The following is a 57,671-nucleotide window of genomic DNA, read 5'->3' as shown; positions in this document are numbered from 1 at the left end:
GCTAGCACCCCAGACTACGAGCCATCCAAGGAATAGAGGGATTAAGAAATGAAGATGGCGTCGTCGGATTACCCCAAAGTAATGGCGGATGTCGAGCCCTTCTGAGCTCTGTTCCTCGTAAGTCGCTTCCATGATTACCTTCCTAGTGGCCGTGCCAACCGATAGGAGATGGTTATGGTCTCTTGATTGTTATCTGGAGTATCGGATATTACCCCGACGCCGCTATAGTTTTGATGTATTCGTGCATATCCAACTTCCGCGCTGAAGTGGTCGCTCAATGAGTGCTGCACCGAGGCGGCACCCGAAACAGTGTGGCCACCTGGACTTGATGAATCGAGGAGCGGAGTAAGATTCTTGTTGCTAAAAAAGCTTGCTGAAACACCCAAGTTCCAAGTGCGCGTTATTCGCCACCGCGCAGATGTATTCACGCCGTACGAATTGTAGACACCAGATAACCCTATGTCCCCGCCAATGCCTCGTGAGTAGCTGGCCACAAAATTGGTGTTATTTCTTTGCCAGCCAATGCTTGCAGTTGCAGAAGGAGTCCATGAGCGAGCCGGCGCAAGGGAAGACTGAGTGGCGTCGTAATATTGTGGGCCACACGACAAAGAGAAGGAGAACTTTGGGTTCAAATAAACGGTATAAGATGCCAAAAAAGTGTGAGTCTGAATCTTCGTTTGAGTATTTTCCGGACTCTGTGCACTCACTGGATCTTCTCGGTTTCTCGAATACTGATATGTCGCGCCAATGTATTGTGAGCTCGAGAAGCGATAATTGTAGAAAACGGAACCTCCGCCCAAATTCGAGTTATACAGGCCAACGGCTTGTGCCGGGTTAGGGTAACTACTCTGCGTAAAGTTTCCGCCGGCCCCGATCATGGCATTCTTAGCGAATTGATAGCTTAAACCTACATTCACTGTGTTGCTAAGCCGATTTGCATAAGGAGCGACAACTTCTGCTGATGGAATCTGCGTTGAACCAGATATACCATTTCCAGAAGAAGAAGAGAGCTGGTCGAAGGCACTCGAGCTCTTTTGAAACGAGTCACTTACGGTGATGTCCGCATGTTGGCTCAGGCGGTAACCGGCAATTAGAGCTACAGACTGAGTCGCTGCGTCAAGCCCGCTGGTGCGCTGATAAAGCGTGAACCCCGGACTATATGTCAACGACAACAGTTGTTGCGGAGTGTTTTTGTCGAGCGCAATCGTGGGTAAAATCGAATAAATAAAGTCACTAATTGGACCGGCACTCCCGTCAACGACGACGTTGTCAGCGTAGGCGGTATTGAGAACCAAACCTACAGCCAGATAATTTGAATGCATCTCGGATCCAACCATAGTCGGATAAGCTGTACCACTCATCGGGGGAGGGATCTGCATCCGCGTCTCGTCGGCCGGTGTGGTAGGTGTTTCGTAAGGGATCGCTGTTAACTGAGACCAAACAGGAGTTGCTGTGATCAATACTAGGCCGAGACAAACAGGTGTGAACATAACGACCTTCAGGGTACGACGATGGTGTCGTGCGGCTCGAGCCTGATATTTTGACCTAGGTTTTCGCCTTTGATAAATTCTTTGTAGTTAAAGTGGATGCGAGACTCGCCGCTGCCGGGATTCTGCCGAAGGATGTAGATGGATTTCTGTTTGGCGAAATCCCGGAGTCCACCGGCGAGGGCAATTGCGTCCATAACTGTCGGCGCAAGTGCGAGGGAATATGACCCGGGCTTCGCCACCTGTCCAAGAATGTTGAACTTCTTGCTATTAATCTGCTCGACCATGACCGTTACTTCCGGTTTGGTGATGTAGTTACGGAGTTTGGCTGAGAGGTCCTGTTCAAGTTGCAAAGGTGTCAATCCCGTTGCTTGGATCTCGCCCAAGAGTGGCAATGAAATCTTTCCGTCCGATCGCACCTGAATTTTTTGTGAGAAGTCGGGTTCTTTCCAGACGTTGATCGCAAGGACGTCGTCATTACCAATGACGAAGCTATCCTCGTTCGCCTTGCCACTCGATGGAGCCGAAGGTCGCGTGGGCGAAATCGAAGCGGCACCTACCGAAGCTTCGCGATTAGCTTGACTTGGGGCCGGCCTTTGTCCCAATAAAAAACCGGAGACGGCAACAATAAGAAATCCTGATCCTAGCCGAAGATATGAGCTACTTTTCACTAGAACTCCTGTCGAGGATCAAGGAGGGGTTGCGCTCCGTGGCCTGATGCAAAAATCCGATCGCTCGGTACGGACCCCGGCGCTCCTCTCAAATACTAAATATTTGCCGGTCACCATGAAGTAGTGGCTCACCAGATCTTCCAATTCCACCATATTGTTGAAGCGGAGATGCGTCCGAGTCGCTTCGCGCCGGCGCGGGCTCCACATCAGTGGAGTCAATTTCCACTGCCACAGACTTCGCCATCATCTCCACAGAAATAACCAGACGACACAAATTCTTCTTGCGAATCAGAACCCCTTCGACGCCGAGCAAGGAACCGCGTTTGACGCGAACCCGCTCGCCACACTTTAGGAACGGATGCGGCTCGAGGCGAAAGGGCCCTTCAACTGCCTTTCGAATCGCGTCAATCTCAACCCCAGGGATCATTGCTACCTGTTCGCCGTGGAACAGAATCATGTGGACTCCAGGAGTCGTCACGACCTGCAATCGGCGGTCAATTCCCCCCCGCACGAATACATAGCCGGGAAATAGCGGCAAGGTAAGCTTCTTGTTTCTATCTTTCCAGCGCCGTATTGATTCATAGAGCGGCAGAAACACCTCAAAGCCCTTGGCAGACAGCATCTCGGCGACCGTCTTCTCATGCTGGTGACGGGTGTAAAGGGCCCACCAGTCTATTTCCCGTGTTCCGGCGTCAATGATTTGCGGGGTCAGCAAGGTCACTTCTCCTCTAATGAGCCGTAATCCTGGAGCGACTTAGACATAGCTCCGCCCTGTGAGCTACAGTGCTCGTTCTATTGCGTAGCTCAGAGTTTGAATACCTTCTGGAGCATTATGAGTAGAAGCACGACGATGGCCAAAATAAAGTCGATCGGAAAATTTTCCTTGCAGCACGTTAATGTGGGTATAAAAGGCAATCGCGGGACTTGGTAACGACTCGATTTGTCCGTCCCTTGACTCGGGCTGCAGGATCTTGCATACCCATATAAACAATAATTTGCACTCTACTTCACATTCGGATCCACTTGTAGATAAGGCGGCCTAGTCTCATCTCGCTGATCGGTCGCAAAGTATGCGCAAGGGTCGTATCAAATAGTAGAGGGCATGGAGCGACTTCGGCAGGGGGAACGCCGCCAGATCCCTCTCACTCAATTCCAGGAGATCCGTGGACAACAGCAACCCCACCCGATCGCGGAAGTCAAGCAACTGGATGCTGTACGGTATGGGGCCTGGGGGAGTGCTGCCTGGAGCATCAAACAAATTCTCCTGAATATGTTTCGCCAGGAGGCGCACGGTAGTGTCCGCTTCAAAGCGCCGCAGGATAGTTTGAGGGACCGTGGCGCCCGCCACTCGATGCGCAAGCAGAATGCCTAGGGCGAGCGCTCGACCCAACCCTGCCTTTTTAACTTCAGAGGTAACCTCTTTCCAATCAAGGTCAGGTGACGAAGCCAGTAGTTGCGCGACATCACAGATCCAGATTAGTCGTGACCACGCATGCTTGCTCCCGTGCGTGCAAAGCACTATTAAATTGATCTCGGGACTCATGTCCGGTACTTTGGCCCCACCCAGCACGGTAGTCCGCCTCCGTGGCCATACCCAATCCATGCCGAGATTGAATCTGAACCGAGGCTGCGTCAGTCGCCATCGAAGCTCGACCACCATTCCGTCAGTTGCTCGCTCGAAATGGTATTCGTAATAGTCGTAAACGGCTGGGGTTATATCCGTAGGAGATGCGGTTGTCGGCTCGTAGCCTCGTTCCAAGAGAATCGTTGTGGCCCGTGCGCGATCTTCGTAACGTATGAGCAAATCCAAATCACCGGCAGGACGCGTCGTAAGATCATGGTAGATAGACGCACCAAGCACAACCCCCTTGAACGGCATGGCCGGAATCAACTTGTCTTCAAATGCTTTCAGCACGGTAATCAATTCCACTGCATTCGCCAGACTGTTGAACATGTTCCTTTCGTATTCGATTCGCACATGCTCCCGCACCAACAGAGGAACTGCCGCGCCGATGTCCGCAAGCCGCAAAAATAGCATTGGCAAAATACGATGCTCGTCCGCTATTTGTACGAGCGAGTCCCAGTCGCCTACCTTGGCAGCGAGGCGATGGATTTGTTCTCCATCGGTCGACCGCGCAATGGCAAGCAATAGTTCGCACGACTCGCGATCTGCTCGCATCAATTCCTCCACATAGGGAAAACACGTCGCAATATGTTGCACTTTACATTTTGAACGGTATAAGCGGTATCGTGATCAAGTTCTGGAAGGAGAAGTACTGGACTTCCTCTTTCCGATGCAATTTCCTGCGTGTTCGTTTTCAGTTTGGTCAGAATGGCTGATTTCGAGAGATTGTGTTTTGGCTGTCGACATGCACCTCGCTTACTGCGGCTGCTCCTCAACTTAGAGGCCTAAGAAAAAACGTTGTTACTAAAGATATGTGTTGCAGAACGAACAAACTCTCGTATTCTTCTGAGAATTGAAGGGCCAGACGACTCGACCTACTTGCTGACCCAAAAGAGAGGTCAATATGCAGATTGAACGTACCAATTCAGATGCCTTGGTGGTAAATAAGCTGCCCGACGGTTCAACGGTAATTCTCGACGCCGAGAACGAGGCGGTTTTCGCGTTGAACTCGACGGCCGGAGCCGCGTGGGATGCTTGCAGCGACCCGACAACACTCGCGAGAGTGACGGAAAAAATGCAGCGATCGTTCGACCCCGGGATAAACGAAGACCTTGCAGAAGAGGCAATTCGGCAACTGCATGAAAAGAAACTGGTCAAAACGTCGGGAACGCCTTCAGCGTCATCCAGACGCCAATTCATCACAACGATGAGTTCCATCGCTCTACCTCTCGTCGTGTCACTATCTATCGGGGAACAGCGAGCATACGCCAAAAAAGCATCGTCTGGTGGCCAAAAGGGTGACCCAAAGCCAAAGCCAAAACCCTGTGCGAGCATAAAACGCGATTGCAAACCGTAGAAGGCTTGCGAGACGTTAAACATATTCTCAGCGCTTCCCGATGCGAACTAAGCTGAGTTGTGCCCCGGATCTCAGGGCTCAGGGCCCAGTGCCCGGCGGTTACGCGGGACGGATAGTTACTTGGGATTGGACAATGTGGGCGGCATAACTGATTAATTGATATGCCCATCTACGGTTTCGAAATGCGCGCCTTCGACTGCGACATTCGTGTAGCAGCGGATAGCCTTGAGACTTACACGGTCCTGGAACGCTATGTCTTCCCATCGTTTCCGAGAAGAGCTAGTGCCACTTATAAGGCTGACATCTTCATCCGCATAGACAGAGTTGCGGATCAATTTCAGTTGTCCGTTGACGGCGTTATAGTGTCATCTGCTACCGAGGCGAACATCTTGGTGCCCGATCTCATAAGGGCGCTGGATGATGTCGTCATTCGACGCCTGACGGAGCTCCACGCTGTGCATGCAGGTGCCGTCCTGTTGGGGGAACGGGCATTGCTACTGCCCGGCATCACTCATGCGGGAAAATCGTCGCTCGTGGCCGAACTGTTGCGGCGAGGTGCTACTTACTTCTCTGATGAGTACGCGCTGATCGATTCAGCGGGACGCGTACACCCCTATCCACGGCCTTTGCTCCTTCGTAATGGCTCCCCTGAGCAATCTCCGTGGCTTCCAGCGGAGTGCAATGCCTACACAGGGGACAGCCCAGTGCCAGTCGGCTGGATTCTGTCTCTTGAGTACTCGCCTGAATACACCTGGAATGTCGCGGCGGTCTGTCAAAGCGAAGCGCTTCTGATTCTCTTACGTAACACTCCTCACATTTTGTCGGAATCTCCAAATATGGTTGCAGCCTTCCAACATGCAGTCGGGGGCGCCCAATGTTACGTAGGGCGCCGCTCCGAAGCTGACGAGGCTGTCAGCCGAATTCTCCAATTGCTTGGAAGCCCACTTTGACGCATCGTGCGTCTGCCAAATGACCGGATGGGCGGCCTAGATACCAAGTAGAATGGATATCTAGGCCATGTCCATCACGGTTGGGGATCAAATCGGCGACTATGAAGTGACAGGCACCCTGGGTGTCGGGGGTATGGGGCAGGTATATCGGGTGCGTCATACGATTTCGCACCGGGTCGAGGCCCTAAAAGTTCTTGCGTCGGGAAGGCCTGTGACCGAGGAGATAGTTGGACGCTTTCTTCGCGAGATTCAGTTATTGGCCAGTCTTCATCACCCGAATATCACAGCGCTCCACACCGCCTTCCGTCACGAGGGCGAACTGATCATGATCATGGAGTTCGTCGAGGGCCTGACGCTTGGCGCAAAACTCAATGCAGGCCCCCTAATGTTGGGGACGAGCCTCAACTACATCCAACAGGTTCTTGCCGGCTTAGCCTACGCACATGAACGTAAAATCGTTCATCGTGACGTGAAGCCATCGAACATCATGATAGGTAGCAACGATCAGGTTAAGCTGTTGGATTTTGGGCTAGCCATCCCAGCGCTTGGTCCTGAGTTTACGCGGACAGGCACGATTTTAGGCTCGCTGCATTACATGTCACCCGAGCAGGTGCTGGGAGAGCAAATAGATGCACGGTCCGATGTGTATTCGGTTGGCGTAACCCTTTATCAGCTTGTCACAGGACGCCTTCCGTTCGACGGTCCTAGTGAATACTCCATAGCCAACGGGCATTTGAAGTCCGAGCCTATTAATCCGACCACAATCAACTCCGACCTTCCTGTTCGTCTTTCGGAGATTGTGTTGAAGTCGCTGGCGAAATCCCCGGCAGATCGCTTCCAGACCGCAAGAGAGTTTCTAGGAGCCCTAGGTACACTTCGTTCTGGCGAGACGACGACGTTGGTGATCTCGTCCCATTCCGATCGGGTGCGTAACGGCCACCCGGATGCTGACGGTGGCTTCGGTTCAAGCAGGCCTGAGAAGGCGGTTTTCGAGCCGAATGTGCTTGAAGTGGTGGTCCGTGATTTGGCATATCACCTCGGGCCGATCGCCAAGATTGTGGTCAGTCGCGCTGCCAAAAAGGCGTTGACCCTGGACGATCTCTATGAGATGGTTGCGGCGGAGATTGGCACGGATGAAAGGCGTAAGACCTTTCTCGCTACTCGACGAAAATCGCCCCCCTCCAAGTAACAATTCTTACCGGTCTAGCATCTGTATTGCCTTCTTGAGGCTTACGTACATTCTGTTGAACGAGGCGGTGACCTCAGCGATCTCGTCTCTCCCCTTATAGGTGAATTCAGGTTGGTCTAGATCCCCGTTGCTTATCAGATCCGCAGTTGCCGCAAGTCGTCGCACGGGTCGAATGACGATGAAGTAAAGTCCCAAATCGATGACTGCTAAGGTGGCAAGGAAGGTTGCAGATATATAGATCAGCAGCGTGTGATAAAGGCGAGCGGCAATTCCTTCGGCTACAGCCGTAGGCACTGAAACAATCTGAGCCCCGATGATTTCGTTTAGCGTCCATCCAAATCCATTTGCGCTGCCGTAGGTGAGAATTTCGGTCGGAGGCGCTGCCGCAGCGGACCCGTGGCACACCAGACAGCTCTGATTTGTGGTGATCGGTTGTGATAGTGAGATTGATGTGCCCGTGGCCGTTTGCCGTTCGCCGATCAACTGCTTCTGGTCTGGATGATTTCGGAAATAGTCGATGATGTCGACCTCCCACTGGTCTGCTCTGTCCCTCGGATTGGTAGGGTTCAGAGCTGCCTCTTTGTAAGTGTAATCGGGATAGTCTTTTCGCAGATGATTGAACGTCACGGTTGCCGCGTAGAACGGAATACTCTGGGGGAGGAAACGCTTAGCACTTTCAGGTGTTGTTTCAAGTAGAGGATCCAACTCCTGCTCTGTGTAGTCCCTGGTTGATCGTGCACTGGCGAGCATCAGCTTCGCCTGTTGCAAGGTCTGCTCGCGTGCGTTCTCTTCGAGAAACCCTCGTGAGAGACGCAATACGAAAAGCAGGCCGATACCGAATAGCAAGATCAGCAAAATGTTGAACTTCGCTAGTAGCTTCAAAGAAGGTGACCTCTCTTTCTAAATAACTTGTCACCTATGAAGAATAGGCTATTTCACTCTGCTCGATTCGATGGTCAGGGGGGCTCATGCGGTCCGGTCAACTAAGCCCACTGTGGCAAATGCTTGTGATTGATTTCTGGTCTCTGCGAAAGAGCAGCGGCTGGACGACGAGAGCTTCTCGAGGCCGCTTGAAGCGGAGCGGTGTTATTTCTTTCAAAAGGGGTCGCTGCCGCGGCATTATCATGGTGGTTTGGGGTGAGGTTTGACGACCGAAGGGCAACGCGTTTTGTTTCAGCGATGTATCATAGCCGGTGATTCGGTATTCTGAATCAATCAGGTTAGTGCAGGAGAGACTAACTCGACAGGTTGAGCGAAGCGTGGGGACGCCCCTCTCGAGGGCAAACTCTCAGCATTTCATTGAAGAAGCGTGTCCGTTCAAAATCAAGTCTACCTTCGCTAACAGGAATCGTTTGATTATGCGCAATGTCGTGCTTAGCTACTCCGATGCCAAGGGACATCACAGTTTTTCTCTCAATCGCAATTCAACGTCCATTGGCCGTTCGCCGGCCGAAGACATTGTGCTCGACGATCCTTGGGTTTCACGTCGGCATGCGTTAATAGTGCGAGACGGCGATAGCTATACCGTCGTTGATCGGAACAGCACGCACGGAACGTTTGTGAATTCGGTGCGCGTTGAGAAGTCATTGCTGCGGTTTGGGGACGTACTTCAAATGGGTTCTCTCAAAGGGCCACACTTGAGATTTCACCTTCGAGAAGATGTTAAAACCACCTCTACTTCACGGTCCTCAGCCGTTCATCTGCTTTCTTCGCTAAGCGAACTACAAGCCTTCCCCGACGAACTGCGCCCAGCTGTCCGTGAAATGGACAAGTTGAACTGGCTCTTACGGGCGGCTAGGCAGCTCAACGAGGGAGGCGCGATTGGAGACATCCTCGGCGCCTTTCTCCATTTGGCATTGCAGCTTACGGGACTTGAACGAGGGTTCGTTTTTCTTCAGGAGGTGGGAGGGCTGCACTTGGCGCAGGGGCTTGATGCCCTCGGAAACTTGGTGGAGGAAGATTCAACTGTCTCACGTAGGGCTATGGAAATAGCAATCGAGAGTGAGTCGAAGTTCTCGATCAGCGATACATTGGCCGATAAAAAAGCATCGGAATGGTCGAGCATCATGACTAATAAAATACGTAGCATTTACAGCATTCCATTGCGAACGCGAGCCTCAGAGGAAGAACCTGCCCAATTGCTTGGTTTGCTGTATCTCGACAGCCGAATCAGGCTCGGTGAACTGAGCGAGATTGACCATCACTTGCTCGATACCTTGGCCACAGAGGCGTCAGCACTCTTGCATAATGCTCTACTCGTAGAGGCGAATTCCAACGCGCGGCAGGCGAGGGAAGAGCTTGCGGTGGCCGCCAAGATCCATAGTGAGCTCATGTCTATTTCGTTGCCGACCATTCCGTATGCAACGCTGCAGGCAACGAGCGTTCCTTGTCTCGCCATAGGTGGAGACTTCTATGACGCGGTCGCTCTTAGCGACAGCGTTTGCGCGGTTGTTGCGGATGTGTCTGGCAAAGGAGTTTCTGCCGCCATCGTTGCGGCTACGATGCAAGGAATTATTCACTCTCAACTACTCGCGGGCTTCACTCTTGTTGAAATCGCGTCTCTGGTGAACCAGTTCCTATGCAGTCGCAAGACCGGAAAATATGCGACGATGATTTTGGTTAGGTTGTTTCCGGACGGGTCGGTCGAATACGTGAACTGCGGCACCATCAAGCCTATTGCAATTCTTGGTGAGGAAGTGCGGCGTCTCGAAATAAGCAGCCTTGTGGTCGGGCTCATTCCCGACGCGAGTTACCTCTCTGGTCACTTCGATTTGCGTCCAGGGGAACGTCTTCTTCTGGTTACCGACGGAATTACTGAGGCAGAGAATAGTTCTGGCGACCAATTTGGCGATTCCGGACTGATCGCTGTTGCTCACTTTGAGGATCTGAATACGATTCTCGAACATGTTGAAAACTTTCGATCACCGAACCCAGCTGAAGACGACAGCACTTTACTGGAGATACGCTATGAAGGCGGTATTGTGCCCGAGTGACTGGAAGCTCTTCAATAAGGCCAGAACCTAGGTTCGGAGGCTACTTGCGGCAGAAGAGCTTCGCGGAATCATCTATAAATCGCTTTTAAATTTTTAATACTTCAAAGAGTGGCTATGCAAAAATTTTCAGAGGTGGCCATAGCAGTCTCTTCCTGTTTCTCCTAAAGTCAGTCGTACGAAGTTAGCGATTAAATTATTTCGAATAAGTTGTGGCTAACAGGGTGTTGCGAATTTGGCTTTCCCAACTTTCGATGCGAGCCTGCCTCGTCAGATCTTCCGAGACCGAAGGGAAGATCCTGAATGGTCCGCTGTTCTTCGGAAGATTCCAGCATATCGTCAGCTCGTTAGAACAAATTCCACCCTCACAGCGTTGAACGTCGGATAAATACAACCCAGGCGTGACTCCTATCTGTTCCATCTCGGATCGGAAACTCCTCAGTGCGTGAAGCGAAGGGTGAGGTGCGAGCAACTCTGGCCGCTCACCATATTCATTCACGAATGAATCTGATGGAACCCATGCCTATATAAAACGACCGCGCCAATTGCAATTCAGTTGGCGAGAGGGTCGACCTGAAATATAGCTGTCGACCCGCGATCATGCATCGCGGTGTCGCATTGATGATTTTGCGAGGCACAGGAGACCAACCATGAAGACTCTATTAAGGGTAATAGCACTCTTTTTCGTGACTGCGGTGATCGGACAAGGGCAGGCAATCTCGGTCAACGGGGGATCAATCCAAGGCACGATCACAGACAATACGGGAGCAATCGTGCCCGATGCCGTGGTCATAATCGTTGGAAATGACACAAACTCTACAAAGACTTTGAAGACGGACGCTAGCGGTTTCTATAGCATTGGGCCTTTGACTCCCGGGCCGTATACGGTGACTGTGGATGCTGCAGGGTTTCAAAAGCTTACGGTAAAAACCGTTGTTCGTACTGGTACGGCGACCAGCGGTAATTTCAAACTCGCAGTCGGTTCCTCGAGCGAGACTGTCGAGGTAAACGCAGGCGCACTCCAGATCAATACTGATCAGGCTGGAGTCAGCGACGTTATTACAAAGGATCAGATTGATTCTTTGCCGGTCAACGGTCGCAATTTTCTTGATCTTGCCCAGATCGAACCAGGGGTAATCCTTCAGAGTGGGGAATCGTTCGATCCAACGAAGGCTGGCTACTCTGCGATTTCGACAAGCGGTGTTTCCGGCCGCACTACACGCATTCTTCTTGATGGCCAGGACATCACTGACGAGAACGTAGGGACAACCATCTTCAATGTGTCGCAAGGCGCGATCGGTGACTTCCAATTGAACCGCTCGACACAGGACGTTTCGGGCGAGGTAACTTCTACCGGTCAGGTTCTGGTGTCCACGAACTCCGGAACCAACAGATTTCACGGTCAGGCTTTCTATAACTTTCAAGATCACAGCGCGCTCTTTGCAAGAACGGCAGGTGGTATCGACACACCGTTCCAACGGAACCAGTTCGGTGGAAGTATCGGCGGACCCATCATCAAGAACAAGCTATTCTTCTTCGCAAACGCTGAACGGATCAAACAGGAGTCTCCGGTTTCTATCACGATGGCTCCTCTGTTCTCCGCAATTCAAACAGCCTTCCCAACTATTCCTTCTCCGTACAGGGAGACGTACTCGACGGTTCGTCTGGATTACGACGCACCGAAGGGTGTGCACTTCTTTGCTCGTGCTAACTACGACGTAAACAGTTCCAGCTCAAACTTCGGTGCCGGCTACGAGATCTACAACAACCGTGATAACACGCCTGGTCTTGCTGGCGGAGCTGACTTTACGACTGGCCACTTCACTCATTCCTTCCGAGGCAGCTATGAGAAGTTTCATAACCTACTGATCGATGGAACGACAGGAAACAACAGCGTATACAACGGTTTTCCTGGTTTGAATTTTCGCCTAAGCTCGGCCGGGCTTTTCTCGGGACCAAATATTGATTCTCCTCAACAGACTTTTCAGTCGGATAAGCAGTTTCGCTATGACGGAAGCTGGACGAAGAGTTCACATCTGATTCGTTATGGGTACAGTCTCAATCGTATTCTTGGCGGTGGATTTGCGAGTTTCCTTGGCTTGGCTCCTCGAGCAACACTCACGGCGTCTACCGAACTTGCTAATTGCGGAAGCGGAACTCCGGGTCCGTGCCCTTCGGATCCTTTGAATGGATACTATGCATCCACTGTGTTGTTCGGTAACGGTCAAGGCTTCTTCACGGAGAATCCCGGCTTTGATCTACCAGGCGGCGGTGTCGAAGATTGGCGCGAAGGCGCTTACGTTTCCGACAATTGGAAGATTACGCCTAGCTTCACTCTTACGGCAGGCGTCCGGTGGAGCGTCGATACCGATCGTGCCAACCAGGATCTGCCGACTCCGCTTTGCTCCGATGTGACAATCACGCCGTCTCCTTGCTCTGGCAGCGCGCCTCTCTTCGACCAATTTCAGCCGGGGCTCGGGAAGAAGATTCACCAACCCTGGGCAAACTTCGGTCCCCAACTTGGGTTCGCTTTTAGTCCTGGCGATCATAAGACCGTTGTACGCGCGGCCTTCGGCATCTTTTATGAAGGTGATGTCTTTAACAACACTCTCAACTCGCGACAGGCTCTGATCAAGACAGGTCTGTTCAACGACACAAACCACAGTATATGCGGTGGAACGAACTCGTTGACGCTGCCGGACGGATCTGTAGTCACAAGTGACGGCGGAGTTTCTATTGCCACTATCTGCACAGAGCCATTGAGTCAGGCGGGCCAGCACTTCATCAATCTTCAGAACTTATTTCAGCAGGTGACTAAATCGGTCGGACCTGCCAGCAACGGCCAGTATGTTGGAAATACCCTGACGATCGTTGGTGCGTATGCAGCTCCGTATCGGACGCCGTACTCGGAGCAGTACAACGGTGGCATACAGCGTGAAATCTTCAAAGGCGGCATACTTTCGGTTGATTACGTGCACAATTCGACACTGAAAATTGCTCAGCAGATTGATGTAAACCGCGTCGGCGCGGCACGCACGTTGAACACCGCTGCAGCGCAGAACGCGATTGCTACGACCACCAGCTCTTTCCACTGCGCCGGCGGATACAGTTCCGCAGCGATCACTTGTGCAATTGCCGCAGGAGCTCAGATCGCTGACTTTGCAACGAACGGTCTTGACTCGGGAAATACCGTTCTCAATAGCAATCCTGCGTCGTACCTTGGTCTGACGCCGGCTACTGGAGCGGCCTTCCCAGGGTTCAATGCGAATTTGGGTGAAGGACTCTTTCTGTTTCCGACAGGAAGATCCGGCTACGATGCGCTGCAGGTGGTCTTCCGGGAGCAGAAGGCGCATCCCGTTCCAGGCGTGATGAGTTCCAATCTGCAGATCTCGTATTCCTTTTCGCGTGCGATTTCTACGGCAAACCCGGCGACCAACAACGGGAATACCGGTGTAGGGGACCAGTTCTTTTCATCGCCGTCTTACGACTATGACAATCCGACTGCATTTATCGGTCGAAGTGGGCTGGATCATACCCACGAGATCTCGTTCGGCGGCTCGGCGACCCTGAAGTATGGCCTGCAGCTCGGTATCATTGGTCACTTCTTCTCCCCTGCGGCGACTAATTTGTACCTCGACAATGGTGGAACCAGCGGTAGTGCTGTTGGTGGCATCTTCCAATCCGATGTGACTGGCGATGGAACTATCGGCGACATCGTGCCAGGGACGCAGCCTGGAGCGTTCATGCATCAGTACAAAGGAAATAACCTTAACAAGTTGATCTCTCAGTACAACGCAACCCAGGCCGGTCAGTTTACTCCCGCGGGTCAGGCGCTGATTACGGCCGGGCTCTTTACTCCAGGACAACTGTCTGCTATATCGGGGACCCAGCAGCCGATTTCTCCAGTGCCGGAAACGACCGGTCCAGAAAACGTCTACTATCGCAACCTTGATCTGAGTGTCTCGTATCCGATTCGTCTAAGTCGTGTGCGGGAGGGAATGTCGTTGGTACCTGGGATCGCGTTCTATAACGTTGGCAACTTCTCGAACTTCAGAGACTACATCAATGGAACGCTGGCGAATACGACGACTGCACAGGGCGGCGCTCTGAGTGGCTTGTTGAATGGTCCGAACAGCTTCGCTGACCACGATCTGAACCGTGTTCAGCGCGGTTCCGGCACATCGGATATTGGTGGACCGCGTACGACTGAGTTCCAGTTACGATTGAACTTCTAAACCGTAGGGGATCGCTCAGCGCTTGATTATGGAACGACGACGTCAAAGACTCCGGTCTCGATCGTCGTTCCATGTTTCATCTGGACGAAGATTCGATAGGGGCCTGAGGACGGAAATCCGTACGGGAACTCGACCGTGCTTGAGAGCGGTTCGTTATGAGCCGTCATATCCATACTCATCGCTCCATTCATGGCTGCGTGGTCACTGGCATGGCTATCGGTGTTATCGTTTGCGAGCATGAGTGCAGCCATCGCCGCTGAACCCTCGGGATGAGTGTGAGCAAAGACGGTACCATCTGTTTTTACGAATGCAGCATGACCTGCCATGCCCATGTACGGCTGTACGTCCGTTGCAGGCTTTCCGTTTGCATCGAGTAGATGAAAGCGGAACGCGTATGCAGTGTTTGAGCTGACGGTTGAAGGACGATCCCAAACCATTACATATCCATCTGGCAGTTTGTACGAGTTGCCGAGTTGGCCCTGACTGAGCGGCTGCGGAGATCCACTTGCGTCGTCAGCGCCAAGCGGGCCACCCGGCATATCGACAGGAACGGTGATGGTGGAGACGAGCGTCTCGGGGAAACCGTTTGCGTGGACGATATCGCCGTAGAGTTTGTAGTTGCCTGCTGGCATTGAAGGCAGCGACATACGGAAGTCTCCCGCCGATGTGAGCACAGGATGCAGATGGAAGACCGCGTCCATCTCCGGCTCTCGAATGGCGTAGAGATGCATGAGATGTCCATGGTCGGGAAGGAAGTCTTTGTTGGAACGAGAGCTACGCTGTTTGCCACCGTCGTAAGGCTGCACGTTGAGATCGAGAGTATTGCCTGAGAGTGACGGGGTCACCGCCATAGGGTGATAGACATCGAGGGCATAGCTGGCGGCCTCTACGTTCCACCAGGTTGCGCCACCCCAGATCAAGAGAGCCATGACCACGAGGCTGCCTGCAGTTGCAAGAATGGCTCGACGTCTGCGGTTTGGAGATGGAATGGCGCCAGGTTCCAGGCGAGCGTCACGGACTGCTGCTGCGACGATACCGGCCATGCTGACAACCAGGAAGACGCCAAGGATTCCGAGTGTAATGCCGAGGCCATGTTGCATCTTCAGTGTCGAGAGCGCGACTGCGGGTACGGGAACCGAGGCGATTTGAGGTCCGGCGTCTCCAGCGATCTCGAAGCGAACCTGCCAGGAGCCGGAGGCCATCATCCAGATGCTGCCGGTGAAGAATGCCGGGTCGGCGGTGGAGCTGGTCATCGGATCGGACGTGGGAGGATGCTTCGACGCTTCGCCGGTGATGGGAAGGGGCGTAATGTGAATGTTCTTGACGGTCGCGCCGCTTGAACGTACTTCAACGGTTGCAACACCTGGAATGACGGTCGGCGTGCGAATGGTGACGAAGAGCTTGTAAGGGCCTGCATCGACCTGCTCGAAGACATCCTTGCTTCCTACATGCGCACGGGCTAGCGGAGGAGCGATGAAAGCACCTAGTAAGAGAAGCAGAAGTACGCGAATTGACCTGGCCAAAGACTTCACCGTTGTACGCTCCGCATCCAGCGCCCGAAGCTGAGTCCGATCCAGGTTCCGATAGAACCGTAGATTGCTGCACGCAATAGGCCGCTGAACAGAACCGAACCGTGATCGGGGTTGAAGAAGAGACGCAGGCGATCGTAGCCGTTGGGACGTGAGTTGTAGTCGAAGTAGATGGTGCCGAAGAAGCGGTTCTCAGATGCTTTGGAGAGCAGGAAGCTCGCGAATGGCCACTCGACGATGAATAGCACTGCGATAAATAAAAAGCCCGACGCCAGGGCTACCATCCATGGCTTCCAGCCACGGGTTCGCTGCCAGAGGAGATCGAGCGCGAGCGCGGGAGCGAAGATGAGAATGGGAAACTTCGCCGGAACCATGTGGGTGACGGGGTAGAAGACGGGGCCGAGTTTTGGCTGCGCGGGAAAGAGAGGAAGAATGAGAATCTCTGCGATGGCGAAGAACATGTAGACCATCGCGGCTGAGGTGGCGGCCCACTTGTAGCGCGAGGCCTGGGAGAGCATGGCGAAGGCGACAGGAAGGCCGATTGCCATTGCGATATAGGCAGATGCTGAGTGTAGCTGGACGTCCCAGGTGTATTCGATCAGGAAGAACATCTGGCCGGTGACGAAGAGACCGCCGATGTAGAGCAAGAGGCGCTGTAGCGTCTTGAAGGTTTGTTCGTTGGGCTGCGATCCTTCTACGGCGCAGCGGTTCATCGCGGCGAGGATGAGAAAAAGTACGCCGACTCCGACGCCGCGAATACCGAGGATCAACAGAGTGTGGGGTGGGCTGACGATCTTTACGTCGAGGCCGTAAGCGGCGTGCCACCAGTTGTCGAATGGGGCTGAGGTAATCATTGCTATGCCACCCCAGGCGGCGATGAAGGCTCCGAGCGGGGCGCGGAAGCCGAGGACGGTTACCGAGGCGGCGCGGAGGCTCGAGGAGGAGCGTCCGAAGGTGTTGACCAGCATGAGGTAGCCGCAGATGATCGCGGCGAGAACACCGCAGGCGTAGATGGCCATGTGGGCCGCCGTCCAGAAGGTGTCGCGGCCTATGGAGCGATGCCAGGAGACGTCCCAGGCTCCGCCGATGGAGGCGGAGGTGACGGCGAGAGCACCCCACCAGATGTACCAGGGGACGCTCGAAGTCTTCGAGGCTACCAGCGTGCTGGTTTGTTTATCTGCGTATGGGGTCTGAAAGGTGGAAGAAGCCATGTGACCTCGCTCTCAAGTGCTCCTATCTTATTACGTGTCTCCCGCTGATTTGTCAGGGGGTTGAGGGTTACCCCCCCCTAGTTGCCCGCGTATAAGTTTCTTATTTTCAGGTACTTGCATAGGGTAACCACTTGCAAAATCGTCATTCTAAAGCGCTTACGGCTAAATTCGTCCAATCAAAGGAGTTATCGTGGTTAACGAGATAACCCGGCTGGCGGCCGGGTCTCAGGTGTTCTTCAATTCCAGTATAGCGGTTGGTGTGTAACTAATAGGTCACGCGGATCTCCCTTGTTTATAGGAAGATGCGGGAAATTGGGGCTTGACAAGATTTCGGTTAATTCGAGAACGCCAAACGCTGAGCGGAGGTTATGCTTTTGCGATGCGGGGAACCTGTGAGGCGGTTCGCTTGCTGCCCTTTGGGACTCGTCGCGGAGACTCGCGTACTGCGGTCTTGCTTCGGACGTTGTTGGCCACAGCGTGAAGAGCCTCGTTGGACAGTGCGGGGTCGTCAACCGCGCGAGCGATGACGATGGCGCCGACGAGGCTCGCGTAAAGTGCGATGGCTCGTTCGCGGCGAAGACCGGCGGAGTTGCCCTGCACGATCCCGGACAGGTAGTTGATGAAGGGCTTGATCTCTTCGGTGACGACGTGGCGCACGGCGGAGCTCTGGCGGGCGAGTTCGGAGCCTAGAGCGGCTACGGTACAGCCTCGGCCTGCGTTGTCACGATGTTTCGTCGCGAGGTAGGTGTCGGCGAGAGCGTCGAGTGGGTCGCTGGCCTGGTCAAGTTGCCTGATCCAGCTGTCGCACATTTTTTTGGCGGCGCGGCCACAGGCCTGGGCGACGAGATCGTCTTTTGATTTGAAGTGGCCGTAGAAGCCGCCATGGGTGAGGCCTGCGTTCTTCATGAGATCGGCGACTCCGATGCCGTCGATGCCGCGCTCTCGAAAGAGTCTGGAGGCAACGTCGAGGATTCGCTCGCGATTCTCTGCGGCCTGGGCGCGGCTTACTCTCATCTGGTTCTTACCTTGGGCATTTGAGTTCGTCTTTATTTTATGACGATCGTCATGATTGTCCGTCGAATGATTTTAGCGACGTTGAAATTTGCTGACTGGCGAGGAAGTTTTGCGGTAGAGTAAACACATCTTTCAAAAAACCAGATTTTTCAGTTCCGTGCTTCAGGATATGCGGCTTCCGCGATGTCTTTGGCGGAGCTTCCATTCTTTTCCGTTCCATCGGAATGACGTTCTTTTGTAGGCGTATTTGGACTTTAATTCGTCGGAAGAGAGAGGTGGCAGGATGGGAATTTCGCGGCGTGATTTTTTGATGCGCGTTGGGCAGGTGGGTGGCTATGGGGCCGCGTTTGCAACGATGCAGTCGCTGGGGCTGATGCCGATGAAGGGCGTGCAGGCCGAGGAGATTCAAGCGGCCGCGGGTGTGGGCAAGGGCGTAAAGGTGGTGGTGCTGGGCGGGGGGATCGGTGGTCTGGTTTCAGCCTATGAGATGCGAAAGCTTGGGTATGACGTGACGGTTCTGGAGGCGCGCGAACGGCCAGGGGGACGTAACTGGACAGGAAGGGCCGGGACCGAGGTTTGTTTCTGCGATGGATCGAAGCAGGCGGTGAAGTGGGAAGAGGGGAACTATCAAAACCTTGGACCGGCGCGGCTGCCGAGCGTTCACTTGACGATGTTGGGGTATTGTAGGGAGCTCGGCGTTCCGCTGGAGGTGGAGATTAATACGTCGCGCTCCACGCTGCTGCAGAACGATCGAGCGAATGGCGGTAAGCCGGTACCGCAGAGGAAGGCTATCAACGACACGCGCGGGCATGTGTCGGAACTGCTGTCGAAGTGTGTTGCGCAGGGGGCGCTTGACTCGGAGTTGAGCAAAGAAGACCGCGAGCGGATGACGGCATTTCTGAAGTACTACGGACCGCTCGACGACAAGGGCGCTTATGTTGGATCCGACCGGGCGGGCTATAAGACGATGCCGGGCGCAGGCGCACAGGTGGGAGTGCCGGAGGTGCCTCTGGATATGCGCGTGCTTTTGGATGAAGACTTCTGGAACGACCTGTTTGTCGAGGAGGATTTTGACTGGCAGGCGACGATGATGCAGCCGGTGGGTGGGATGGACCGGATACCGTATGCGTTTGCGAAGTCGCTGGGGCCGATAGTTCAGTACAACTCGCCGGTGACGGAGATCCGGAAGACGTCGAACGGTGTTCGCGTGTCGTATACGCAGGGTGGAGCGACGAAAAAGATAGAGGCTGCGTACTGCATTACGGCGCTGCCGTTTTCAATGCTGAAGAAGATCCCGAACGACCTGTCGAAGCCTTACCGAAAGGCTGTGGATGAGAGCACGATGGGCGGCGGGTACAAGATTGCGTGGGAGAGCAGACGGTTCTGGGAGCAGGACTACAACATCTACGGCGGCCTGTCATATTTGATGGAGGGGCCGAGTCCGATCTGGTATCCGTCGTCGCGGCTGATGCACCCGACGGGAGTAGTGGTGTCGGGTTATTCGGATGAGCTGAATACGCCGTTTTACAGCATGACGCTGGAGGAGAAGTTTGCGGCGTCGCGGGCATCGATCGAGAAGATTCATCCGGGGCATGGGAAGGATTTGATGAATCCTGTGTTTTGCGGATGGAGTCGCGTGCCGTGGAATGAAGGCTCGTGGATTAGCAGTTATGGCGGCGGGAAGAGTGGGTATGACGTGATCATCCAGCCGGATGGGCCGATCTACTTTGCCGGAGATACGGCGAGCCACATTGTGGGATGGCAGGAGGGTGCGGCGTTGAGTGCGCGGCGTGCTGTGGGGATGATCTCGGATAAGGTGAAGTCGGCGAAGCTTGCCGGGGTTGCTGATGGTGCGGTGCTTAGCTAAGTTTTTTCTGCATAGGAGTGATGGATGAAGATTCGATGCGGTGTGATGGCGGCAGCGTTGTTGGCTGTTGCGTGTGGAGTGCAGGCGCAGGTTGTGGTGAAGCATCTTCAGCCGAATGAGAAGTCTCCGATTGCGAATGGGGTTTGGGCTGGAGATACGCTTTATCTGAGTGGGCAGCTTGCTTCGCCGGTGACGCCTGCGGATGAGGCGAAGGGGACGGCCGCAGTTTATGGAGATACGAAGACACAGGCGACGAGCGCGTTGAATAAGATCCAGGCTTTGCTGAAGGAGCAGGGGTTGAAAATGAAGGACGTCGTGAAGATGTCGGTATTTCTGGCGGGCGATCCAGAGAAAGGGAACAAGCTGGATTTCGCCGGGCTGCAGGCCGCTTATACGCAGTTCTTCGGGACGAAGGATCAGCCGAATAAGCCTGCGCGAAGTGCGTTTCAGGTTGCGGCACTGGCGGCTCCCTGGGCGTTGGTTGAGATAGAAGTGATTGCGGTAAAGGGGAAGTAAGGCTGCCTTTGGGAGAGGTTCCGGCGATCACTGCACGATTCGCAAAAGAGCCAGAGGCGTGTGCCCCTGGCTCTTTGATTTGTGCGAATGAGTTTTACTTTTCGCTGCGGAGTCGTTCCGACCGCTTGGGTGGTTGCCAAGGCATCTAGTCCGGCGGCGTGCCGGAGGCGGTTCGGATTACCTCAGATGTTGCCAGGCGTCCCAGGTAAATATGCCGATGATTCCTGCGGTCATGATGGCAGCGGCAACACCAAAGACGCGAACGAACGGCGCAATTTTGGTCACTTTGCGGACGATCTCGGTCTGCATTTGTTGGGAGTGGGCCGGGACGCCGTCACTGAGGAACAGTTGGTCTTCTTCGTAGCGGGTCAGTTGTCCCTTGTAGGCGAGTAGCGCGAGGAAACAGGCTGAAAACACCGCCCAGACGATTAGGAGAACAGGTAAAGCGCTCATAGCGGTTCCTCCGCCCTTATCACAGGGCCGACGTACTTAGTTAGACGGTCCAAGGCCGATTCGTGCGACTTTTTAGATCTTTCTAGCAGGGCCGTCCGCCGCAATTCTACGCTCTGAGGGTATCGATTCGACAGGGTTTTTCGAGGGGGAGACTAAGTTGTAACGGGGCTGGAATGTTAGCGATGAGAGGCCCAGCGAAGGGCCAGAACCGCTATCGTCACGACCGTGGCGAGGACCGCGGACAACATGATGAAGATGAACCAGGCAGCGCGGTTAGCGGCCTTGGGTGAGGGCTGGGTGATGCCCATGGTATTGATGAAGGCGTTCGAGATGAAGAGGAGAAGCTTCACGGTGATTTGATGGGATACAAGTGCAATGGTAGCAGGATATTGTCGGAACCTGGCTGAATCGGAAGGGGGTGTTTCTGCATCGTATTGGAATGAGGGCTTGCCGGAGCGGTGGTAGGCGCATACACTTAAAGATGTCTGAACGAGACAAGGAGATTTGCCGATGGCTACTGCAACCGTAACCCCTGAAGTCGTCGTTGGAGCACCTGCTTCGACTACGCCTGTAACGCTGACCCCGGCCGCGATTAATAAGGTTCGGGAGATTATGGCGACCCAGACTCCGGTTCCTGCTGGACTCCGGATTGGTGTGGTTGGTGGTGGATGTTCGGGTTTCCAGTACTCCATGTCGTTCGAAAATCAGAGCGGAATGATGGACAAGGTCTATAAGTTTGAGGATCTCAAGGTGTTTGTGGACGCGACTTCGGCGATGTACCTGAGCAACTGCACGGTGGATTACGTGGAGACGCTTGAGGCCGCTGGATTCAAGTTCGAGAATGCGGCAGTGAAGAGCACCTGCGGTTGCGGATCGAGCTTCAGCGTTTAGTTTTCTGGGGTGAAGAAAAGAGCTTCGGCGGTTGCCGGAGCTTTTTTTGCGCCTTTTTTTGGTTTTGAAGATTGCGGGTCATTTACGGGTGCCCGGGTCTAAGGCTGTTTGGGGGAGCCCTGTATCGGTTTGTAAGTGGCGATGAGGCGAGAGACCAAAACTCCTAAGTAAAGAATGCCCAAAAGGGATTGAACGATGGAGAGAGACCGCGCTTGATCGCTGACGGGGGAGATTCCGGCCGCTCCGAGAGATGTCATGGTCAGGAAGCTGTAGTAGGTGAGATCGGGTTGCAGGGGCAGCGTGTGGTGGTTGAGCGCTGGATCGAGGTAGAACGCGTCATGCTGAAACGCGACCAGAATGGAATAGATCCTGGAGAACCCGAAGCCTGCTAAAAGGTAGATCGATACGGCGCCGTAGATGGCATCTGAGGTGGCTTCGTCCCTCTGGAAGACTCTTTTGAAGATGACGACGATGATGAAGATATCGAAGGCGACGCTCATGCCGGAGCGCGCAAGTTGTAATTTGCTCATCGTGACTTCGTGCAGAATGAAGGGGTCAAGCAGAAGAGGCGCTGCAAAGACCAGAGCAATAATCCATGTCACGCGGCGAAAACTTACGGCGTAGACACTGGAAAACGCGATCAGTACGTTTAATAGCCGAAACCATAGGGAGATCGTGGCTCCTGAGCCTGCGTAGGGGTATACCAAGAGCTGGACGAGCAGGAAGGCGAAGAGAAAGAAAAATTTCCCACTTGCTCTGGGAGACTCTATCCGGTTCTCTTGAGCTATCTGTTCGGCCATGAATCCGTCCTCAGGAGGTAGCTATCTCTGGCCGCAACTCGCTTGGCGATGATCAGGGTGATGTCATCGAACTGTTCGGGTGCGCTGAAGTGCAGAACCTTTTGGACGATTGTATTGGCTAACTCCGCGGAGGGCAGACCGCTGTGGGTTCGCAGCTCTTCTATGAGTCGAGCTTCGCCGAACTCTTCGTCTGAACTGTCGGAGGACTCTGTGACGCCGTCGGTGTAGAGCGCGAGGAGATCGCCTTCGTCGAGCCGGCTCTCTGAGACGCAGCACTTCCAGTCTTCGAAGAGTCCGACGACGGTGCAGGTGGGTTCGAGCCGCTCAAGCGTGCCGTTGCGGCGAAGTATCAGGCCGGAGAGGTGTCCGCAGTTTGCGTAGCGCACGCGTTCGAGGCGGTGGTCGTACTCGGCGAAGAAGAGGGTTGCGTAGGAGCTTGTGGCTGTATTTTGAAACAGCAGGCGATTGACGGAACCGAGGAACTCTTCGAGATGATCCATCGCGCTGACACATTGGCTGCGCAGATTTGCCTGCAGGTTTGCCATGAGCAGGGCGGCTGCCATGCCCTTGCCGGCGATGTCGCCGATGACCAGGGCAACGCGGTCGGGGCCGAGGTCGAGAAAGTCGTAGTAGTCGCCGCCCACGGAGCGGGCCTGAACGCAGACTCCCGCATAGTCGAGTGCAGAGATGGAGGGCAGACGCTGGGGGAATAGCCGTGCCTGCACCTGCTTGGCGATCTCCAGCTCTTGTGCGGCGCGTTGTTCGATCTCCATCTGCTCGACGAGTGCCTGGCGTCGCGCGTCGATCTGGCGTGTGACGTCGTCGAAGCCTGCGAGCGCGAAGGCGTTGCCGTCTATATCCTCGAAGCGGCAGAAGGTTCCACCCCACGCGGGGCTTTGTGGCGGGATGGGGAAGTGTACTCCGCGTTCGGACCACTGGCGGTATTTTGCTTCGACGTCTTCGGTGAGAAAGGTGACGAGTCCTGAGTTGCCGATGAATCGTTCTTCGTTCCAATCGGTTCTGGGAATTACCAGCGCGAGAACTGCCGTGCCGTCGGGAGGAGCGACCTCGACCCAGCGATTGCCGGATGCAAACATGACGTCGGCGATGAGGGTGAAGCCGAGCTGATCGACAAAGAAGCGTATGCTGCGCTCCTGGTCGCGAACGTAGACGCTGGCAAAGTGAAGGCGAAGGTAGGGACCTGTGCCATCTAACCTGACACCGGAGCGATTGCTGATGGCAGCGAAGTCGGCTGCTTGCGCGGCGGACACGATCTTGTCTGACATCCAGCCGTTTTCGGGCAGTGGGTTCTTCTCGTCCGGCACGGCGTTCTCCCGTTCCCCAACATGCTACAGCGACATTGGGTCGAGGAACGAGCCTGTCTTAGCGATGGCCGCGACGTGATGTCCGCGACAGGTTCGTTCGATTGGCCGAGGCGTGTCGTGCGGTTGCGTTAGTGGGCGCCTTCGGATTTGCCGCTGGGTTTGAAGGCCTTTGTGAGCAGGACTAACGGGGCGGCGATGAGGGTGACGACGCCGATGATGTGGAAGCAGTCCATGAAGGCGAGGAGTTGGGTTTGGGCGTGGAGTTGATCGTAGACACGTCCGTAGGCTGCGGTGACGGCGTCGGCGGGAGAGAAGCCGTGAGCTTGCAGGTAGGCCGCTGTCTGGTGGATGTTTTCCTGCAGGCTGCTATTGGAGGCCGCGATGTTTGAGCCGACGCGCTCCTGGTGGAAGTTTTGGCGGCGCTCGGACATTGTTGTGATGAAGGCGATGCCGAAGCTGCCGCCCCAGTTGCGGAAGAAGTTGGTGAGGGATGAGGCTTTGTTATTCTGTGCCGGGCTGAGCTGCGAGTAGGCGATGACCGAGAGCGGCACGAAGAAGAAGCCGTAACCGAGACCTTGCAGGGCGCGGGCGAGGGCGTAGTGCTTGTAGTCGGTGTCGAGGTTGAAGTGGCTGTAGTGAAGGAACGACATGCCGACGATCATCACCGCGCCGAAGAGCAGGATGCGGGGCTTGACGATGCCTCGTTGGACTAACTGCGCACCTACTGGGGCGAGGAAGGTGATGACCAGAGCGCCAGGCCCAAGGACCAGGCCCGCGTCGATGGCGCGATAGCCGTAGAGGGACTGGAGGAGCTGCGGGATCATCGTGGTGGAGGCGAAGAGGCCGAAGCCGAAGATGAAGTAGAAGAAGTTGGCGAATGCGAAGTTGCGGATCTTGAGCAGGCGGAAGTCGATGATGGGGTCGGGTACGTGAAGCTCCCAGAAGACGGCGGCGGTGAGGCAGCCGACGCCGATGACGAACATCCAGATGATGAAGGGAGAGCCGAACCAGTCGTCGATCTGACCGCGGTCGAGGAGGACTTCGAGAGCTGCGGAGCCAAGGCCTACGAGGGCAATGCCGATGCCGTCGATGCGAAGCTTGCCGTCGACGCGAACGGTTTTGCGTTCTTCGGCGAAGGAGTCGGGGTCGTGGACGAAGCGGTTGGTGAGGAAGAGGGAGAGGATGCCGACGGGGATGTTGATGAAGAACACCCAGCGCCAGTTGTAGTTGTCTGTGATCCAGCCGCCGAGGACAGGGCCGATGGCGGGGGCGGTGACGATGGCTACCGTGTAGAGGGCGAAGGCAGAAGCGCGTTTGGCGGGCGGGAAGGCGTCTACGAGGATGGCTTGCTCGACGGGGGCGAGGCCGCCGCCGCCGATGCCCTGCAGGACGCGTGAGAGAAGCATGATGCCCAGGGTGGGGGCGATTCCGCAGAAGAAGGATGTGATGGTGAAGAGCGTTACGCAGGCCATGTAATAGGTCTTGCGGCCGAAGACGCGGGAGAGCCACGCGGACATGGGCAGAACGACGGCGTTGGCGACGAGGTAGGTGGTAAGGATCCAGGTGACTTCATCGTAGGAGCGGCCGAGACCGCCGGCGATGTAGGGGAGGGAGACGTTGGCGATGGAGGTGTCGAGCAGCTCCATGAAGGTGGCCAGGGTGACCGTAAGGGCGACGACCCACGGGTTGATAACGGGGCGGCTTCGGGGGGCGGAACTGGTTACCTTGGGCTTTGGCGGGGCGGCTAGCTCTGGTTCGCTGAGGGTGGCGGTGGCCATGATGTCTCGTTCTCCTCGTGAATCGCCGGCACGGTCTCGAAAAAGAGACTGAACGGTTTCTTTAAGCATCTGATTCAGTAGAAGAGCCGCAGGATGCGTTTTCTTGCTGCTGTAGGATTTCGGAGCAGGGATTGCGGCGAGGTAAAAGTATGGGAAAAGGTGACTTAACGCGGCAGAGAATCATTGAGGAGGCGGCGCCGATCTTCAATCAGCAGGGGTTTGCCGGCTGCTCGATGCAGGATGTGCTGGATGCGACGGGGCTGGAGAAGGGTGGCGTGTATCGGCACTTTGCCAGTAAGGAGGAGCTTGCTGCCGAAGCGTTTCAGTACGCGTGGACGCGGGTGGCGAAGGCTCGGCGCGAGGGGCAGGACGCGATTCCCGGTGCGGTGGAGAAGCTGAAGTACTCGGTGAGACGGTTTGCGGAGACACCGGGGGTCTTTCCTGGGGGGTGCCCGCTTATGAATACGGCGATCGATGCGGATGATGGGAATCCGGTGCTGCGAAGTCTGGTGTGTGCCGCGATGAAGGAGTGGAAGGCGCGGCTCGCGAGCATCGTCGAGGACGGGATCGCCAATGGGGAGATTCGGGGGGAGGTTCAGCCGCGACGCGTTGCAAACATGATCATTGCCACGCTGGAGGGAGCGTTGATGATCAGCCGTCTGGAAGGGAACCGGATCGCGGTACAAGATGCTAGTGAGGGCCTGGAGATCATGCTGGACAGGATTATGGCTTTCCCTTTGGCCTGACACGCGAGATCTGTGGATCGTAAAGCAAAGAAAATCCCCGGTTGTTCTCGGGGATTTTTTTTGTTGGGTGATCTACCTAAGTGGCGACAAATTTTGCGCCGAGGATCATTGCACGGTCACTTGGAAGTTGATGGCGTGCGAGAGGCTTCCGGAGGAGTCTGCCGCGGTTAGGGTTATGGTTTGGGCTCCGGCCGGAGTGCCTGGATTCGTCGGAGCGTTGTTTGAGGGGGAAGAAGAGCTGCACCCCGAGAACGAGAGCAAGCCTGCAGCTAGCAGCAGCGTGAGGATGGTTGCGCGCGCGAGGCGGCGGTTGAGTCCGCGGAGTTTGCGGGGGGACAGGGTTAGCAGAATGAGGCTGGCCCATGCGATTCCTTGGAGTGGGAGCGATCGATCGCGCAGGCGGGCCGTCGAGGGGGCGGTGGTTGTGATGGTCAGAACGCTGGTGGCAGCGCCGCTGGTTGGGGTTACCGAGGCTGGGGCGAAGGTGCAGGTTGCTCCGCTGGGGAGTGTGCCGCAGGAGAACTTCACTGTGCCGCTGTAGCCGCCGACTGGGGTGACCGTGAGCGTGGTGGTGGCTGACTGTCCGGGCGAGATGGTCGCCGAGGTTGGGGATGCGGTGATGGAGTAGTCAGGTGTTGCGATTGCAACCGTGACGGCGGTAGAGGTGCTGCTCGAGTTGTCTAGGTCGCCTGCGTAGCTCGCCGTAACTGCGTAGCTGCCTGCGGTGGTGAAGGTGAAGGGCAGGGTCGCCACTCCATTGACTAGAGACGCGGTGCCGAGAGTTGCGGTCGGTGAGGCAAATGTGACTTTGCCGGTTGGGTTGAGGCCGGTGACTGTCGCCGTGAAGGTGAGTTGCTGATTGGTTCCGGCGCTGCCCGCTGAGACGGAGAGAGCGGTGGTTGAGGTTACGGGAGCGACGATGATAGAGACTGGGCTGGAGGAGCTTGGCGTGTTGTTGGCGTCTCCGGGATAGTTGGCGACGACGGGATAGGTACTTGCCGTCGCGAAGGAGGTTGCGAGAGTGGCGGTGCCGTTGGTGACGGGTGCTGTTCCAAGTGTTGTGCTGCCCGACACGAACGAAACGGTACCGGTGGGAGTGGCGCCTGTGATTGTGGCGGTGAGGGTGAGCTGTTGGCCGGGCGCTGCGCTGCTGGCGGAGGCCGCGAGCGTAGTCTTCGAAGGGAGAGGCGCGGGAGACGTGGGCGCGGGGTTGAGTTGATTGATGAACGAGGTTACTCCTCCACCACTGTTGAACACGTAGTCCAGGGTATGGTCATTCGGAAGGCTTGGAGCCTGATTGTTGACGCGTGCAAGAGCACCTATAGCGCCCGCGTTGGGATAGGTGTTGGGATCAAGCGTGAAGTTGCCGGTGCCATCACCAAAGAGCACGGAAAGTTGAGTGCTTGCCAGAAGTAGATCGGCATGACCGTCTCCATTGACGTCGCCGATGTAGGCGGAGCCTGTAAGAGGAGTAGTGAAGTAAGGTGCGGTCTGGAATGTGCCGTCGCCATTGCCAGCGTATATTGCGGTCACGGTGTTGTTATTGATCACAAGATCGGCTTTTCCGTCGCCGTTTAGGTCGGTCGCGGCTAAGACTATTCCGGCGATACCAAGGGGAAGTTGCTGGAATGTACCGTCGCCGTTTCCTAAGCTGATCGTGTTCGTTCCAATGATGTCCAGCTTGCCATCATTATTCACGTCGGCTGCGAAGCTTACGTCGTTGAATGGTATGGGGAGAGCAACTGGAGCAGCAAAGGTACCGTCTCCTTTGCCTGCGAGGAAGAGAACACCTGAGGGTGGTGCTGGCGCGGGGCAGTTGCAACCGAAAGGAATCACCAAGTCCAAAATTTTGTCGCCGTTGAAGTCCCCAACAATCGCCGAGTCGACTCCGCCATACCCCAGATCTAAGGCTGTCCCCGACGGCTGGAATGTCCCATCTCCGTTGCCGCTGTAGAAGGACAACTTGCCATTGACAACTGGAGGCGGCTGAAGGTCATGTGGCTGGAAATATGTTCCATAAGAGATGGTGACTGCATCCACCTTCCCGTCGCCATTGAAGTCTCCTGTGACAATGATCTGTCCAGTCGTGCTGTTCTGGCTGTACTTCGAGAACCGCCCATTGCCGCGACCGAGAGCTGTTACAAGGTTGGAGGCAGAGTCTATACATAGCGTGTCGGTAAGACCATCGCTGTTGACATCGGTAAATACACACCCCCCGGCGTCCAGGATCGTAGATGGTGGCGCTTGAAACGTGCCGTCGCCATTGCCAGGAACAACCTGCGTTGCCGATTCTGAGAGTGAGAACAGGAGATTCGTGTTCCCACTGGCACCCAGCTGGGTTGTCACGAAATTTGAACTAACGCCGTAAGCTAGCCCCTGAGAGAAGTTACCCTTGCCGTCATTGAGATCGATCATCGTGCTGCTGGATCCAACCAGTGCGAGGTTTATTACAGTACTCGTTGAAGTGTTCTGGAATGGGACGATTGCCGGAAGACCAAACGATGTTGGGATCGGCTGCATCTCGCCTGTCGTAAATTGGCCACTGGAATTACCCAGTAAGATTTGGAGCGAATAGGTAGTTGGTGTAGTCGCGGTCGCATTACTGACATTGACATACGCGATGTCAGTTTTGCCGTCGCCGTTCAAGTCTCCTGTCGCAAAGCCAGAGGTCGCGGTGGTTAGGACTGGTGCTTGCAGTGTGCCGTCACCATTGCCGTAGAATACCTGGGCTGGGTTACCTGCGATAATGTCCGCTTTTCCGTCACCATTGAAATCACCAGAACTAATCGCGAATCCAGAGTTTTGCTGCGTCTGCGGGTAGCTGGAAGAGGGCGAGAAAGTCCCGGGTGAGCTGCTGCCCTTATTGAGCAAGACCCCAACAGACACGAGAACCAAGGTTGGGGGATTTGTCGATACAGTTACAGCGATATCAGGGTACCCGTCTCCATTGAGGTCGACCGGCGGCGCAACTGTTCTAACGTTCGGAACCGCATAGTACGAAGGCGTCTGAAAGCTGCCGTCTCCGTTCCCGAAGAGCACGGCAACGTAGCCCTCGACGCAGGTGAGAACGACGTCGAGCTTGGAGTCCTTGTTAATGTCGGCGGCGACGATATTCTGCGGCGTGCAGCTTAGTCCGCTGGTGGGTACAGAGACCGTCGGATTGTTGGGACCTTCGTTGAGAACGACGGTGATCCCGTTCGTAATCTGATAATTCGGAGCTCCAGACGTAGAGATGTAAGCAACGTCAGTCAGTCCATCGCCGTTGAAGTCTCCTGTTGTGACGGTGGCCGCGGTGTTTGTGGGTGACGGGGCGGGATTCACGAGCGAAATGATGGGCACAGGATAGACGGGGGGGTGAGTCTGCGCGACGGCGGGGAGGGTAAGGAATGGTGCGATCAGGAAGGCGAGGAGTGATCGAGCTCCGGAGGGGGTTTTGAACCAAGAGGTCGCAGTCATTGTGGCATGTCCTTCAAAAGATGCTCAGCGGGAAGACGTTTGCGAATCTCGTACCGTGCTTGTATGTGCGAGTCATGCCGCCTGGAAGTTTTATGGGAGGCGGCTGAAATGTCACCCAGATAATACAGGAGCGCGGTTTCCGGTCATTGAGAAACTTGTGACCCGTTTGGGGAATGGTGCCGGTGTGTCATTCTGGGACGCGTTTCGGCGGCGGGAACGTCTAAGATGGACGAGTGACTTTGAGCGGAAACGGGTGCAGTAGCGTTTATGACTGAGTTTGTTATTAAGCTGGCGGATGAGCGTGGGCGGGTGATGGAGCAGAGCCATGCGGCGGCTACGGCTGAGGAGCTGAAGGCGCGGTTTACGCAGGCTGGGTACTACGTCTATTCGGTGAAGGCGAAGAGCGCCCTGGGGGCAAGCAAGAAGAAGGTGAAGCTGGAGACTTTTCTGGTCTTCAATCAACAGTTTTTGACGTTGATCAAAGCTGGTTTGCCGATTTTGGGGTCGCTCGAGTTGTTGAGCAAGAGGCAGAAGATTCCGCACTTTCGTGCGCAACTGGAGGATGTGGCGTCGCGGGTGAAGACGGGCGAGTCGATCTCGCAGGCGTTTGAGGCGCAGGGAGGGTTTCCGATTGTGTATACGACGACGCTGCTGGCGGGAGAGCGGTCGGGAAATCTTGAAGAGGTACTGCAGCGGTTTCTGGACTTTCAGCGCGTGTCGCTGACGTTTCGCAAGAAGTTGAAGGCGAGCTTGATCTATCCGGCGCTGCTGGTGGTGATGGTGATTGGGTTGTTTATCTTTTTGATCACGTTTGTGGTGCCGCGGTTTGCGCAGTTGTATGACCAGCTGGGGACGAAGCTGCCTGCGTTGACTACGTTTCTGCTTGATTTGGGCAAAGAGGCGCAGTCTTACGGAATCTATGTGGCCGTTGTGGCGGGCGTGGTTGGGTTCCTGCTCTATCGCTGGTCGAAGACGGATGCGGGTGCGAGCCTGATCGACAAGATTCGGATTAAGCTGCCGGTGTTTGGCAGTGTGTGGCTGAAGTACCAGGTGGGGTTGTTCTCGAGAACGCTGTCGACGCTGTTGACCGGCGGTTTGCCGCTTGTGCCTTCGCTTGAGACGGCGGCGAAGTCGATCGATTCGCGAGAGATTGCGAGTGCGGTCTATAGATCGGTCGAGACGGTGCGCGAGGGGAAGGGTCTATCGGTTAGTTTGCAGGCGACGAAGGTGTTTCCGGAGCTGGCGATCGAGATGATCGAGGTTGGCGAGTCGACTGGTGCCCTGCCGCAGATGTTGAACTCGGTGGCGGAGTTCTTTGAAGAGGATGTGCAGACGAATCTTACTGCGGCGATGAGTTTGATTGAGCCGCTGATCCTGATCATGATGGGGTTGGTGGTAACGACGATTTTGATTGCGCTGTATCTGCCGATCTTCAGCTTGAGCGCTGGTGGTTCGGGAGGGCAGTAGGGAACGGGGAGATTCTTTGCTGCGTATGCTTGCTTGTTGTTGCTGGTCCTCGCGTGTCTGAGCGTGGTGCGGCTTAGTCTCGCGGCGAGGAGGGCGTATGGCTGCGAAAGCTCCAGTGCATGGAATCGAGAAGCGAGAGGGTTCTGGGGGCGTCTACCCTGGGTGGCTGAAGGTTGGCTTCTGGATCTGCGTCATGATTGCGGTTGCGGTGGTGTTGCGCAGAGTTGCGGTGCTTCTGCATCCGGGAGGGGGTGGATCTTCACCGACGGCTGCGCTTGACGCGGTGTTTGCTTCGCACGAGGCTTTGACGATTGCTCATATTCTTCCAGCGATGGCGTTTGTTCTGCTGACTCCGTTTGTTTTGTTGCGACGAACTGGCGGCGTGTGGGCGGAACGGATTTTCTTTCCCCTTGGGGCCTGGGTGGGACTCACTGCTTATGCCATGAGCACTCATCCGGTTGGAGGGTGGGTGGAGCGATCTGCGGTTCTCTTTTTCAATAGCCTCTTTCTGTTTTCGCTTGGGCGCGCGTTTGTGGATGCACGCCGGGGTGAAGCGATCGAGAAGATGCGGTGGATGCTGCGAGCAGTTGCGATTCTGCTTGGTATCGCAACCACGCGGCCGGTGATGGGGGTGTTCTTTGCTACTAGCCGATTGACACATCTGGAGCCGGGGCAATTCTTTGGCATTGCTTTCTGGATTGGTTTTTCGATCAACACGATTGCCATCGAACTCTGGCTGCGCTCGCGGGGAGATAGGCTTCCCGTCGTGGGTTAGCGACGCGTCTGGGCCGCGATCTTCGGCAGAGAGGTTACAATTCGTCAAGCTCTGACAGGGGGGAATGAGTTGACTGTGATCTCTCGGCGTTGGGTGTTGCGATGCGTGGCGGCGGTGGCTCCGCTGATTGTGCTGGTTGGGTGTACCAGCTCCTACTACAAGGCGATGAAGACGTTTGGGAAAGAGAAGCGGGACATCCTTGTGTCGCGGGTGAAGGATTCGAAGAAGGACCAGCAACAGGCGAAGGAGCAGATCAAGACTACGATGGAGTCGTTTCAGGCGCTGACGGGGTTTCAAGGGGGAGCGCTTGAAAAGAACTATAAGAAGCTGAATAGCGAGTATGAAAAGGCCGCGGATAGTGCCCAGAAGCTGCATAACCGGATCGACTCGATCGATCAGGTGTCCAACGATCTCTTCAAAGAGTGGCAGAAAGAGATTGATGGGATGGAGAACAAGAAGCTAAAGGCGCAGTCGGCGGTGATGCTGCGGCAGTCGCGGTTGAGTGAGGCCAATTACATCAAGTCGATGCGGCAGACTGAGGCTCGGATGACGCCGGTGATTACGGCGTTTCACGATCAGGTGACTTTTTTGAAGCACAATCTGAATGCGCGGGCGATTGGATCGTTGAAGGGCACTTCGGCGAAGATGTCGACTGACGTCGATGTGTTGATGGTGAGTCTGGATGGGTCGATGGCGCAGGCGGACGCTCTGATCAATTCGCTGAACGCGGATCAGCCTTAGAAGAATAAAGGCGCACTGCGCGTGCGGCGGTCACTTCGTGACTTGTATACCGCTTCGCATGGGCCTCCCGTTGGTCGGCGGTGATATTTGATCCCGACCAACGGGAGGGCTCTTGTCGCATGGATTGCCTTGACCGGTATACGCGTCACGAAGTGACCGCCCTCCGCGCAGGAGGTTTTTCAGAGTGACTGATTGAGAGCACGTTTGGCGGCGAGCGAGAGCATGAGGCGCGAAAAGCCGCTGAAGATCATGCTGATGCCGACCAGCGTCCCGATGACCCAGACGGTGCTCGCGGGCCACGACCGCCAGATCATAATCGCGAGGATCAGGGTGATGACGCCGTCGAATAGAAGCCAGCTGGCGCCGTGGCGGGGGCGAAGTTGAAAAGACTGGATGATTTCGACGATCCCTTCGAAGACGAGATAGACAGCGAGGATCAGAGTGAGGACGATGAGGGCGTCGAGCGGGTGCAGAAGGAGATAGACGCCAGTAAAGAGATAGATCGCGCCGACCAGCAGTTCCCAGAGCACACCGCCGGTGGTGTGAGTCTTGAAGGCGAAGACGAAGTGAGTGATTCCACTGACGATCATGGCCCAGGCAAAGATAAGTGTGACGGCGAGGCCCGAGAACGGCGGAATCAGGACGGCGAAGAGGCCAGCAAGAATGAGCAAAATGCTAAGGGCGATGGACCAGTTGATCGCCTTAGGGGCGAGAGCGGAGAGGGTCGGCGGGTACGTGCTCATTGCTGTGTCCTCCAAAAGACGTACGTATGTGAGGCCAAAGGCGGTTGCGCGGAGGATACCATAAGAGTTGATTTTGCTGAATAATAGAAGATTGGACGGAAGTTTCGTCTTCGGCGGATTCCGGCCGCGGGTTGTGGCGGGATTAGCACTAAAAAGATCGTTTGAACGCACCGTGAATGACGCGAAGGTGTGAGTGACGGTTGGATGTAAAGGGAGTCTTACGAATATGGCAATGGCACCGTTGGCAATACCGATCAATGAAGCGGGAATGGGTGAGACGGAGCGGGCGCAGCTTCTGGCGCGTCGCTATCGCGCTGATTTTGTGGACCTGAAGAACTTCAAGATCTCGCATGAGCTGTTCAAGAGCGTGCCCGTGGACATGATGTTCCGGTACAACTTCGTGCCGCTGGAGCAGATGGAGGGCAAGCTCGCGATCGCGGTGTCCGATCCCTCGAAGTTGATGGTGCTGGACGAGATCTCGGGGCTGCTGGGGCAGAGGCTGGTGACGCGGGTGGCGACACTGAGCCAGATCACGGAGCTGCTGAAGAAGACCGAGCAGAGTCAGCGCGTCCTCGATGAGGCAAGTGAAGGACTTGCGTTCGATGTGTTGTCGGGTGACGACAATCAGGACTCGAATATCTCGATTGAGCGGCTGACGAGCGAAGATGATATTTCGCCAATCATAAGGCTTGTTGATACCACCATCTTTACGGCATTGGAGCGGCGCGCCTCGGATATTCACCTTGAGACCTTCGATGATTCGCTGCTGGTGAAGTACCGCATCGACGGTGTGCTGCAGCAGGCAATGGCTCCGATTGCTCGCGAGCATCATCAGACGATTCTGTCGCGTATCAAAGTTATGAGCGAGCTGGATATTGCCGAGCGCCGTGTACCGCAGGACGGACGTTTTCGGGTTCGATACAAGGGCAGATTGATCGACTTTCGTGTGTCGATTATGCCGACGGTACATGGCGAAAATGCTGTGCTGCGTGTGCTCGATAAAGAATCGATGTCGGAGAAGTTCACGAAACTTTCATTGGATGTCGTGGGCTTCGCAGCGAAGGACCTTGAGAGATTCAGGCGGTACATCAAAGAGCCGTACGGCATGGTGCTGGTGACAGGACCGACCGGGTCGGGCAAGACGACGACTCTTTATGCGGCGTTGAACGAGATTAAATCGGAAGAAGATAAGATCATCACGATCGAAGACCCGGTGGAGTATCAGATTCGCGGCATCACGCAGATTCCGGTCAACGAGAAGAAGGGGCTGACGTTTGCACGAGGTTTGCGTTCGATTCTGCGTCATGACCCGGACAAGATCCTGGTCGGTGAGATCCGCGATGCGGAGACGGCGCAGATTGCGATCAACTCGGCGTTGACGGGACACCTTGTGTTTACGACGGTCCACGCAAATAACGTGGTCGATGTGCTGGGTCGTTTTTTGAACATGGGAGTTGAGCCTTACAACTTTGTTTCGGCGTTGAACTGTATTCTGGCGCAGCGGTTGGTGCGGCAGGTGTGTGAATTTTGCGTGAGAGATGTTCACTATAGCGACGCAGAGTTGGTGGCAAGCGGTCTGGACCTGCATGAGTGGCGTGGGTTCAACTTCCGCGAGGGACCAGGATGCATTGAATGCGGCGGAACGGGATATCGCGGTCGGTCGGCGATCCACGAACTGCTGGAGCTCGACGACGAAATCCGCGAGATGTTGCTGGCGAAGAAGCCGGGAAGCGAGATTCGTAAGAAGGCGAAGGAGAAGGGCATGGCGTTTCTGCGCGATTCGGCGTTGGAGCGTGTGCGGGACGGCATTACTACGTTGCGCGAGATCAATAAGGTGACGTTTATTGAGGCGGGACGGTAAAGCCGGCCGCGAGAACACGGTTTGCCGCTGCGTGCACCATGATGGTGACGTAGTGTCAATCGATAGAGCAAGGTAGTCTAGGACGGAATGGAAATTTTACCGAAGACATTGGGCACGCGGCCGCGGCTGGCGGTTGAGGTTCGCGCAGAGGGCGTAGTGGCGGCGCGGGCCGAGGATGCGGCTGCTCTGTTGACGTCGGTGGCGCGGGTGGATTTAGCGAGTGGTGCGCTGGCGCCTGGATTGAAGCCCGGCAACGTCGTCGATAAGACGTGCGTGTCGTTGGCGGTGCGCAAGGCACTCGATGCAGTTTCGGGGCGTGGCTCGTCGGATCGGGCCGAGCGTGGTGCGGGGCGTCTGAGAGATGTAACGCTGGTGGTGCCGGACTCTGCGGTGCGGGTACTTTTTCTGGACTTCGATCAACTGCCGACGAAGGCTGTCGAGGCGTTGCCTCTTGTGCGTTTTCGCTTGAAGAAGCTGCTGCCGTTCGACGCGGATGACGCGATGGTGAGCTACCAGGTGATGTCGAACGAGAAGGGAACGATCAAGCTGCTGGCAGTTGCGATACCGAAGGCGGTGCTCGAGGAGTATGAGGCCATGGTGCTTGCGGCTGGCTACCTGCCGGGCGCGGTGCTTCCGAGTACGCTGGCGGCGCTGGCGGGGCTTGATGAGACCACATCGCCGGTGCTGGTGGTCAATGCCGGGTTGGGTTCGGTGACGACGGCGATTGTGCAGGCGGGAGTTCTGTTGCTGCATCGCTCGGTCGATATGGGCACGGGGCCGAACGCCGGAGCGCCGATTGAACTTGTCGAGACCTCTATCCCTCTGGTAGATCGGGAAAGTTCGGCGCAGGAGTGGGCACAGCAGGAGCCGCTGGGGCCGGGCGGATGGGATCGCTTCGATGCGCACAGTGAGATGCCGCCCTCGATGCTGGGGACCGCATTGGTGCGGCACATTGAGACTCAGGCAGCAGCGCGCGAGGTGGCGCAGGCGGTGAGTGTGGCGGCGGCATACTTTGAAGACTCGCTGCAGACTGCTCCTGAGCAGTTGCTGGTGGCGGGAACGCTCGGTGCAGACACGCTGGCGGAGGCGGGAGAGTACGGGCTGGAGGGTCTGCGGGTGCGCGAGTTGGTGGATGCAGGAATGATGGAGGCGGGAGCAGTGACCTCTAGTGTGCCGCGAGGCTGGCTGGCCGGCGTCCGGGGAGCGCTGAGGAACTGATGCGGATCTCTGTCAATCTTGCGAATCGACCGTTTATTGAGCTGAGGCCGCTGTTTGCGAAGCTGCGGCTGGCGATGGTGGTGCTGGCGCTGCTCGCGGTGGGACTGGGATTTGCGCTGCACTCGCTGAATGAGAAGGCCAAGGTGGCGCAGGCGCAGATGGATGCGTTGAAGGCGAAGACGCAGCGTTATCAACAGGAGCGCATGGCGAATGAGGCGAGGATGCGTCAGCCACAGAATATGGCGGTGCTTGAGCGATCGCGTTTTCTGAATGCTGCGTTTGCGGAGAAGAGCTTCAGCTGGACGGCCGTGATGATGGACCTTGAGAAGGTGCTGCCGGCAGGTGTTCAGGTGACGAGCATCGATCCGGTGATTACGAAGGAAGGCGATGTGAATATTCGGCTGCGCGTGAGCGGTGATCGCGAGAAGGCGGTGCAGCTGGTGAGGAATCTCGAGACATCGCAGCGATTCCTTTCGCCACGGCTGGCATCGGAGCAAGCGCAGACGCAGGAAGGGAACCGAAATGCTGCGCAGATGCTGGCTCCGGGGGCGGTGCAGTTCGATGTATTGAGTGGGTATAACCCGTTGCCCGAGAAGCCTGTGAAGGACGTCGCCGCGAAGGACAAGAAGGACAAAAAAGACAAGGGCGATGCGACGGAGAGTGATGCGGGTGCGGTGAAGAAGAAGAAGACGGCACCGAAGAGTGCGCTCCCTGGAGCCAGCGCGGTGAAGGCTCCGGCGCAGAAGGGAGCGGCGCGATGACGACAGTAGCCGAGAAGAAACGGACTGCGGTAGCGGCGAAGCAGTGGGCCGAGAAGGCGAGCCGATTGGGCACGCTGAAGAACTTCCATATCGCGGGTGTAGTGGTGCTGGGCCTCGTGAATCTCTACCTGCTGGCGCATATGGCGTTTGCGTGGCGTGCGGCGAACAACCAGAACGCCGCTGCGTTGGCGGACCAGACGGTACAGATGAAGACGGCCGAGATTGCGAGACAGCCGCTCGAAGGCCTGGATGAGAAGCTGGCGCAGGCTACCAAAGATGCCGACAAGTTTTATAAGGAACGTTTGCCGTTTGCGAACTCTGAGGTAGCCGGAGAGTTAGGCGCTTTGGCGAAGAAGCAGGGTGTGAAGCTGACACGCGTGCAGTACGCGTACTCGCCTGTGATGGACGGGACCGCAGGCGCGCTGACCGAAGCGCGGATGGATGCGAGCCTTAGCGGAGACTACCGGCCGCTGGTGGTCTTTATCAACTCGCTCGAGCGAGACAAGATGTTTTTCCTGATTAGCGGGCTTACGTTGACCGGTCAGCAGAGCGGGACCGTGGGACTGCGGCTGCGGCTGACGACATACCTGCGATCGCCGGTGGGGACGGAAAGCTCGGACAAGACTGTGGCTGGTGCGGAAGAGAAGAAGGCTGATGACAGCTCCTCTGAAAATACTGATGCGGGAGGCCAGCGATGATACGGCTGACTGCGGATCAACAGAAGAAAGGCGGCGCGATTGCTGCGTTCGTGCTGGTTGCGGCGGGAGTTTTGTACTACGAGCTGCGCGATGACAGCCCCGCGCCGGTAGCGCCGCCCGTTGTGGTGACAGCTCCTGCGAGGTCTGCTCCTGCTGCGGGAGCCGTAGTTGCGATTCCATCGGGAAACATTGCGGGGGCTGCGGCCAAAAAACTTGGAACGACTTCGGCGCAGCTTGATCCTACGCTGCGGATGGACGCGATGCTGGTGACGGAGTCGCTGGTCTACTCGGGAGGCGGACGGAATATCTTTTCCGCAAGCTCAGCGCCGGTAGATATTCCAAAGCCGATTGTGCCGGTGAGGACGGCGAAGGCTCCTCCGCCGGGCCCCCCACCGCCTCCGCCGGGTCCACCACCGCCGCCGCCGATCGACCTGAAGTTTTTTGGAACGGCGACGACACCTGACGGAAAACGTAAAGCGTTTCTGCTGCATGGCGAGGATGTCTTCCTCGCGTCCGATGGCGATATCGTCCAACGGAAGTACAGAGTTGTGACGGTGTCGGCCAACTCGGTGCTGGTAGAGGATATGGCGAATAATAATAAGCAGACCCTGCCGTTGCTGGCGCACTGAGACGACCGTGCTTGAGGTAGACGCGATGAAGAGACTTCACTTCCGATACCGGCTCGATGACCATCGCTCGTCTATGGGCGTGGCTGATCTGCGCACGGAGAAGCGGCATGGAGAGCAGGGCTTCATGCTGGTGGGATTGATCGTTGCGATCTTCATCGTCCTGCTGGTGCTGGGTATCGCCGCGCCGAGGATGGCTCAGGAGCTGAAGCGCGACCGCGAGGTGGAGGCGGTGCATCGCGGCAATCAGTATGTCCGGGCGATCCAGCTCTACTACCGGAAGTCGGGCAGCTATCCCGGCTCGATGGATGCCCTGGCCAAGGGCACACCTGTGAAATTTCTGCGCCAGCAATATCTCGACCCATTTACCGGGAAGTCGGATTGGCGCTTGATCCACGTAGGCGAGGCGAAGACGACGGTGAAGGGGCTCTTCGGCAAGCCGCTGACGGGCCTGGCGCCGGGGTTGGGCTCGGCTGCCGGGTCGGCGTCCTCGGGAGCGATCGGAGCGGGAGCTGCGGGTTCGGGGTCGGCGTTTGGCGGATCCAGTGGGAGTGCATTCGGTTCGTCCTCGTCGGGGTCGTCGAGCGCCTTTGGCTCTTCGGGGCAGGGCACTGGCGGATTAGGTGGCGGAAGCTCCTCCTCAGGTCCGGGTTACAGCAATACGAGCGGTGCGGGAGCTTCAAGCGCAGGAACACCCAGCACGGGTGGGGCGACTACCGGAACAGACAGCTCGGGGACTGGCTCAACGACGGGCTCAACGACGGGCTCAAACAGCACACTCGGATCGCTCTCTGGAAACTCGAGTCAATCCGGTTCGGGCTTTGGGGTCGGCGGTGCGCCGTTTGTCGGTGTGGGAATTCCGAAGGAGGGAACGTCGATCGTCGTGCTGAACGAGCAGACGTCGTACAACACCTGGGAGTTTATCTACGATCCCCGGATTGAGCAGCTGAAGCAGGCGGCGGGTCTGCTTGGCGGAGGAAACCAGGGGTTGGGTTCGGCAGGCGGAAATAGCTCTGGCATAGGAGGCACTGGACCCGGCCCCTCGGGGTTCGGATCATCAAGCCCTTCAGGGTTTGGATCTTCGTCGGGATCGAGCTTCGGCTCGTCTTCAGGATCAAGTTACGGTTCTTCGTCGGGGTCAAGTTTTGGATCGTCGCCAAGCTCAGGAAATGGGTCGTCTCCGAGCTCCGGCACACAGGGGACCGGCACGACACCAACAACTCCCCAGCAGCAATAAACGTAAAAAATACGTGCGGTTTACCAAGAACTCGCCTGATTCAAAGCGTCATGCGTGATTATGGCTTCTTTGTCGCCAGTGACTTTTGGTCGATGGTACGAAGCCGCCCGATACGTCCGTGCGGACCCACAACAAAGGGAAGCGACAGCGCGTTCCAGTTTTTGTCTGCGTCGGCAGGATCAGTAGGTAAAGGGGTAAGCGGACGCCAGTTTTTTCCGTCGTCTGTGGAGATGTCTGTGCCGTTCGGGCCTACTGTGATCCAGAGTTTCTGATCCGCATCCCAGGCTACAGCGGAGCGGTACCCGTGTGGTGGGGTTTCGGTCTTTTTACTTGTCTGGAATAAGTTTCCTACTCGGCTCACTAAGACAGCATTGTCATTTGTTGCGCCTGGGAGCTTGTAGTCTCCACCGACGACTACGATTTTGTCCGGAAAGTTACTACGAGCTTCGTAACCCGGTTGAACTGCGAAAGCAAAAGCGCCGGAAGATGGATTGCCATGAGTTATCGGGAGAGACTTGAAATGAGCAGATTCGTGGCAGAGCGCGCCGTCAAGAGAGAAAAGATCGGTATAACCGATTCGTGCATCAGAACCGCCAGTGACAAAGAGCAGAAACGAGCTATTCAGGGTAAGCAATGATTGATTGCTTGCTGCGAAGGCCGCTTCTCCGCTTTTCGCCGCGAATGTATCGACTTTACAGCCTGCCCCATTGGACCCTCTTTGGGTTGCAATTCTTCGGGACCAACTGTTTCCCCCATCGCGAGTTGAGAAAAGAGCAAAGGCTCCCTCTACCGGATCTCCGATTACGTAGCCCGTAACATGCGAGTGATCGAGCGGGTGTCCTAGTGCGTCCTGCGATGGCGCGAAAAGGCTGATCCCATCAAAAAAGCCGTCCTTGTCTGGGTTGGTGAAGACCAGCTTCCACGTCTGGCAGCCGTCGGTGGTTTTATAAAGACGCGATTGATCGCCGGGACCGCTGGACATGACGATGGCGGTGTTTTCGTCAAAGGCCTGGACGCCGCGAAAGTCGAGCTTCTCTGCGCCGGGTGGGATCGCGCAGGTCTGCCACAGATATCCGCCGTCTTCAGTGCGGAGCACTGTGCCGTCGGTGCCGCTGGCCCACGCGACTCCTCCGCCTACGTTGTGAATGCCGCGCAGGCTGGCGGTGGTGTGGGACTCTTCGAGATCCCATTGAGCATAGGCGCGGCTTGTGGCTTGCGTTGCCGCCAAAACGAGGGACAGGAGGAGAAGAACGGATCGCATCTGCTGACTAGTGTATGACGGCCATCTGCGCGACGTGGGTTCGAGATTGGACGCGATGGAGATTCGTCGAAGACCGCTGCCCACGAAACGAAAAAGCTGGCCGGGCTCAGTTGGCGGTGAGAGTGCAACGAGATGCCCGGCCATTCGTGTTTAAGTATCGGCTTTAGGTTAGGCCTTATTTGCCTCTTGCCAGAGGCCGAGGGCCGCGCCGGTGGGGTCGAGAATGATGCTGAACCAGCCCGTGTGCGGAACCTCCTGCACGTCTTTCATCACCTTTGCGCCGAGGCTTGCGGCTTGCTTTGTGGCTGCGTGGATGTCATCGACCGCGACATAGGGGAGCCAGGAGGAAGGTGCTCCGGGGACGGGATGTTTCATCATGCCGCCGCCGGGACCACTGCCTTCGGGTTTGAACATCGAGTACGTCATGCCGCCGCCCATGTCCATGTCCGTGATGTTCCAGCCGAACATGGTTGTGTAGAAGGTTTTGGACTTCGCGACGTCGGTGCTGTTTAGTTCCATGTGACAAAACGGGTGTGCCATGGTGTTTGTCCTTTGGATTTTGAATTGATACTTCGCGGCCCGGGAGAGTTTTTCGTCAACCCGCCAGCGATCAGTGGTCAACGCCGAATTTCTACCCTGCTCGTGGCGTGGCTATCAGCCGGTCTTTCGGCGAGCTACACCAACGGCTGATTTCACGTTAGACTCTGGTAACCGTAGAATTGAGAACCCAGCGATCGATGACTTTTACAGACCCCAGGCGAGCGGACTCTGGCTCGCGTCGTTACCTCCGTCTTGCCTTCGTCCTCTTTCTCGTCAACGCGGCCTGCATGCTGATTCGCTACGGGCAGCTTCCTCTGGCGCCTGTGCAGGGCGACGAGGTGATCATCAACGATGCCGCGGTCTCGCTCGGCCAGGGGCACGCATACGCGGCGACCACCTTTGCCGGAAGCCCCTACGGCATCGACCATCTATTCGCGCACTTTCCTCCGTTGTATCCGCTGACCGAGTCGCTGGCGATTCGCGTGTTCGGTGTCTCCGTCTACTCTCTGCGTCTTACAACTACGGTGATGAGTCTGTCTGCATGCGCAGTGCTGTTGCTGCTCCTGTACTTTCTTGGCAAAGAAAAGGTGCTCAGCTGGACGGCGGCGTCCATGGTTGCGGCGCTTTACTGTACGTGCGCGCCGCTGATCATCGTCGATCGTATGGCGCGGATGGAGTCGATGGTTGCGTTGATGGTGCACCTGGCGTTTGCGTCCGTGATGATTGCCGCTGTGAGCGCAGGGGAGCGCGAAGGGACGAGCGGCCTTGTTCGCCGCGGTGTGATCGCGTGCGGACTGTTCGCGGGATTCGCGCTCTCCGTTCACCCGGAGGCCATCTCGGCGGTTATTCTTTTGGCTCCCCTGGTGATGCTGGCGGTGCCAGGTTACTGGGGCAGCAAAGCTTTGTCCGCTCTTCTCGTGCCGATAACGCCGGTGCTTGTCTGGGTGCTTACGTTTAGAAGCAACTCGCTGGTTGCGCTCAGGCAGCTTCGTGCAATTCTTCATTCGGCTACCCCTAAAGATGACGACATAGGCACATGGCTGCAAAACCGGCTACATGATCGCAATGTGGCTTCTCTCAATCGACATCTTGTGCTTGCGCTGATCTTAGGGCTGGTCGTTCTGTTGCTCCTCTGGTTTGTGTTGAAGGTGCGCCGCGCCTCCGTCTCTGCGCTGGAGTATCGGCTGGCGACAGCTTTTGCGTTGGGCTCCGCGCTGGAGTTGGTGGCGATGGAGTGGATCTTTCACATGAACGTCAATCGCTACCAGTTTCTTTATGGGCCTCTGCTGGTCGGCGTCGCGATGATGCCGTTCGGTGAGCGACGCGTTAGTCCCGTGTGGCGCTACGCGGTTTCTTTGATCGTCGTACTTCAGTTGATCGTCATCACAATCTATCTCGCGCCGCGGCAAGGTCGTGCGGGCGAAACCAGCCCGGATCGCTTTATGCCGATCATCCATAGTCTCCCGGCCGGCGCCTCTGTCGCGGCTACGGGGGACTTCTGGCTCGACTTCAAGGAACTAGGAAGGCCGATGACGATCATCTATGTGGGTCACGATGGCCGAGACGCGTGGAGCCAGGAGCCAGGCAATCCGCTCGACCGCTTCGACGTGGTGCTGCTGGTGGAGGGCGCCGATAGTCTGAATGCCTGGATGCGGACTCAGCTTGCGCACGGGAGAAGGCGCGTTGGCTATCAGGTTGGAAATGACACGGTTGGGGTGTATCTGCGCGAGCCGACGGCAACGCCCCAGATGACTGGTCGCTGAACCAGATAGTCAAAAAGTTGGAGGATTCGCCGAGGACCAGGTTCGGGACTTCGCGCCCCCGCGTGCACGAAGGATTTACCTGGAAACGATGACGGGAGTTAAATCACCATTCTTCCAAGGTGGAAACCTGCGGTTGCCTGGAGGATTTCCATGATGAAGCGCCTTGGATGGATCGGAGTTCTCAGTCTGGTATGCGCTGGGGTGAGCGCTGGGCCGGTGATTGAGGCGCAGAACAGGCCAAACCGTGGAGCAGTTTCGAATGCCAGGGCGGCGCAGCCACAATCGATGGGACGCAGTCCGGCGCCCGCGGCGATTGCGCCGAAGGGACCGGCGAACAGCTGGGAGCAGCGTCCGGATACAAAAACGCAACCACAGCCTTTTGCTGCAAGGTTGCCTTTAGCAGGTGCAGCACAGCCCCATCCTGGTGCCTCGCCAGCGCAGACTTCCGGGGCTTTGCAACCCCAGTCGCTCTCAACAAACCAGCTATTTGAGGGGAATCTTCACGGCATGAATTCGCTGGTCGTGTCGCACGGATCGGGCACTCAGACGCAACCGTCAATATCTGAAACGTTCAAGACGAACTCACAGAATCAGACACCTCCACTGAATCAGACCCCGACGCAGAATGAGACATCTACTCAGAGCCAGACACCTGCGACATTCTCAACAGTCGAAGGGAAACCCCCTCCGCCGACGAATTCGCAGAATCGAAAGCCGAGGAACGGCGCACCGCTGCAAGCGGCCACGACGACTACGCAGAATCAGAATCCTTGGAAACAGACTCCTCGCGGGCGACCGCCAGTGAATGGGTACATAAAGCCGCCAGACTGGCCGCGACCCCCGACATCGCCGCCGTTCCCGGGGCAGCAGGTACTTCCGGCGAATCGTAACCTACCGCCGGAGCCTGTTATGTCGGATTCGCCGGGCGTAACGAACCAGCCGCCTCCGCCAAGCATCGCGCCGCCTAGTGCATCGCAAGCGCAGGCGTCCTCTGAAGACGGGACAAAACCGTCGCCGCCGCAGGAGACACCGAAACTGGACTCGCCAGGGGTGCAACAGAATCAGGATGAAAGAAAGATTGCTAATCTTCCGAAGCCAGCACCACCGGCACCATATGTCGGTCCGGCGCCCCCAGCGAAGCAGACGCTCTCCGTAGAGAAGAAGGCCCTGGTTACCGCGTCGCTGGCATCGTTGGCTGGAGCGGGATTTTGGATCCTACATATGCTGCTGAACGTGACGACAGGCTGCAGGTGGGATGTGCCAAAGGTGACCGTCGTTGGCCCGCAGCCGCATGTGTCGCTGAGCTTTGTCCCCGACGTGGGAGCTGCAGAAGAGCGCATCACGTTCTTAAAAACGAAACGCAGGTCCGGATAAGAGGATCAATGGCTAAACCTGAAGGGGAGAACGCAAAGAAGGACACAGCGGTTCTGACTGAGGATCTCAGCCTGGGCGATCTGTTTGCGCTTGCCAGGGGCGGGGTGGCGGAGACCGACATCAAGGCAGGACTGGGCGCGGAGGAGTTAACCGAACTGCGTAAGAAGGTGCCGAAGATGATCTCGTGGACCAGCATTCAAGAGGGTGTCACCGATTCGCTCGAGGAGACAATGCACGTGAGTGTGTTGTCATTGCTTGCGAATGGTTGGAAGCACTACTCAAAGTTTATGGAAGACGTGAAGCGGAGCCGAGGCAGCCCGGAGATGGAGATCGTGTCTGTGCTCGCAGACCACTCGATTCACTCCACCCTGCACCCGCATGTGGATGTGCGGCTGGGAGGCAAGACTGTTCATGAGATTGCATTCGACGTTGGGCTGGTGACGACGATCCGAGGGCTGGTGCTCGGGTTGAAGAAGGGAGAGATCGTCTCCATTGAGCTTGGAGAGTGTGAGTGGACCGGGAAGATTGCGGTGGCGGAGGTGGATGTCCTCGAACGAAAGCTGAAGAAGTTGACTCTGCCGGGACATCTCCGGCTGCAGCACGGTATTCCGATCCCTTGCGGCCGCGAGGAAGCGCTAACTGGGAGTGGGTTAGGGAGTGAGAGTTAGGGTGTGAGTAGTCGCAGCATCGACAGCAGAGCGGCTGAAGGGCAATGGAAAGGTGGTGCCGTGGTACCAGGCGGGCCACTGGTCCATGAACCAGGCGCTCAAAGGGTTCGACGATTCGCCGAGGACGAGGTTCAGGGTGCTATGGTCGAGATCGGAGAGGTCGGCGGTGAAGCGTTCGGAGGGGCCGAAGTTGCGGCCTACCTGCTTGACCGTGACATCATCGCCACTTTGAGGCTGCAGCCCGGGGCTGGTGGGCACGCCGAGAACGCGCTGAAGAAGGGGAGACTGGCTGTAGATGGGGTGCTCGATGTCGCTGGGTCGGAACTGGCCGTAGCGCCACTTGGCGAGGTCAATTGGAGCATGGTCGTCGGTGAGAGCCTTTGAGACGGCGGCTGTGAGGAGATCGTCCCAGGTAGGGTAGGCGGGGGGGAGCCAACGGCTGGGCGTGTGCATGATGAGCCACTCTTCCGCGTAGGCTTTATTGCCCCAGGTGTAAAGAGCCGCTCCGGTGCGATGGGCTCCGGGCTGAAGATCCGATTTCATTTCGGGCTGGGACTTCAGTTGGGGATCGAGCAGAAGCGGCCACAGTGTGGCGCGAGTCGCGACGACGATGGCGGGAGCTGCGGCGTCTGCGTCGACGTTGCCGTTCCAGTCGCGGAGCAGATCGGCGGCCTGACGGAGTCGCTTCGCCGCAACCTTGTCGGTGGTGAACTCAGGTTTGGTGGTGTGATCGATAGCGTAGGCAAGGCGCTGCGCGATAACGTGATCGACGTCGGAGTAGACATCGGTTTGGAGAGCGAGCATGTCGTCTGCGGTGAGCTTATCTTTGGTCTCGATGGCGCGTGCGGTCAGAACCTTCCAGATACGCTCGTTGCGATAGGGCGCGGCCCAGTTGAGCGTGATGGGGTAGGGGTAGTCGTCCGCGGTCACGCGCGAGTTGGCGGTGGCGAGGATGCCGTTGGGCGGGTCGCTCGCACGCGGAAGCTGATCGTAGGGGATGGTTCCCACCCACTCCTGCGTGGCGTCAAGCGCATCGCTGGGAACCGGACTGATCGGGCTTGGCGTAGCGATGTTGCCGCGGATCGGGATCTTTCCGACGGCGTGGTATCCGATGTGACCCTGATCGTCGGCGTAGACGACGTTCTGCGCAGGGCCTCCAAAGGTGGAGAATGCCGAGACGAGGCTCGCGCCATCAGTCGCGGTGTTGATGGCGTAGAAGGACGGCGTGATGTTTTGCGGGTCGTAGATCGTCCAGCGAAGAGAGAGGCTGCGCTTCTCGCTCGGAAACATCCCCGAAACGATAGGGGTCGTTACGCCGCCGTGCTGGGTTGCAGGCACGTCGAGCAGAACGTCCTTCGCGCCTTTGACGCGGATCACCTCCCGCTGATGGATCACGGGGTGCCATGTGTTGTCGGACGATTGATACTCCATCGTGTCGCCGCTGCCACGCGTGTGTTCGATGTAAACGTCCTGCACCTCCGCGCCAAGGTTGGTAAAGCCCCACGCAACATGAGCGTTGTGGCCGACGATAATAAACGGCACACCCGGAAGAGAGACGCCCGCGACGTGAAGCTCCCCACTCGCTGTCGGTGCTTCAAGATCCGCCTGATACCAGATACCCGGTACATTATGCGCGAGGTGCATGTCGTTCGAGAGCAGCGGCTTGCCCGTAACCGTGTGTGCGCCCGAGATAACCCAGTCGTTCGAGCCCGCAAAGCAGCCTTCGCAGACCGGATTTTTGAGGGTCTCTTGCAGCGCAAGTAGATCGTCAAGATTCGCTGTCGGAAGTGACGGCTTGCGAAGCTTCGTCTGCGATTCATCCAGCGGAACATCGGGAATATCCTGCTGCGGCGCGGTCAGGTCGACGGTAGGTTGAGCAGGCGGATGATCGCGCCACGAGTCCACAGGGTAGAGGTCACCAACAAGATGAGAAGGCAGAAGCGCAGTCAGGGCCTCGCGATTCAACTGCGTCGGAAAGCTATTGGTCAGGTCCTGAAACATCACCAGCCCAATGAGAAGCGAGTCCCGAGGAGTCCACGGCGCAGGCTCGTATCGCAGCAGCCGAAACTCGAGTGGAAGGTGAGCGCTCTGCGTGGCAATGGACGCGTTCACGCCTGCGGCGTAGCGCTCAAGCAGATGCAGCTGGTCAGGAGGAAGAGTCGCGAGAGCGCGGTCGGCAGCGGCCCTGATCTGCAAAGTGCGTTGGGCACGATCGTGCGGAATCAACGATGCACCGAGAATCTCCGCAAGATTTCCAGCAGCATGGCGGCGCAACGCATCCATCTGCCACAACCGATCCTGCGCGGTAACGTAGCCCTGGGCCATCACGAGGTCGTCGAGCGAACTCGCCCGAAGATGTGGAACCCCATGTGCATCGCGCTGCACCGTAACCGGAGCGGAGAGACCGGACACCGAGATCGAGCCGTCCAACTGAGGCAGGGCATCGTGCAGCGCCTGCCTGGTCCAGTGACGCCCATAAAAGAACCCAACTGTAACGCAAAGAACAAGAAGCACGGTGAAAATACCAACCAGACGATAAAAGATCCGTCTGCGTCGAACCTGCAGAGCGGCTCGGGCTTCTTCCGGGGAGGCAGCGGCGATCGATTCGTACGGATTCATGGCCTGATCGAAGTGTAAATGGTCAGCGGCGATTGGCGCGCAACTGGAACCACCGCCGCGCGGTCAATTAATCTGGTTTACTTAGCATCATTGTTAGAGACACTGGATGTAGTTTAGGTCGAACGCAACGCCGGACCGAAACGGAGGTGCTATGGAAGTTGGATCGAGTCTGCATGCCGTTGAGACGGTCATTCTTCTGCTGCTGGTGCTGGTCGCGGGGTTTGCCGCGATGGCGCGGCGGATCAAGGTGCCGTATCCCATCGTGCTCGTGCTGGCGGGGCTCATCATCAGCTTTCTGCCTCGTATGCCGCGCGTGCCTCTTGATCCCGACGTCGTCTTCGTCGTCTTTCTTCCGCCATTGTTGTATGCATCTGCGTGGGCGATGTCCTGGCGCGAGTTTCGCCGCAACGCCATCGTGATTGGTCTGCTCGCCTTCGGGCTGGTGGGCTTTACCGTGTGGGGAGTCGCGTTCTTCTCCGATCACTTCATCACTGCGCTCGACTGGAAGGCAGGCTTTCTGCTCGGCGCCGTGGTGGCAACAACCGATGCGATCGCCGCAACCTCGATTGCAAAGTCGATTGGCCTTCCGAGGCGCATCGTCGACATCCTCGAAGGAGAGAGCCTGCTCAACGATGCGACCGGTCTGCTCGCGCTTGAGATAGGAATTGGAATCATTCAGGGCTCGCACACCCCAACGCTCGGTGGCGGCTTTCTGAGGCTGCTGTATCTGGTCTTTGGCGGAATTCTGATCGGCCTGCTGATCGGCATAGTCATCGGCTGGCTGGAAAAGTTCATCGACGACGGCCCCGTCGAACTCGTAGTGAGTCTTGTCGTTCCGTATGCAGCCTACCTCGCAGGAGAACACGCGAAAGCCTCTGGAGTTCTGGCAGTAGTGGCGAGTGGAATCTACATGAGCCGAAAGAGCACAGAGTTCTTCTCGCCCGCAGTGCGCCTGCAAGTGAATGCGGCGTGGGATGCCTTGACCTTCATGCTTAACGGCCTGGTCTTTGTGCTGATCGGCTTGCAACTGCCCTACGTGCTCAACGGCATTCACGGCAAGTTTGGCCGGGGCACGCTGATCTGCTACGGAATCGTCTTCAGCGTTGTGTTGATCGCGTTGCGAATCGTCTGGGTCATTCCCGTCTTCAAGTTTTCGGCGTATGTCGAGCGGCGCTGGATGAAACATAACGTAGAGGAGATGCAGCCACGCGAGGTCTTTGTCGTAGGCTGGACGGGGATGCGCGGCGTGCTTGCGCTCGCAGCCGCAATCTCAGTTCCGGAGATAGTTGGGGCTGGACGATCTGAAACAAGAAACCTGATCGTGTTTCTAGCCTTCTGCGTCATCCTCGTCACTCTGGTGCTGCAGGGCCTCACGCTGCCCGTGCTGATTCGTATGCTGGGCCTGGCAGGCAACACAGGAATGGATCCCGAGGAAAAAGAGGCGAGGCGAATCGTACTCCGCGCCGCCGTTCACCACCTCGAAGAAGCGCGCAAACGGGACAAAAATGGCGACGAGCATCTGTACGACGATCTGATTCATCGCTACAGGCATAAGCTCGCAGCCGTTGGCGGAGGTGCCGATGGAGATCTCGAAGCCATCGATACTGCGACCATGACGCGCTCGCGAAGCATTCTCGAAGATGCGCTACAGACCGAGCGACGCACCCTCATCTCCCTGCGCGACAGCGGGCGCATCGGAGACGATGTGCTCCGAACGATGGAGCGGGAGCTTGACCTCGCGGAGACGCGGTATCAGGGAACCCCGATCGTCTAGTTCGAGCGTGCAATCCCTGACGTCTCAGGACTCGATGGGACGCTCCAGCAGACGCGTATAACCTGCGTGCGTGCGGGGCAGGGTAAAGACAATGACCATCACGATCAGGACAATGATCGGCAGGATGAGGATGCTGCCTTCCGGACCGGTCGTGCCTCCACTCAGCAGCGGCTTGCCGACGGGATGCGTGGCAAGGAGATGGTGCTGGACCATGATGCCGCTGTCAGCTACTCCATAGAGATACGATTGGCCCCAGTCCCACGTGGTGTGGAAGCCGATAGCCCACCACAGAGAGCCTGTACGCCACAGAACCAGACAGAACATCATGGAGGCGATCCCCGCAGTCAGAAGCCCAATGGGCGACTCGCCGGGGTTGCTGCCGTGGGCGAATCCGAAGAGCAGAGAAAATATGACGGCCGAAGTCCAGAAAGCGAAAGCCTTGCTGTGAGGTGTCTTGAATGCCCATTGAAAGAGACCGGCGAGGCCACGAGTGAGCGTGTATTGGAGGTAGCCGCGAGTAAAGTACTCCTCTAACAAACCAACAACGAAGAACATCAGGAGCCACTGGGCGCCGTAGCGAAAAATATCCGTGCCGAAGAGCAGGCGTTGGTCAAAGACGAGAAAGCCGGCCTTCCAGAGTATGAAGATAAACGGCGACAGGCAGATAATTCCCCAGGCCAGACCCGCGATAAAGTGAGGGAGCTTGCTCGAGCCTCCAAGTCCGTAGACCCCGATCGGGCGACGCTCAACCTTCGACATGATCCAGGTAACGAGGCAAACTCCGACCAATGGGATGGCCTCGTTCAGAAGCATGAAATAAAACGGCATGGTGTTGTCGGACGAGGCGTGGTGCGTCGGAGGATGAATCTTCACCGCGATAAAGTGCGCAACGAACATGAATGCAGCGAAGATGGCGGCAAATAGCAGGATGCTCCAACCGGCGCGTAGACCTTCGACGCCGAAGAAGATGTTGCGCAGCGTTGAGGGATGGTCCATGGGCGATTGATCGGTCGGAGGGAGCGGCGGGTCTGGGAGTAGATCTGTCGTTTGGGTCTGCAAAGGAATCCTCTTGGTAAGGACGGTATACGACGCCGGCCAGGAGTAAGTTCCATGAAGTCACAGGAATCGCCAGAGACACGGGGTGCGCTATGCTGGACTCTTCACACCTTCGAGAAAGGTGTTGAGCGCGGGAGATGGCCGATTTGGACTGTAAGATCTTTTATCACGACAAATGCTTCGATGGAGCTTGTTCAGCTTCGTTATTTACGAGGTTCCACAGGGAGCGGGTGAAGAGTGCGGACTCATACTCCTACCATGGGCTGGTGCATCGGGCTGGAGCGCTCTTTGACGAGGCGGAGTTCACCAGCGGTGAAAACGCTATCGTGGACTTCAAATACTCGGCCTCACCCAAGGTAACGTGGTGGTTCGATCACCATCAAAGCGCATTTTTGACGCCCGAGGACCAGAAGCACTTCGAAGCAGGACAGGCCGATGGGTCTGAACGCATGCGAAAGTTCTTCAACCCGAACTACATCTCGTGCACGAGCCTGATCGCAGATATAGCCCAGGTCAACTTCGGCTTTGACACCGCACCAGTGCTCGAGTTGATCAAGTGGGCTGACATTGTTGACGGTGCGCGGTATGAGAGCGCCAAGGCCGCAGTCGAGATGGCCGAGCCGGCGATGAAGCTGACCATGGTGATCGAAAGCTCCCCGGACCCGACGTTGGTCCGGAGGCTGATTCCGATCTTGACCGAGATGAGTTTGCAACGGGTGTTGGACCAACCATTCGTCCAGGAGCTGCTGGGTCCCTTGATGGATCGGCATTGGGCGGCACTCGAGCTGATCAAGCAGCGATCGACAGTGGATCAGGGCGTGATCACCTTTGACATCACGGATCAGCCGACCGAAGGCTACAACAAGTTCATCCCGTACTACCTGCACCCCGACGCGACCTACAACGTGGGCCTGAGCAAATCAAGCTTTCGGACCAAGGTGTCGGTAGGAACGAACCCCTGGACGAAGCTGATGCCGTCAGAGCTTGTGAACCTCGCGGCGATCTGCGAGCGCTACGGCGGTGGTGGCCACGCCCGCGTAGGCGCGATCAGCTTTCCCCCCGACAGAGAAGACGAAGCGCGAAAGGCAGTGGGGGAGATCGTAGCGGAACTGCGAGCAGCTTCGAGTGGAGAAAAAAAATAGTTGAGAATGGTGGCGCATTTTTTGCGGACGGAAAAGTGACGGCTTTCCCACCACGTTTACCACGCATTTCACCACGTTCTCACCATCAAAACACCACGCCGAAAACGCATTTTTTCTAGAACACCCCTCAAAAACACCAGCAAAAACAAGAAAACCCCGGAGCAAGTCAGCTCGCTCCGGGGTCTTATTTTTTTTCTGAAGTTTTTACGGTTTGAGCTTCGTGAAGAGATTGAGTTTCGTCAGGTCGTTGAAGATGACGAACGCAAAGAACGCCAACAAACAGACGAACGCAACCTGATAAACCCGCTCTTTGATCTGCTGATTCACATCCCGTCGCATAATGGTCTCAATCAGTAGAAACAAGATCATGCCGCCATCGAGAATGGGAATCGGCAGAAGATTGAAGATCCCCAGATTCAACGAGATATAACTCATCAATCCAATCAGCGGCATCCAACCCGGCATCTGCGCGGCCTGATGAATCTGCTGCCCAATCCCAATCGGACTCTGCAGACTCTTCACCGAAACCTGCCGCGTAAAGAGCCGCTTCAGCACTTCAACAATCAGCAAAGAGCCTTTTTTATTGAACTGCCACGACGCAACTACTGCCTTATCAAAGGGCAAACGCTCTACTTTGACTGGCGGCTGCACCGCAACGAAACCTAGCCGGTAGTCCTTTTCCTTAGGGCCGCCGGGTGTTTCCGCAAGCTCCGGAGTGACCTGAATCGGAAGAGTCTGCACGGTGCCATCAGCTGCTGTGCGCTGAATGACGAGGGACGCGGGCTTGCCTGCCTGATCCTGAAGGTAGGACAACAGTGCCGGAACCGAGTGCAGCTGAAGGCCGTCAATGCTGAGGATCTTGTCCTTGGGTTTGAGGCCAGCGCGGGCTGCAGGCATGCTGGGCTCAAGCGAGTCGACCTGGACGGGTGTGGTCTGCATCTTCGGAATGATGCCCAGGTTATCGAGAGAGAAGTCGTCGGGAGCACCCTTGTTTTCGACCAAGAGCTTGGTATCGGTACGTTGGCCGTCGTGAATGAAAGAGAAGGGGACTGTTTGGTTGAGATTCAGCAGGGAGCGGATGCCGACCTGATCCCAGGTGGGATTCTCGATGGTGTCATAGTGGACGATGGTGTCGCCGCTATGAATTCCTGCCCGGCTCGCGGGTGTGTTCAAAGTGATGTAGTCGGTGTGTGCGGGTCCGTCGATGAACTCCTGCACTTCATTGTGAAGCATGGACACGCCGGTCATGAGAGCGAGCGCGAGGATGAAGTTGGCGAAGGGGCCAGCCAGAGCGACGAGGATGCGCTGCCAGCGGGGGTGGGCGTTGAAGTCGCCCGGATCGGTGGGCGCGACGCTGCCTGGGCTGAGTTCGTTTCCGGAAAAGCCCATCTCGCCCGCCATTTTGACGTAACCGCCGAGGGGAACGGCGGCGATCTGATACTCAGTGTCGCCGCGTCGGAAGCCGAAGAGACGTTTGCCGAAGCCGATGGAGAACACTTCAACGCGGATGCCGCAGAGTTTGGCGACGGCGAAGTGGCCGAATTCGTGGACCAGAACCATAATGCCAAGGACGATGGCAAGCTGGATGATTGTCGACATGGAAAGAATCAGGACCTCATTGCTGTTTCGGTTTTGCTACCGTCGGGCGCCGGTGAACTGGCGGGCAATCACTTCGCGCGCACAAGCACGCGCGGCAAGATCTGCATCAAGCACATCGAGGATAGACGCCGGAGATTTGCCGGAAGTTAGCTGCAGCACAGCTTCTATTGTACGCGGGATGCCTAGGAAGGGGATACGTCCTTCGAGGAAGGCGGCGACGGCGATCTCGTCTGCGGCATTGAGGGCGATGCAGGCGTTGCCTCCGGCTTCTGCTGCCTCGTAGGCTAGGCGGAGGCAGGGGAAACGGGTGAGGTCGGGTTGGGAGAAGTCCAATTGGGAAAGCGTGGTGAGGTCGAAGGTGAGGGATTCTTTTTCGGTGACGGCGACGCGCTCTGGGTAGGCGAGGGCGTAGAGAATGGGGAGGCGCATGTCGGTGACGGAGATCTGGGCGAGGATGCTGCCGTCGACGAACTCGACCAGAGAGTGGACGGTGGATTGGGGGTGGATGGTGGTGCGGACCTGTTTGGCAGGCAGATTGAAGAGTCGACAGGCTTCGATGACCTCGAAGCCCTTGTTCATCATGGTGGCGGAGTCGATGGTGATGCGCTGGCCCATGACCCAGGTGGGGTGCTTGAGAGCTTGTTGCGGAGTGATGTGCTCGAATTCGGCGATGGGGGTGTTGCGGAAGGGACCACCCGAGGCGGTAAGCCAGATCTGTCTGACCTCTGCGGCGGTGCCACCGCGCATGCACTGGTGGACAGCGTTGTGCTCTGAGTCGATGGGGAGGAGAGCGACATTGTGTTGCTTCGCGGCGGCGATGATGAGCTCGCCCGCGGCTACGAGGCACTCCTTGTTGGCGAGTCCGATCGTCTTGCCGGAGCAGACTGCGGCGTAGGTGGCTTCGAGACCGGCTACACCGACGATTGCCGAGACGACGAAGTTGACCTCAGGCAGGGTTGCAACGTGGATGCTTCCGGCGGTGCCGTGAACCACTTCGATGCCGGTGATGCCTTCGGCTTTGAGGCGGGATTTCAGGCTTTCGGCTAACGACTCTGTCGCGAGGGAGATGACCTTTGGGCGCCAGCGGAGGCACTGAGTGAATGCGTCGTCGATGTTTTTGCCGGCAGCGAGGGAGATGACCTGGTAGCGGTCGGAGAAGGATTCGCAGATAGAGAGAGTGCTGTGGCCGATCGAGCCGGTCGAGCCTAGGATCGCTAACTTTTTCACAAGCTTTATTTTCGCAGAGTTTGTGGGGGAGATGTTGCAGGTCATTGTGCGGCGGGTTGAGCGGCGATCTTCGAAAGATGGTGTGAAGCAAAAGGCCTCTCCATCAGAGAGACCTTCGCTTCGACTGTGATCATTTTGTTTGTTGAAGATAAAACTGGGTCATCTTGGTGGATTGACCACTACGTAGGTGGTTGTGGTGCCGGCCATTTGGGGTTGATACCAGGTACTGCCGCACTGTTGGTAAGCGAGTCCGTTGACGATGGTCGTGACGCACCCTGATGGTGGACTGTTAACTATCGAACCAACGACGGCAGCCGTGACGACGGCTGTGGCTGTAACGGCCGCAGCTACAGCAACGGGGTGGTAACAGCAGCCTCCGCCATAGTAGCCGCCTCCATAATAGCCACCGCCGTGGTAGCTGTTGTTGACGTTAACGTTGACGTTGCGATTGACGTTGACGTTGTTGTTGTAGTTCCGATTCACGTTGGTGTTGTTGTTGTAGTTGCGATTGACGCTGCTGTTGGCTGTGCTGCGGGTCGCATGACCGCCACCACCGCCGCGGTACCCTCCACCACCGCCACCGCGCCTTTGCGCCGAGAGATGGGTGCTGAAGACCAGAGCGGCCACGAAGAAAAGAGTGAGGAAAAGACTGGATCGCTTCATAGGTCTCCTTTACTGGGCTTTCTTTGTGGTGTCGGCGTTAAGGTCTTTGAGTGGGATGCGCTCGGCACCTTGCGGCGGATCGAAGGTGAAGGTCGCGTCGTTATAAGAGGGGGTTAGGTTCCAGACGAGGGTAGAGGTGTGTTCTGGCCTGGCATCGTCGGTAAGGGTTCTGATGACGAACTTTCGTGGAAGCGGGAAGTCTCCCAACTGGATCCAGATCTGCCAATCGATACCCTCTTGACGAAAGGCATAGTGTTCGCAGGTGGTGCCCTTGACCGTGCTGGGGCCGACGTCTATGGCCGAGGTGATTTTTTTGATGGCAGCTTCGTCATTTCCCCACTTGAAGAGATCGACCAAAGGAATTTCGATGCCGTACTCGTTATAGATCTGATCTACCAATTTGGCGGTTGTGGGCGGGGCTGGAACGGTGGCGTAGTAGTTGAGGAGCTTGCCATAGACGGTAAAATTTTTGCCGTCGTAGAAAAGGAAGGTGTTTCTGTCGTCGCCTTTCAGCTCTGCGCGGAGAAGATTTGGACTCACAGCCAATAAAGTGCTCGTTCTTGTATCTGTGATGATTTCTCCATCGTCGAGAACATCATCGTTCGATGACTCTGAATCGACCTGTAACGCTTTGAGCGAACGGAGGTAAGTCCCCATCTTGTTGAGGGCGTCCATGGCATCTGGATCGATGGCAGTGGACGGTTTCGAGTCCGCTGCCTGGCCGGTTTTTGCCAGCACTCGGGTATTGACGGGACTGCAGAATATCGTTGTCATGCCCAAGAGGATCGCTGCAAACCTACCCAGATGTTTTAAATGTGCTTGAGACCTCTCAGAACCGATGTGATCGGATTTAGAGGAGGAGTGATTCCAAAAAGCGGGGGGCTTTTCCAGAGGGATCATTTTTGCCACGCTAACAGTTCAGGATCAAAGAAGTTTGAGATGCCGGTTCTGGACTATGAAAAGCGAATAGCTGGAGAGGCGAGAATCATAAGGCAAAACAGGCGCAAAAGATATCAAGAGCTGGGCAATATTTGAATGCAGCGTAAGGCAGCCGTAGGAGCTCTGGGTCACAGTCGCTCCTCAAGAAATCTTTTTTAGGCACAGGCAATTAGACCTTGATCCTACGTTACTCGCGAGTTCATGCTGGCGGATTGAGCGGCGTGGGACTAGAAGCGGCCGAGGCCGAAGTAGTCTTTGAGGAGCAGGATGTACCAGAGCACCGGCGCGGCGAGGAGGAGGGCGTCGATACGGTCGAGGATGCCGCCGTGGCCGGGAAGCATGGTTCCGGAGTCCTTGACGCCTGCGCCGCGTTTGATGGCGGACTCGAGGAGGTCACCAAGTTGGGCGGCTATATTGAGGATCGCGGCAAGGAGCAGCGATTGCCAGAGAGGCTCTGAGATATGGAGGATGGTGTTGCCGTGGGCAGTGAGGGTGTCGGCGATGGCGATGACGATGCCAGCGGCGACTATGCTTCCGGCGATGGAGGCGATCGAGCCCGCCCAGGTCTTGCCGGGACTCAGACGAGGAGCGAGTTTGCGTTTGCCAAAGGCGCGACCGATGTAGAGTGCCGCGGTGTCGCCGACCCAGACGCAGACCATCAGGAAGAGGACAAGGGCAGGACCATCTTCCTGTTTCCAAAGGAGAGGAACCAACGTTAGAGGGTAGGCGATGTAGATGAGGCCGAAGAGTCCCTGCGCGGTGTCGGGAAGGACCTGACTGAGGGGGGCGCGGAAGCCGTTCCAAGCGAAGAGTGCAAGGGTGAGGGCGCT

Annotated in this window: 48 protein-coding genes (2 of these 48 running past the window's edge); 23 read left to right on the top strand and 25 right to left on the bottom strand. The window is 56.6% G+C overall.

Features of this window, described 5'->3' with window-relative positions; translation table 11 throughout:
• The 5 genes from RBB76_RS02855 to RBB76_RS02835 all read right to left on the bottom strand — a co-directional run.
• A protein-coding gene (locus RBB76_RS02855; RefSeq protein WP_429632834.1) for a GumC family protein crosses the window boundary here: on the bottom strand, window positions 1-132 show its start. 1,482 nt of this gene lie to the left of the window's left edge; the window shows 132 of its 1,614 coding nt (coding positions 1-132); the start codon lies at window positions 130-132; its stop codon lies off the left edge, out of view.
• 2 nt (window positions 133-134) lie between these two features.
• Window positions 135-1,490, bottom strand: a complete 1,356-nt coding sequence (locus tag RBB76_RS02850) for a hypothetical protein (protein ID WP_433963508.1) — start codon at window positions 1,488-1,490, stop codon at window positions 135-137.
• Between the two features lie 8 nt (window positions 1,491-1,498).
• The gene (locus RBB76_RS02845; RefSeq protein WP_429632838.1) at window positions 1,499-2,158 is read right to left on the bottom strand and encodes a polysaccharide biosynthesis/export family protein; all 660 of its coding nucleotides are present in this window, start codon (window positions 2,156-2,158) and stop codon (window positions 1,499-1,501) included.
• Between the two features lie 88 nt (window positions 2,159-2,246).
• The gene (locus RBB76_RS02840; RefSeq protein WP_429632840.1) at window positions 2,247-2,873 is read right to left on the bottom strand and encodes a UpxY family transcription antiterminator; all 627 of its coding nucleotides are present in this window, start codon (window positions 2,871-2,873) and stop codon (window positions 2,247-2,249) included.
• Between the two features lie 330 nt (window positions 2,874-3,203).
• Window positions 3,204-4,337, bottom strand: a complete 1,134-nt coding sequence (locus RBB76_RS02835) for a nucleotidyltransferase domain-containing protein (protein WP_429632842.1) — start codon at window positions 4,335-4,337, stop codon at window positions 3,204-3,206.
• 349 nt (window positions 4,338-4,686) lie between these two features.
• Here RBB76_RS02835 and RBB76_RS02830 point away from each other — a divergent pair, with 349 nt between their 5' ends.
• The 3 genes from RBB76_RS02830 to RBB76_RS02820 all read left to right on the top strand — a co-directional run bounded on the left by RBB76_RS02830 (window position 4,687) and on the right by RBB76_RS02820 (window position 7,278).
• The gene (locus RBB76_RS02830) at window positions 4,687-5,139 is read left to right on the top strand and encodes a PqqD family protein (protein WP_429632844.1); all 453 of its coding nucleotides are present in this window, start codon (window positions 4,687-4,689) and stop codon (window positions 5,137-5,139) included.
• A 392-nt stretch (window positions 5,140-5,531) separates the two neighbouring features.
• The gene (locus tag RBB76_RS02825) at window positions 5,532-6,089 is read left to right on the top strand and encodes a hypothetical protein (protein ID WP_429632846.1); all 558 of its coding nucleotides are present in this window, start codon (window positions 5,532-5,534) and stop codon (window positions 6,087-6,089) included.
• Between the two features lie 67 nt (window positions 6,090-6,156).
• A complete protein-coding gene (locus tag RBB76_RS02820) occupies window positions 6,157-7,278 on the top strand; it encodes a serine/threonine protein kinase (RefSeq protein ID WP_429632848.1) in 1,122 nt (373 codons plus the stop codon).
• A gap of 6 nt (window positions 7,279-7,284) precedes the next feature.
• On the opposite strand, the gene RBB76_RS02815 is transcribed toward RBB76_RS02820, so the two are convergent.
• Complete coding sequence (locus RBB76_RS02815) at window positions 7,285-8,160, bottom strand: c-type heme family protein (protein WP_429632850.1); 876 nt, start codon at window positions 8,158-8,160, stop codon at window positions 7,285-7,287.
• A 476-nt stretch (window positions 8,161-8,636) separates the two neighbouring features.
• On the opposite strand from RBB76_RS02815, the gene RBB76_RS02810 reads away from it, so the two are divergent.
• Together RBB76_RS02810 and RBB76_RS02805 are read left to right on the top strand one after the other, a co-directional pair.
• A complete protein-coding gene (locus RBB76_RS02810) occupies window positions 8,637-10,271 on the top strand; it encodes a SpoIIE family protein phosphatase (protein ID WP_429632852.1) in 1,635 nt (544 codons plus the stop codon).
• A gap of 647 nt (window positions 10,272-10,918) precedes the next feature.
• Window positions 10,919-14,503: a carboxypeptidase regulatory-like domain-containing protein gene (locus tag RBB76_RS02805; protein WP_429632854.1), complete on the top strand. Its 3,585-nt coding sequence runs from the start codon at window positions 10,919-10,921 to the stop codon at window positions 14,501-14,503.
• Window positions 14,504-14,529: 26 nt separating this feature from the next.
• On the opposite strand, the gene RBB76_RS02800 is transcribed toward RBB76_RS02805, so the two are convergent.
• The 3 genes from RBB76_RS02800 to RBB76_RS02790 all read right to left on the bottom strand — a co-directional run bounded on the left by RBB76_RS02800 (window position 14,530) and on the right by RBB76_RS02790 (window position 18,257).
• Complete coding sequence (locus RBB76_RS02800) at window positions 14,530-16,035, bottom strand: hypothetical protein (RefSeq protein ID WP_429632856.1); 1,506 nt, start codon at window positions 16,033-16,035, stop codon at window positions 14,530-14,532.
• On the bottom strand, window positions 16,032-17,243 hold the full coding sequence (locus RBB76_RS02795) for a hypothetical protein (RefSeq protein ID WP_429632858.1): 1,212 nt from the start codon (window positions 17,241-17,243) through the stop codon (window positions 16,032-16,034). Before RBB76_RS02795 ends, RBB76_RS02800 begins: the two co-directional genes overlap by 4 nt.
• A gap of 366 nt (window positions 17,244-17,609) precedes the next feature.
• The gene (locus RBB76_RS02790) at window positions 17,610-18,257 is read right to left on the bottom strand and encodes a TetR/AcrR family transcriptional regulator (RefSeq protein ID WP_429632860.1); all 648 of its coding nucleotides are present in this window, start codon (window positions 18,255-18,257) and stop codon (window positions 17,610-17,612) included.
• A gap of 283 nt (window positions 18,258-18,540) precedes the next feature.
• Between RBB76_RS02790 and RBB76_RS02785 the strand changes: the two genes are divergently transcribed.
• Both RBB76_RS02785 and RBB76_RS02780 read left to right on the top strand, forming a co-directional pair.
• Window positions 18,541-20,124: a flavin monoamine oxidase family protein gene (locus RBB76_RS02785; RefSeq protein WP_429632862.1), complete on the top strand. Its 1,584-nt coding sequence runs from the start codon at window positions 18,541-18,543 to the stop codon at window positions 20,122-20,124.
• A gap of 24 nt (window positions 20,125-20,148) precedes the next feature.
• Window positions 20,149-20,640 carry a RidA family protein gene (locus tag RBB76_RS02780; RefSeq protein WP_429632864.1) on the top strand — a complete coding sequence of 164 codons (492 nt, stop codon included), beginning with the start codon at window positions 20,149-20,151 and terminating at the stop codon, window positions 20,638-20,640.
• Between the two features lie 177 nt (window positions 20,641-20,817).
• Here the strand turns inward: RBB76_RS02780 and RBB76_RS02775 are convergent, their stop codons facing one another.
• A complete protein-coding gene (locus tag RBB76_RS02775; RefSeq protein ID WP_353063277.1) occupies window positions 20,818-21,093 on the bottom strand; it encodes a hypothetical protein in 276 nt (91 codons plus the stop codon).
• A 176-nt stretch (window positions 21,094-21,269) separates the two neighbouring features.
• Entirely contained in the window at window positions 21,270-21,443 is a 174-nt protein-coding gene (locus RBB76_RS02770) for a hypothetical protein (RefSeq protein WP_429632866.1), read from the bottom strand.
• Window positions 21,444-21,603: 160 nt separating this feature from the next.
• Here RBB76_RS02770 and RBB76_RS02765 point away from each other — a divergent pair, with 160 nt between their 5' ends.
• Window positions 21,604-21,984 carry a HesB/IscA family protein gene (locus RBB76_RS02765; RefSeq protein WP_353063275.1) on the top strand — a complete coding sequence of 127 codons (381 nt, stop codon included), beginning with the start codon at window positions 21,604-21,606 and terminating at the stop codon, window positions 21,982-21,984.
• Between the two features lie 98 nt (window positions 21,985-22,082).
• Here RBB76_RS02765 and RBB76_RS02760 read toward each other — a convergent pair whose 3' ends face one another.
• From RBB76_RS02760 to RBB76_RS02750, 3 genes are all read right to left on the bottom strand, one after another.
• Window positions 22,083-22,784: an ion channel gene (locus RBB76_RS02760; protein ID WP_429632868.1), complete on the bottom strand. Its 702-nt coding sequence runs from the start codon at window positions 22,782-22,784 to the stop codon at window positions 22,083-22,085.
• A complete protein-coding gene (locus RBB76_RS02755) occupies window positions 22,769-24,109 on the bottom strand; it encodes a PP2C family protein-serine/threonine phosphatase (RefSeq protein WP_429632870.1) in 1,341 nt (446 codons plus the stop codon). The genes RBB76_RS02760 and RBB76_RS02755 overlap by 16 nt, the downstream gene beginning before the upstream one ends.
• A 128-nt stretch (window positions 24,110-24,237) precedes the next feature.
• Window positions 24,238-25,887 carry a DHA2 family efflux MFS transporter permease subunit gene (locus RBB76_RS02750; protein WP_429632872.1) on the bottom strand — a complete coding sequence of 550 codons (1,650 nt, stop codon included), beginning with the start codon at window positions 25,885-25,887 and terminating at the stop codon, window positions 24,238-24,240.
• Window positions 25,888-26,036: 149 nt separating this feature from the next.
• Here RBB76_RS02750 and RBB76_RS02745 point away from each other — a divergent pair, with 149 nt between their 5' ends.
• Window positions 26,037-26,633 carry a TetR family transcriptional regulator C-terminal domain-containing protein gene (locus RBB76_RS02745; RefSeq protein WP_429632874.1) on the top strand — a complete coding sequence of 199 codons (597 nt, stop codon included), beginning with the start codon at window positions 26,037-26,039 and terminating at the stop codon, window positions 26,631-26,633.
• 105 nt (window positions 26,634-26,738) lie between these two features.
• Here RBB76_RS02745 and RBB76_RS02740 read toward each other — a convergent pair whose 3' ends face one another.
• Window positions 26,739-30,089, bottom strand: coding sequence for an FG-GAP-like repeat-containing protein (locus RBB76_RS02740; protein ID WP_429632876.1), 3,351 nt, complete (start codon window positions 30,087-30,089; stop codon window positions 26,739-26,741).
• Window positions 30,090-30,356: 267 nt separating this feature from the next.
• Here RBB76_RS02740 and RBB76_RS02735 point away from each other — a divergent pair, with 267 nt between their 5' ends.
• The 3 genes from RBB76_RS02735 (at window position 30,357) to RBB76_RS02725 (ending at window position 33,072) form a co-directional block, all read left to right on the top strand.
• Window positions 30,357-31,556: a type II secretion system F family protein gene (locus RBB76_RS02735; RefSeq protein WP_429632878.1), complete on the top strand. Its 1,200-nt coding sequence runs from the start codon at window positions 30,357-30,359 to the stop codon at window positions 31,554-31,556.
• Window positions 31,557-31,653: 97 nt separating this feature from the next.
• Complete coding sequence (locus RBB76_RS02730) at window positions 31,654-32,331, top strand: DUF2306 domain-containing protein (RefSeq protein ID WP_429632880.1); 678 nt, start codon at window positions 31,654-31,656, stop codon at window positions 32,329-32,331.
• A gap of 75 nt (window positions 32,332-32,406) precedes the next feature.
• Window positions 32,407-33,072 carry a DUF2959 family protein gene (locus tag RBB76_RS02725; RefSeq protein ID WP_429632882.1) on the top strand — a complete coding sequence of 222 codons (666 nt, stop codon included), beginning with the start codon at window positions 32,407-32,409 and terminating at the stop codon, window positions 33,070-33,072.
• A 179-nt stretch (window positions 33,073-33,251) separates the two neighbouring features.
• Here the strand turns inward: RBB76_RS02725 and RBB76_RS02720 are convergent, their stop codons facing one another.
• Entirely contained in the window at window positions 33,252-33,815 is a 564-nt protein-coding gene (locus RBB76_RS02720) for an HdeD family acid-resistance protein (RefSeq protein WP_429632884.1), read from the bottom strand.
• Between the two features lie 226 nt (window positions 33,816-34,041).
• Between RBB76_RS02720 and RBB76_RS02715 the strand changes: the two genes are divergently transcribed.
• The 6 genes from RBB76_RS02715 to RBB76_RS02690 all read left to right on the top strand — a co-directional run bounded on the left by RBB76_RS02715 (window position 34,042) and on the right by RBB76_RS02690 (window position 40,216).
• Window positions 34,042-35,676 carry a GspE/PulE family protein gene (locus tag RBB76_RS02715; RefSeq protein ID WP_429632886.1) on the top strand — a complete coding sequence of 545 codons (1,635 nt, stop codon included), beginning with the start codon at window positions 34,042-34,044 and terminating at the stop codon, window positions 35,674-35,676.
• 87 nt (window positions 35,677-35,763) lie between these two features.
• Window positions 35,764-36,894, top strand: a complete 1,131-nt coding sequence (locus RBB76_RS02710; protein WP_429632888.1) for a hypothetical protein — start codon at window positions 35,764-35,766, stop codon at window positions 36,892-36,894.
• Window positions 36,894-37,655, top strand: coding sequence for a PilN domain-containing protein (locus RBB76_RS02705; RefSeq protein WP_429632889.1), 762 nt, complete (start codon window positions 36,894-36,896; stop codon window positions 37,653-37,655). The genes RBB76_RS02710 and RBB76_RS02705 overlap by 1 nt, the downstream gene beginning before the upstream one ends.
• Window positions 37,652-38,353 carry a hypothetical protein gene (locus tag RBB76_RS02700; protein WP_429632891.1) on the top strand — a complete coding sequence of 234 codons (702 nt, stop codon included), beginning with the start codon at window positions 37,652-37,654 and terminating at the stop codon, window positions 38,351-38,353. Before RBB76_RS02705 ends, RBB76_RS02700 begins: the two co-directional genes overlap by 4 nt.
• The gene (locus tag RBB76_RS02695) at window positions 38,350-38,982 is read left to right on the top strand and encodes a hypothetical protein (RefSeq protein WP_429632893.1); all 633 of its coding nucleotides are present in this window, start codon (window positions 38,350-38,352) and stop codon (window positions 38,980-38,982) included. The genes RBB76_RS02700 and RBB76_RS02695 overlap by 4 nt, the downstream gene beginning before the upstream one ends.
• Before the next feature lie 25 nt (window positions 38,983-39,007).
• Window positions 39,008-40,216 carry a type II secretion system protein gene (locus tag RBB76_RS02690; RefSeq protein WP_429632895.1) on the top strand — a complete coding sequence of 403 codons (1,209 nt, stop codon included), beginning with the start codon at window positions 39,008-39,010 and terminating at the stop codon, window positions 40,214-40,216.
• Window positions 40,217-40,274: 58 nt separating this feature from the next.
• On the opposite strand, the gene RBB76_RS02685 is transcribed toward RBB76_RS02690, so the two are convergent.
• Both RBB76_RS02685 and RBB76_RS02680 read right to left on the bottom strand, forming a co-directional pair.
• Window positions 40,275-41,477, bottom strand: coding sequence for a WD40/YVTN/BNR-like repeat-containing protein (locus RBB76_RS02685; protein ID WP_429632897.1), 1,203 nt, complete (start codon window positions 41,475-41,477; stop codon window positions 40,275-40,277).
• 168 nt (window positions 41,478-41,645) lie between these two features.
• On the bottom strand, window positions 41,646-42,017 hold the full coding sequence (locus RBB76_RS02680) for a VOC family protein (RefSeq protein WP_429632899.1): 372 nt from the start codon (window positions 42,015-42,017) through the stop codon (window positions 41,646-41,648).
• A 197-nt stretch (window positions 42,018-42,214) separates the two neighbouring features.
• Between RBB76_RS02680 and RBB76_RS02675 the strand changes: the two genes are divergently transcribed.
• From RBB76_RS02675 to RBB76_RS02665, 3 genes are all read left to right on the top strand, one after another.
• On the top strand, window positions 42,215-43,780 hold the full coding sequence (locus RBB76_RS02675) for an ArnT family glycosyltransferase (protein WP_429632901.1): 1,566 nt from the start codon (window positions 42,215-42,217) through the stop codon (window positions 43,778-43,780).
• Between the two features lie 150 nt (window positions 43,781-43,930).
• On the top strand, window positions 43,931-45,154 hold the full coding sequence (locus tag RBB76_RS02670; protein ID WP_429632903.1) for a hypothetical protein: 1,224 nt from the start codon (window positions 43,931-43,933) through the stop codon (window positions 45,152-45,154).
• An 8-nt stretch (window positions 45,155-45,162) separates the two neighbouring features.
• Complete coding sequence (locus RBB76_RS02665; RefSeq protein WP_429632905.1) at window positions 45,163-45,822, top strand: hypothetical protein; 660 nt, start codon at window positions 45,163-45,165, stop codon at window positions 45,820-45,822.
• Here RBB76_RS02665 and RBB76_RS02660 read toward each other — a convergent pair.
• Entirely contained in the window at window positions 45,805-48,441 is a 2,637-nt protein-coding gene (locus RBB76_RS02660; protein WP_429632907.1) for a penicillin acylase family protein, read from the bottom strand. The two genes, RBB76_RS02665 and RBB76_RS02660, sit on opposite strands and share 18 nt — an antisense overlap.
• A gap of 151 nt (window positions 48,442-48,592) precedes the next feature.
• Here RBB76_RS02660 and RBB76_RS02655 point away from each other — a divergent pair, with 151 nt between their 5' ends.
• Entirely contained in the window at window positions 48,593-50,215 is a 1,623-nt protein-coding gene (locus tag RBB76_RS02655) for a Na+/H+ antiporter (RefSeq protein ID WP_429632909.1), read from the top strand.
• 24 nt (window positions 50,216-50,239) lie between these two features.
• On the opposite strand, the gene RBB76_RS02650 is transcribed toward RBB76_RS02655, so the two are convergent.
• The gene (locus RBB76_RS02650) at window positions 50,240-51,274 is read right to left on the bottom strand and encodes a CPBP family intramembrane glutamic endopeptidase (RefSeq protein WP_429632911.1); all 1,035 of its coding nucleotides are present in this window, start codon (window positions 51,272-51,274) and stop codon (window positions 50,240-50,242) included.
• Between the two features lie 134 nt (window positions 51,275-51,408).
• On the opposite strand from RBB76_RS02650, the gene RBB76_RS02645 reads away from it, so the two are divergent.
• A complete protein-coding gene (locus RBB76_RS02645) occupies window positions 51,409-52,413 on the top strand; it encodes a DHH family phosphoesterase (protein ID WP_429632913.1) in 1,005 nt (334 codons plus the stop codon).
• A 204-nt stretch (window positions 52,414-52,617) separates the two neighbouring features.
• Here the strand turns inward: RBB76_RS02645 and rseP are convergent, their stop codons facing one another.
• From rseP to RBB76_RS02620, 5 genes are all read right to left on the bottom strand, one after another.
• The gene (rseP, locus tag RBB76_RS02640; protein WP_429632915.1) at window positions 52,618-54,012 is read right to left on the bottom strand and encodes an RIP metalloprotease RseP; all 1,395 of its coding nucleotides are present in this window, start codon (window positions 54,010-54,012) and stop codon (window positions 52,618-52,620) included.
• Between the two features lie 36 nt (window positions 54,013-54,048).
• Window positions 54,049-55,239, bottom strand: a complete 1,191-nt coding sequence (locus tag RBB76_RS02635) for a 1-deoxy-D-xylulose-5-phosphate reductoisomerase (RefSeq protein WP_429632917.1) — start codon at window positions 55,237-55,239, stop codon at window positions 54,049-54,051.
• 159 nt (window positions 55,240-55,398) lie between these two features.
• Window positions 55,399-55,902 (bottom strand): hypothetical protein, encoded by a 504-nt coding sequence (locus RBB76_RS02630; protein WP_429632919.1) that lies wholly within the window; start codon window positions 55,900-55,902, stop codon window positions 55,399-55,401.
• A 9-nt stretch (window positions 55,903-55,911) separates the two neighbouring features.
• Window positions 55,912-56,676, bottom strand: a complete 765-nt coding sequence (locus RBB76_RS02625) for a DUF2092 domain-containing protein (protein ID WP_429632921.1) — start codon at window positions 56,674-56,676, stop codon at window positions 55,912-55,914.
• A 392-nt stretch (window positions 56,677-57,068) separates the two neighbouring features.
• Window positions 57,069-57,671 carry the 3' portion of a phosphatidate cytidylyltransferase gene (locus RBB76_RS02620; protein WP_429632923.1) on the bottom strand. The gene runs 261 nt beyond the window's last position, so only the last 603 of its 864 coding nucleotides appear in the window; its start codon lies off the right edge, out of view — the gene reads right to left on this strand; it ends in the stop codon at window positions 57,069-57,071.

Origin of the sequence: Tunturiibacter psychrotolerans, assembly GCF_051013365.1 — a bacterium.
Lineage (GTDB): Bacteria > Acidobacteriota > Terriglobia > Terriglobales > Acidobacteriaceae > Edaphobacter > Edaphobacter psychrotolerans_A.
The sequence above is the reverse complement of the archived record's forward strand: the minus strand, read 5'-3'. Positions and strand labels throughout refer to the sequence as shown.

Coding starts and splice junctions, on each gene's coding strand:
- RBB76_RS02850 (WP_433963508.1), bottom strand. CDS start 1,490: ATGTTCACACCTGTTTGTCTCGGCCTAGTATTGATCACAGCAACTCCT.
- RBB76_RS02835 (WP_429632842.1), bottom strand. CDS start 4,337: ATGCGAGCAGATCGCGAGTCGTGCGAACTATTGCTTGCCATTGCGCGG.
- RBB76_RS02830 (WP_429632844.1), top strand. CDS start 4,687: ATGCAGATTGAACGTACCAATTCAGATGCCTTGGTGGTAAATAAGCTG.
- RBB76_RS02820 (WP_429632848.1), top strand. CDS start 6,157: ATGTCCATCACGGTTGGGGATCAAATCGGCGACTATGAAGTGACAGGC.
- RBB76_RS02810 (WP_429632852.1), top strand. CDS start 8,637: ATGCGCAATGTCGTGCTTAGCTACTCCGATGCCAAGGGACATCACAGT.
- RBB76_RS02805 (WP_429632854.1), top strand. CDS start 10,919: ATGAAGACTCTATTAAGGGTAATAGCACTCTTTTTCGTGACTGCGGTG.
- RBB76_RS02795 (WP_429632858.1), bottom strand. CDS start 17,243: ATGGCTTCTTCCACCTTTCAGACCCCATACGCAGATAAACAAACCAGC.
- RBB76_RS02790 (WP_429632860.1), bottom strand. CDS start 18,257: ATGAGAGTAAGCCGCGCCCAGGCCGCAGAGAATCGCGAGCGAATCCTC.
- RBB76_RS02785 (WP_429632862.1), top strand. CDS start 18,541: ATGGGAATTTCGCGGCGTGATTTTTTGATGCGCGTTGGGCAGGTGGGT.
- RBB76_RS02780 (WP_429632864.1), top strand. CDS start 20,149: ATGAAGATTCGATGCGGTGTGATGGCGGCAGCGTTGTTGGCTGTTGCG.
- RBB76_RS02775 (WP_353063277.1), bottom strand. CDS start 21,093: ATGAGCGCTTTACCTGTTCTCCTAATCGTCTGGGCGGTGTTTTCAGCC.
- RBB76_RS02765 (WP_353063275.1), top strand. CDS start 21,604: ATGGCTACTGCAACCGTAACCCCTGAAGTCGTCGTTGGAGCACCTGCT.
- RBB76_RS02760 (WP_429632868.1), bottom strand. CDS start 22,784: ATGGCCGAACAGATAGCTCAAGAGAACCGGATAGAGTCTCCCAGAGCA.
- RBB76_RS02750 (WP_429632872.1), bottom strand. CDS start 25,887: ATGGCCACCGCCACCCTCAGCGAACCAGAGCTAGCCGCCCCGCCAAAG.
- RBB76_RS02745 (WP_429632874.1), top strand. CDS start 26,037: ATGGGAAAAGGTGACTTAACGCGGCAGAGAATCATTGAGGAGGCGGCG.
- RBB76_RS02740 (WP_429632876.1), bottom strand. CDS start 30,089: ATGACTGCGACCTCTTGGTTCAAAACCCCCTCCGGAGCTCGATCACTC.
- RBB76_RS02735 (WP_429632878.1), top strand. CDS start 30,357: ATGACTGAGTTTGTTATTAAGCTGGCGGATGAGCGTGGGCGGGTGATG.
- RBB76_RS02730 (WP_429632880.1), top strand. CDS start 31,654: ATGGCTGCGAAAGCTCCAGTGCATGGAATCGAGAAGCGAGAGGGTTCT.
- RBB76_RS02720 (WP_429632884.1), bottom strand. CDS start 33,815: ATGAGCACGTACCCGCCGACCCTCTCCGCTCTCGCCCCTAAGGCGATC.
- RBB76_RS02715 (WP_429632886.1), top strand. CDS start 34,042: ATGGCAATGGCACCGTTGGCAATACCGATCAATGAAGCGGGAATGGGT.
- RBB76_RS02710 (WP_429632888.1), top strand. CDS start 35,764: ATGGAAATTTTACCGAAGACATTGGGCACGCGGCCGCGGCTGGCGGTT.
- RBB76_RS02705 (WP_429632889.1), top strand. CDS start 36,894: ATGCGGATCTCTGTCAATCTTGCGAATCGACCGTTTATTGAGCTGAGG.
- RBB76_RS02700 (WP_429632891.1), top strand. CDS start 37,652: ATGACGACAGTAGCCGAGAAGAAACGGACTGCGGTAGCGGCGAAGCAG.
- RBB76_RS02695 (WP_429632893.1), top strand. CDS start 38,350: ATGATACGGCTGACTGCGGATCAACAGAAGAAAGGCGGCGCGATTGCT.
- RBB76_RS02690 (WP_429632895.1), top strand. CDS start 39,008: ATGAAGAGACTTCACTTCCGATACCGGCTCGATGACCATCGCTCGTCT.
- RBB76_RS02685 (WP_429632897.1), bottom strand. CDS start 41,477: ATGCGATCCGTTCTTCTCCTCCTGTCCCTCGTTTTGGCGGCAACGCAA.
- RBB76_RS02680 (WP_429632899.1), bottom strand. CDS start 42,017: ATGGCACACCCGTTTTGTCACATGGAACTAAACAGCACCGACGTCGCG.
- RBB76_RS02675 (WP_429632901.1), top strand. CDS start 42,215: ATGACTTTTACAGACCCCAGGCGAGCGGACTCTGGCTCGCGTCGTTAC.
- RBB76_RS02670 (WP_429632903.1), top strand. CDS start 43,931: ATGATGAAGCGCCTTGGATGGATCGGAGTTCTCAGTCTGGTATGCGCT.
- RBB76_RS02665 (WP_429632905.1), top strand. CDS start 45,163: ATGGCTAAACCTGAAGGGGAGAACGCAAAGAAGGACACAGCGGTTCTG.
- RBB76_RS02660 (WP_429632907.1), bottom strand. CDS start 48,441: ATGAATCCGTACGAATCGATCGCCGCTGCCTCCCCGGAAGAAGCCCGA.
- RBB76_RS02655 (WP_429632909.1), top strand. CDS start 48,593: ATGGAAGTTGGATCGAGTCTGCATGCCGTTGAGACGGTCATTCTTCTG.
- RBB76_RS02645 (WP_429632913.1), top strand. CDS start 51,409: ATGGCCGATTTGGACTGTAAGATCTTTTATCACGACAAATGCTTCGAT.
- rseP (WP_429632915.1), bottom strand. CDS start 54,012: ATGTCGACAATCATCCAGCTTGCCATCGTCCTTGGCATTATGGTTCTG.
- RBB76_RS02630 (WP_429632919.1), bottom strand. CDS start 55,902: ATGAAGCGATCCAGTCTTTTCCTCACTCTTTTCTTCGTGGCCGCTCTG.
- RBB76_RS02625 (WP_429632921.1), bottom strand. CDS start 56,676: ATGACAACGATATTCTGCAGTCCCGTCAATACCCGAGTGCTGGCAAAA.